This window comes from Dehalococcoidia bacterium, from assembly GCA_021295915.1.
Lineage (GTDB): Bacteria > Chloroflexota > Dehalococcoidia > Lucifugimonadales > UBA1123 > VXRN01.
Window position 1 is genome coordinate 1 of sequence record JAGWBK010000009.1, and the last position, 49,481, is coordinate 49,481.

Annotated in this window: 45 protein-coding genes and 1 tRNA gene; 20 read left to right on the plus strand and 26 right to left on the minus strand. The window is 58.1% G+C overall.

Annotated elements, in window-relative coordinates:
* Nucleotides 1-763: cell division protein FtsH (locus J4G14_04295; GenBank protein ID MCE2457014.1), on the plus strand; the 763-nt coding region annotated here is incomplete at its 5' end.
* Nucleotides 764-817: 54 nt separating this feature from the next.
* On the opposite strand, the gene J4G14_04300 is transcribed toward J4G14_04295, so the two are convergent.
* Entirely contained in the window at nucleotides 818-1,684 is an 867-nt protein-coding gene (locus J4G14_04300; protein MCE2457015.1) for an LLM class F420-dependent oxidoreductase, read from the minus strand.
* Nucleotides 1,685-1,782: 98 nt separating this feature from the next.
* Here J4G14_04300 and J4G14_04305 point away from each other — a divergent pair, with 98 nt between their 5' ends.
* Nucleotides 1,783-3,213, plus strand: a complete 1,431-nt coding sequence (locus J4G14_04305; protein MCE2457016.1) for an amidohydrolase family protein — start codon at nucleotides 1,783-1,785, stop codon at nucleotides 3,211-3,213.
* A gap of 25 nt (nucleotides 3,214-3,238) precedes the next feature.
* On the opposite strand, the gene J4G14_04310 is transcribed toward J4G14_04305, so the two are convergent.
* From J4G14_04310 to mftG, 5 genes are all read right to left on the minus strand, one after another.
* On the minus strand, nucleotides 3,239-3,421 hold the full coding sequence (locus J4G14_04310) for a methytransferase partner Trm112 (GenBank protein MCE2457017.1): 183 nt from the start codon (nucleotides 3,419-3,421) through the stop codon (nucleotides 3,239-3,241).
* A gap of 18 nt (nucleotides 3,422-3,439) precedes the next feature.
* Nucleotides 3,440-3,937 carry a DUF2269 family protein gene (locus tag J4G14_04315; GenBank protein ID MCE2457018.1) on the minus strand — a complete coding sequence of 166 codons (498 nt, stop codon included), beginning with the start codon at nucleotides 3,935-3,937 and terminating at the stop codon, nucleotides 3,440-3,442.
* 81 nt (nucleotides 3,938-4,018) lie between these two features.
* Nucleotides 4,019-4,579: a TlpA family protein disulfide reductase gene (locus tag J4G14_04320; protein ID MCE2457019.1), complete on the minus strand. Its 561-nt coding sequence runs from the start codon at nucleotides 4,577-4,579 to the stop codon at nucleotides 4,019-4,021.
* Nucleotides 4,580-4,705: 126 nt separating this feature from the next.
* A complete protein-coding gene (locus J4G14_04325) occupies nucleotides 4,706-5,953 on the minus strand; it encodes a glycine--tRNA ligase (GenBank protein ID MCE2457020.1) in 1,248 nt (415 codons plus the stop codon).
* A 163-nt stretch (nucleotides 5,954-6,116) separates the two neighbouring features.
* Complete coding sequence (gene mftG, locus J4G14_04330) at nucleotides 6,117-7,664, minus strand: mycofactocin system GMC family oxidoreductase MftG (GenBank protein ID MCE2457021.1); 1,548 nt, start codon at nucleotides 7,662-7,664, stop codon at nucleotides 6,117-6,119.
* A 147-nt stretch (nucleotides 7,665-7,811) separates the two neighbouring features.
* On the opposite strand from mftG, the gene J4G14_04335 reads away from it, so the two are divergent.
* Nucleotides 7,812-9,818, plus strand: a complete 2,007-nt coding sequence (locus J4G14_04335; GenBank protein ID MCE2457022.1) for an O-antigen ligase family protein — start codon at nucleotides 7,812-7,814, stop codon at nucleotides 9,816-9,818.
* Nucleotides 9,819-9,943: 125 nt separating this feature from the next.
* Here the strand turns inward: J4G14_04335 and J4G14_04340 are convergent, their stop codons facing one another.
* The 4 genes from J4G14_04340 to J4G14_04355 all read right to left on the minus strand — a co-directional run bounded on the left by J4G14_04340 (nucleotide 9,944) and on the right by J4G14_04355 (nucleotide 12,364).
* On the minus strand, nucleotides 9,944-10,627 hold the full coding sequence (locus tag J4G14_04340) for a sugar transferase (protein ID MCE2457023.1): 684 nt from the start codon (nucleotides 10,625-10,627) through the stop codon (nucleotides 9,944-9,946).
* Nucleotides 10,628-10,657: 30 nt separating this feature from the next.
* Nucleotides 10,658-10,732: transfer RNA gene (locus tag J4G14_04345), tRNA-Pro, on the minus strand.
* A gap of 20 nt (nucleotides 10,733-10,752) precedes the next feature.
* The gene (locus J4G14_04350; GenBank protein ID MCE2457024.1) at nucleotides 10,753-12,174 is read right to left on the minus strand and encodes an amidase; all 1,422 of its coding nucleotides are present in this window, start codon (nucleotides 12,172-12,174) and stop codon (nucleotides 10,753-10,755) included.
* A 4-nt stretch (nucleotides 12,175-12,178) separates the two neighbouring features.
* A complete protein-coding gene (locus J4G14_04355) occupies nucleotides 12,179-12,364 on the minus strand; it encodes a hypothetical protein (protein MCE2457025.1) in 186 nt (61 codons plus the stop codon).
* 135 nt (nucleotides 12,365-12,499) lie between these two features.
* Between J4G14_04355 and J4G14_04360 the strand changes: the two genes are divergently transcribed.
* Entirely contained in the window at nucleotides 12,500-13,306 is an 807-nt protein-coding gene (locus J4G14_04360; GenBank protein MCE2457026.1) for an SDR family oxidoreductase, read from the plus strand.
* 84 nt (nucleotides 13,307-13,390) lie between these two features.
* Here J4G14_04360 and J4G14_04365 read toward each other — a convergent pair whose 3' ends face one another.
* Nucleotides 13,391-14,116, minus strand: coding sequence for a ribonuclease activity regulator RraA (locus J4G14_04365; protein ID MCE2457027.1), 726 nt, complete (start codon nucleotides 14,114-14,116; stop codon nucleotides 13,391-13,393).
* 122 nt (nucleotides 14,117-14,238) lie between these two features.
* Here J4G14_04365 and J4G14_04370 point away from each other — a divergent pair, with 122 nt between their 5' ends.
* Nucleotides 14,239-15,426 (plus strand): FAD-binding oxidoreductase, encoded by a 1,188-nt coding sequence (locus J4G14_04370; GenBank protein MCE2457028.1) that lies wholly within the window; start codon nucleotides 14,239-14,241, stop codon nucleotides 15,424-15,426.
* Nucleotides 15,427-15,453: 27 nt separating this feature from the next.
* Nucleotides 15,454-16,692 carry an MFS transporter gene (locus J4G14_04375; protein MCE2457029.1) on the plus strand — a complete coding sequence of 413 codons (1,239 nt, stop codon included), beginning with the start codon at nucleotides 15,454-15,456 and terminating at the stop codon, nucleotides 16,690-16,692.
* Between the two features lie 2 nt (nucleotides 16,693-16,694).
* Here J4G14_04375 and J4G14_04380 read toward each other — a convergent pair whose 3' ends face one another.
* Entirely contained in the window at nucleotides 16,695-17,870 is a 1,176-nt protein-coding gene (locus tag J4G14_04380; protein MCE2457030.1) for an aminopeptidase P family protein, read from the minus strand.
* 172 nt (nucleotides 17,871-18,042) lie between these two features.
* On the opposite strand from J4G14_04380, the gene J4G14_04385 reads away from it, so the two are divergent.
* The 5 genes from J4G14_04385 (at nucleotide 18,043) to fabF (ending at nucleotide 24,114) form a co-directional block, all read left to right on the plus strand.
* The gene (locus J4G14_04385; GenBank protein ID MCE2457031.1) at nucleotides 18,043-18,606 is read left to right on the plus strand and encodes a GNAT family N-acetyltransferase; all 564 of its coding nucleotides are present in this window, start codon (nucleotides 18,043-18,045) and stop codon (nucleotides 18,604-18,606) included.
* 12 nt (nucleotides 18,607-18,618) lie between these two features.
* Nucleotides 18,619-19,947: a CapA family protein gene (locus J4G14_04390; protein ID MCE2457032.1), complete on the plus strand. Its 1,329-nt coding sequence runs from the start codon at nucleotides 18,619-18,621 to the stop codon at nucleotides 19,945-19,947.
* Nucleotides 19,925-21,313 (plus strand): phosphotransferase, encoded by a 1,389-nt coding sequence (locus J4G14_04395; GenBank protein MCE2457033.1) that lies wholly within the window; start codon nucleotides 19,925-19,927, stop codon nucleotides 21,311-21,313. The genes J4G14_04390 and J4G14_04395 overlap by 23 nt, the downstream gene beginning before the upstream one ends.
* A 111-nt stretch (nucleotides 21,314-21,424) precedes the next feature.
* Complete coding sequence (locus tag J4G14_04400; GenBank protein MCE2457034.1) at nucleotides 21,425-22,831, plus strand: bifunctional folylpolyglutamate synthase/dihydrofolate synthase; 1,407 nt, start codon at nucleotides 21,425-21,427, stop codon at nucleotides 22,829-22,831.
* Nucleotides 22,832-22,866: 35 nt separating this feature from the next.
* Nucleotides 22,867-24,114, plus strand: coding sequence for a beta-ketoacyl-ACP synthase II (fabF, locus tag J4G14_04405; GenBank protein ID MCE2457035.1), 1,248 nt, complete (start codon nucleotides 22,867-22,869; stop codon nucleotides 24,112-24,114).
* 134 nt (nucleotides 24,115-24,248) lie between these two features.
* Here the strand turns inward: fabF and J4G14_04410 are convergent, their stop codons facing one another.
* On the minus strand, nucleotides 24,249-24,494 hold the full coding sequence (locus J4G14_04410) for a hypothetical protein (GenBank protein MCE2457036.1): 246 nt from the start codon (nucleotides 24,492-24,494) through the stop codon (nucleotides 24,249-24,251).
* Nucleotides 24,495-24,756: 262 nt separating this feature from the next.
* Between J4G14_04410 and J4G14_04415 the strand changes: the two genes are divergently transcribed.
* The 3 genes from J4G14_04415 to J4G14_04425 all read left to right on the plus strand — a co-directional run bounded on the left by J4G14_04415 (nucleotide 24,757) and on the right by J4G14_04425 (nucleotide 27,910).
* Nucleotides 24,757-25,680, plus strand: coding sequence for a methionyl-tRNA formyltransferase (locus J4G14_04415; GenBank protein MCE2457037.1), 924 nt, complete (start codon nucleotides 24,757-24,759; stop codon nucleotides 25,678-25,680).
* 161 nt (nucleotides 25,681-25,841) lie between these two features.
* Nucleotides 25,842-27,371, plus strand: coding sequence for a GAF domain-containing protein (locus J4G14_04420; GenBank protein MCE2457038.1), 1,530 nt, complete (start codon nucleotides 25,842-25,844; stop codon nucleotides 27,369-27,371).
* Nucleotides 27,372-27,397: 26 nt separating this feature from the next.
* Entirely contained in the window at nucleotides 27,398-27,910 is a 513-nt protein-coding gene (locus J4G14_04425) for a response regulator (protein MCE2457039.1), read from the plus strand.
* A gap of 18 nt (nucleotides 27,911-27,928) precedes the next feature.
* On the opposite strand, the gene J4G14_04430 is transcribed toward J4G14_04425, so the two are convergent.
* Complete coding sequence (locus tag J4G14_04430) at nucleotides 27,929-29,950, minus strand: VWA domain-containing protein (GenBank protein MCE2457040.1); 2,022 nt, start codon at nucleotides 29,948-29,950, stop codon at nucleotides 27,929-27,931.
* Between the two features lie 216 nt (nucleotides 29,951-30,166).
* Between J4G14_04430 and J4G14_04435 the strand changes: the two genes are divergently transcribed.
* The gene (locus J4G14_04435; GenBank protein ID MCE2457041.1) at nucleotides 30,167-31,264 is read left to right on the plus strand and encodes a mandelate racemase/muconate lactonizing enzyme family protein; all 1,098 of its coding nucleotides are present in this window, start codon (nucleotides 30,167-30,169) and stop codon (nucleotides 31,262-31,264) included.
* Nucleotides 31,265-31,299: 35 nt separating this feature from the next.
* Here J4G14_04435 and J4G14_04440 read toward each other — a convergent pair whose 3' ends face one another.
* The 6 genes from J4G14_04440 to J4G14_04465 all read right to left on the minus strand — a co-directional run bounded on the left by J4G14_04440 (nucleotide 31,300) and on the right by J4G14_04465 (nucleotide 38,258).
* A complete protein-coding gene (locus J4G14_04440; protein MCE2457042.1) occupies nucleotides 31,300-31,956 on the minus strand; it encodes a 50S ribosomal protein L25 in 657 nt (218 codons plus the stop codon).
* Nucleotides 31,957-32,077: 121 nt separating this feature from the next.
* The gene (locus J4G14_04445) at nucleotides 32,078-33,271 is read right to left on the minus strand and encodes a GNAT family N-acetyltransferase (protein ID MCE2457043.1); all 1,194 of its coding nucleotides are present in this window, start codon (nucleotides 33,269-33,271) and stop codon (nucleotides 32,078-32,080) included.
* A gap of 1 nt (nucleotide 33,272) precedes the next feature.
* Nucleotides 33,273-34,412 (minus strand): galactonate dehydratase, encoded by a 1,140-nt coding sequence (dgoD, locus tag J4G14_04450; GenBank protein ID MCE2457044.1) that lies wholly within the window; start codon nucleotides 34,410-34,412, stop codon nucleotides 33,273-33,275.
* Nucleotides 34,413-34,449: 37 nt separating this feature from the next.
* Entirely contained in the window at nucleotides 34,450-35,193 is a 744-nt protein-coding gene (locus J4G14_04455; protein ID MCE2457045.1) for a sulfite exporter TauE/SafE family protein, read from the minus strand.
* A gap of 26 nt (nucleotides 35,194-35,219) precedes the next feature.
* Nucleotides 35,220-36,803 (minus strand): D-aminoacylase, encoded by a 1,584-nt coding sequence (locus J4G14_04460; protein ID MCE2457046.1) that lies wholly within the window; start codon nucleotides 36,801-36,803, stop codon nucleotides 35,220-35,222.
* Between the two features lie 144 nt (nucleotides 36,804-36,947).
* Entirely contained in the window at nucleotides 36,948-38,258 is a 1,311-nt protein-coding gene (locus J4G14_04465; GenBank protein MCE2457047.1) for a hypothetical protein, read from the minus strand.
* A 180-nt stretch (nucleotides 38,259-38,438) separates the two neighbouring features.
* Here J4G14_04465 and J4G14_04470 point away from each other — a divergent pair, with 180 nt between their 5' ends.
* A complete protein-coding gene (locus tag J4G14_04470) occupies nucleotides 38,439-39,614 on the plus strand; it encodes a mandelate racemase/muconate lactonizing enzyme family protein (GenBank protein ID MCE2457048.1) in 1,176 nt (391 codons plus the stop codon).
* A gap of 212 nt (nucleotides 39,615-39,826) precedes the next feature.
* Here the strand turns inward: J4G14_04470 and J4G14_04475 are convergent, their stop codons facing one another.
* The 3 genes from J4G14_04475 to J4G14_04485 form a co-directional block, all read right to left on the minus strand.
* Nucleotides 39,827-41,275, minus strand: a complete 1,449-nt coding sequence (locus tag J4G14_04475; GenBank protein MCE2457049.1) for a hypothetical protein — start codon at nucleotides 41,273-41,275, stop codon at nucleotides 39,827-39,829.
* A gap of 100 nt (nucleotides 41,276-41,375) precedes the next feature.
* Nucleotides 41,376-42,332 carry a D-2-hydroxyacid dehydrogenase family protein gene (locus J4G14_04480; GenBank protein MCE2457050.1) on the minus strand — a complete coding sequence of 319 codons (957 nt, stop codon included), beginning with the start codon at nucleotides 42,330-42,332 and terminating at the stop codon, nucleotides 41,376-41,378.
* A 48-nt stretch (nucleotides 42,333-42,380) separates the two neighbouring features.
* On the minus strand, nucleotides 42,381-42,983 hold the full coding sequence (locus J4G14_04485) for an N-acetyltransferase (protein ID MCE2457051.1): 603 nt from the start codon (nucleotides 42,981-42,983) through the stop codon (nucleotides 42,381-42,383).
* Between the two features lie 59 nt (nucleotides 42,984-43,042).
* Between J4G14_04485 and J4G14_04490 the strand changes: the two genes are divergently transcribed.
* On the plus strand, nucleotides 43,043-43,492 hold the full coding sequence (locus J4G14_04490) for a VOC family protein (GenBank protein ID MCE2457052.1): 450 nt from the start codon (nucleotides 43,043-43,045) through the stop codon (nucleotides 43,490-43,492).
* Here J4G14_04490 and J4G14_04495 read toward each other — a convergent pair.
* Entirely contained in the window at nucleotides 43,481-44,470 is a 990-nt protein-coding gene (locus J4G14_04495; protein MCE2457053.1) for a phosphotransacetylase family protein, read from the minus strand. The two genes, J4G14_04490 and J4G14_04495, sit on opposite strands and share 12 nt — an antisense overlap.
* Nucleotides 44,471-44,647: 177 nt before the next feature.
* Between J4G14_04495 and J4G14_04500 the strand changes: the two genes are divergently transcribed.
* Genes J4G14_04500 through J4G14_04510 form a run of 3 tightly spaced genes read left to right on the plus strand, consistent with a single transcriptional unit; the run spans nucleotide 44,648 to nucleotide 47,564 of the window.
* Nucleotides 44,648-45,208, plus strand: coding sequence for a cytochrome c-type biogenesis protein CcmH (locus J4G14_04500; protein MCE2457054.1), 561 nt, complete (start codon nucleotides 44,648-44,650; stop codon nucleotides 45,206-45,208).
* Nucleotides 45,205-47,193 (plus strand): heme lyase CcmF/NrfE family subunit, encoded by a 1,989-nt coding sequence (locus tag J4G14_04505; GenBank protein ID MCE2457055.1) that lies wholly within the window; start codon nucleotides 45,205-45,207, stop codon nucleotides 47,191-47,193. The genes J4G14_04500 and J4G14_04505 overlap by 4 nt, the downstream gene beginning before the upstream one ends.
* A gap of 5 nt (nucleotides 47,194-47,198) precedes the next feature.
* Nucleotides 47,199-47,564 carry a hypothetical protein gene (locus tag J4G14_04510; protein ID MCE2457056.1) on the plus strand — a complete coding sequence of 122 codons (366 nt, stop codon included), beginning with the start codon at nucleotides 47,199-47,201 and terminating at the stop codon, nucleotides 47,562-47,564.
* Between the two features lie 27 nt (nucleotides 47,565-47,591).
* Here the strand turns inward: J4G14_04510 and J4G14_04515 are convergent, their stop codons facing one another.
* On the minus strand, nucleotides 47,592-48,635 hold the full coding sequence (locus tag J4G14_04515; protein MCE2457057.1) for an LLM class flavin-dependent oxidoreductase: 1,044 nt from the start codon (nucleotides 48,633-48,635) through the stop codon (nucleotides 47,592-47,594).
* A complete protein-coding gene (locus J4G14_04520; protein ID MCE2457058.1) occupies nucleotides 48,632-49,171 on the minus strand; it encodes a DinB family protein in 540 nt (179 codons plus the stop codon). Before J4G14_04520 ends, J4G14_04515 begins: the two co-directional genes overlap by 4 nt.
* Nucleotides 49,172-49,481 lie beyond the last annotated feature (310 nt).

Genomic DNA, 49,481 nt, shown 5'->3' on the forward strand with positions numbered 1-49,481 from the left:
GGTGGCACGCCAGACAGTTGGATTCAGTGGCGCCGAACTTGCGAACCTTGTGAACGAGGCAGCCATTCTCGCTGCCCGACGCACAAAGAAGCTCATAGGTCCGGACGAGTTCTCAGAGAGTATCGACAGGGTGACAGCTGGACCCGAGCGACGGAGCCGCGTTATCAGTGAACACGAGAAGGAAGTCACCGCCTACCACGAGGCAGGTCATGCCCTGGTAGCCCACGTCCTGCCCGATGCTGATCCCGTCGCCAAGGTGACGATCATCGCACGCGGCCAGGCTGGCGGTTACACGAAGACCATGCCCGAAGAGGACAGAAACCTCGTCACGAGCGATCAGCTCGAAGCGCGACTTGCCATGGCGATGGGAGGGCGGGCAGCTGAAGAGCTCATCTTTGGAGAGGTCACCACGGGCGCGAGCAACGACCTGGAGCAGGCGACGAACATCGCCCGCACAATGGTCACTCGTTTTGGGATGAGCAAGAAGCTCGGGCCTCGCACATTCGGCAAGCGCGACGAACTCGTGTTCCTGGGACGTGAGATATCCGAGCAGAGGGACTACTCGGACAGCATCGCAGAGCAGATCGACGACGAGGTCCAGAGCCTGATCGGTGGCGCGTACGAAACGGCCATGCGTCTCCTCAAAGAGTACAAGCCCAACCTGGAAAGAATTTCCGAGTATCTTCTCGAAAACGAGACGATAGAGGGCGAGAACTTCGCGGACGTCTTCGATACTCCCGCAGCCCCTGCCCCGGCTGGCTGATTTCGGCCGGCTCGCGGCCACTCCAGATTCAATTAAGGCCCCGGAGTAAGCTTTCTATCCCTCAGCCATCTCCTTGAACCTGCGGATCGCTTCGATGTGCCCATCCACGGAGTCGATGCCGGCGTTCATCGTATTTACAGAGATGTGAGTGGCGTCGAGTTCATCCCACGTTTCGATCAACTGGCGCTGGTCGTCTTCTGAAGAGTTTCTTATGGACACCCAGCTCTCGATGCCGATGGAGGACGGATCGCGCCCAGCTTCTGAGGCCTGTTCCCTCATGCTTGCAATCAGCTCGCGGCCGTTGTCGTCAGGGCGGAAAAGTGGGAACCAGCCGTCGCCTATAGTGGCTACACGCCTGATGGTCTGAGGAGCGGCCCCACCGAACCAGACGGGGATCGGCTGCTGTACTGGCAGAGGATTGAGACCGGCGTCGGTGACCTTGTGCCATCTGCCTTCGTAAGAAATGAGGTCGTTCGTCCAGAGTTTGCGCATCAGGTCGATCTGCTCTTCGGAGCGCCGGCCTCGATCATGGAAGTTCTCGCCAAGAGCCTCGTACTCCACCGGGTTCCAGCCTACGCCAATGCCCAGTCTCAGTCGTCCCTCGCTTAAGACGTCTACAGCCGCAGCCTGCTTGGCGACGAGAGCGGTCTGGCGCTGCGGCAGGATGATGACCGCAGTTACGAGCTCAACGCTGCTTGTTACGGCGGCGAGGAAACCGTAGAGGACGAAGGGCTCGTGGAAGGCGTCGGTGTGCCGATAGGCCCCGCTCCATCCCGGCCTCGATTCGGCGTTCGCACCGAGCACGTGGTCGAACACGATAATGTGGTTGTAGCCCAACTCCTCGGCGGCCTCGGCGTACGCTCGCACTCCACCGGGGTCACTTCCAATCTCTGTTTGCGGGAATACCACTCCTAGCTTCATCAGTACACGACCTCTCTTTCGGCTTGGGATGGCGCATAGTGTACTATACGCGCTGACTCATCAACGTCCGAATTCGACTGCGCGCTTCTGGGAGACCCATGGCTCGATACGACCTGCTACTCAAGGGGGGAACAGTCCTCGATCCCAAGAACTCCTTGGAGGACGAGGTTGATCTTGCGGTGCGCCACGGTGTGGTCGAGCGAGTAGAGGCTGATTTAGATCCTGGGAATGCGGATGAAGTCGTGGACGTCTCAGGCCTCTGGGTCATGCCGGGGCAGATCGATACGCACGCCCATGTAGCCGGGCTGTCACGGAACTGGGACCCTGCATTGGGATATGGAATGCTGGCGCGTGCAGGTACCACGACGGTCCTGGACATGGGCGGAACCGGGCCGTCACTTATCGATGGGATCAAGAGGCGAGGAGCAGGCCTGAATGTCGCCGGCAACTTCGCGCTGATTCCTGGACTTACAATTCCGAGCGGTAGCCTCTCCGCCTCGGCGATGCGCGACATAGTAACGGGCGCGCTTCGGCAGGGCTGCTACGGTCTGAAGATTCTCGGTGGCTATCACCCGTTTTCGCCGGAACAGACGGCAACTGTAATAGCCGAGGCAAATGCACAGAGGGCCTACATCGCATTTCACCTGGGCACGACCGAGACAGGGAGTCAGCTCGAGGGTCTTCGCGAAGTCCCTGATCTCGTTGGCAAGGGCAGACTGCACGTCTGCCACGTTAATAGCTATTGCAGGGGAGTGATCGACGACGCAGCCGCTGAGTGCGTCGAGGCCCTTGAGATTCTCGAGGGCATGAGTGACCAGCTTGTATCAGAGGTGTATCACGCCGTCCAGAATGGCACTAGTGGGAGATGCGACGAGAAGGGATACGTTATTGCTGATGTCCCTCGCAACTGTCTGAGGCTTCGGGGCTATGAGACGACCCGAGAGGGTCTGCGGCAGGCAATCATGGACGGCTATGGCGCGGTGGTGGCGCAGTCGGAAGGCGACATCTACTATGCCAGACGACAGGAAGCGCTGAAGCTATTCGACGAATCAGACAGCAACGTGGGCATGAGCTTCCCGGTGAACGTCCCGTCTTCGGCATTCACACTCACTACCTCCAAGGGGGACGATGGCGAGTTCACTGTCGATGCTGTGAGTACCGACGGTGGGTCTCATCCGAGGAACGTTGCAATTCAGAGCACGATGGCGCTGGTTGAGTTCGGTGCAATGACCCCACTCGAGATGGCTGAGAAGCTGTCCTGGAAACCGTCGAGGATGATGGGACTGCTGAACAAGGGCCACTTTACACCCGGAGCCGACGCGGACATCACCGTTCTGGATCCAGACCGAAGTGCTCCAGCAATGAGCTTCGTGGCCGGGTCGATGATCATGTCCCACGGACGGTCGATCGCCGATGGTGGGACACTTCTGGTCACTTCCGAGGGGGAGAGTACCGTTTCCCAGTCGGGAGTGCCATACCAGGTCGTCGACCTCTCTGAGAGCAAGCTCTACGCGGGATTTCAGAACTGACGATAGTTAGCCGTTTGGGGGAAGGTCATCCGCGAAGCGATGGCGGTAGCATGTTAGGGATCGTATCTTCTATGGGATACTCTTCCTGACAATCCTTACAGCGTAGACTACCCGAAACGATCTCGTCTCCATCCTGCTTGGTGACCGTAAGATCCAGATCGCCCCGGCACATGGGACATACCAGGATTTCCATCAGTGTCATTCGCATATCTGTCGCTCCTTGAAGTCAGCGAAGGGCCATCTCATACATGACCTTCAGAAGGTCGGCGAGCAAGAAGACTGTCACACCGAGAATAATTATCGTGTTATATCCTGAAATCGCCCTCAGCCCCCGGTGAAGCAGGCTCTGCGGTCTCTCTTCAGGTTCGCGGTATGCTTCGGACAGCAATGTGCGTCGCCTTCGCCTGGACGCTAGAACGAACATCCAGATACTCAATACGACCTTTACCGCGAGTACGATCACATAGGACGTGCCCGTTACACCCTGGCTGAGGCGGTCGAACGTCAGGCTGATGCCTGTCACTACCAGGAGAAAGAAGCAGACATCGACCAGCACTTTGAACTCAGCAGCGGTGTATCGGTTCACTTCCCGGCCGGAGTCTGGCGAGCGTCGCAGGGCGGGTCTTAACACAAACAGGTAGAAGATGCTGCCTCCTACCCATGCCACAGACGCTGTCAGGTGTACCCATCTGACGACGAGCAGGAACGCTTCGTTATAGCTCAACTGTCCGCTCCGAGCTTCGTCGGATAATTGTAACACCGGGGCAGGAACGTGGAGCCGTCCCCCCAGGACCGGCGATGGGCTCTACATGATCTCGCGGATCAACTCCTGGAGCTTTTCGAGGTCCAGCGCTCCTGACCATCGCCTGTGGATGTTGCCGTCCCTATCGATGAGCACCGTTGTAGGAAATCCCGAGATCCTGTACTCCATGACGATATCACCAATCTTGTCGCCGATCTTGTCAGGGCCCAGACTGTAGTTGACGCCGATCTTGTCGACGAACTTCTGGCCATCGTCCACAGAGTCCAGGCCCACGAGCTGGACCCCGATGAATTCTACGCCGTCTTCCTTGAATTCCTGGTAGGCGGTCTCGAAGTCAGGCATTTCGGCGACACATGGTGGACACGACGGGAACCAGAAGTTGAGAACCACAGGGCCGCCGGCGTAGTCAGAGAGCTTAATTGTCTCTCCGGCTTCGTGGTCCTCGTTTCCGAACAGGACGAGCTCGAAGTCGGGGGCCTTGTCCAGGGTTTCACCGGAGTCGGATGCCTGCTCCGGTTCAGTAGGTGGTGATTCCTCAGAGGAGCACGAGAGCACGGAGAAAACCAGGAGCGCCATCGTTGAGATTAGTACGATACCCCTCATTGACAAGCTATCGTGCATCTTGATGCCGTGGAACATACCCTCACAGTTTGCGCCTTGCTCTACGAGTCGAGGTCTGTACATATGTACGCGCAATTGTCGCCCGCTGGTTTCTGGCAGGTTGACAGCCTAGAATTCGGCCAGGCTCCGTGAGAGTTCGTCCGGGAGTTTCTCGATCGGGACTCGTTCCTGGGTCATGTTATCCCTGTTGCGAATCGTGACTGCCCGGTCGTCGATAGTGTCGAAGTCAACGGTCACACACAGCGGAGTGCCTATCTCGTCCTGGCGGCGATACCGCCGCCCGATGCTCTGCGTGTCATCGTACTGAACGAAGCCAGCGATACGTCCCGAACGTTGTACGGTCTCAAACACCTCGCGAGCAGTGGGGGTGAGGCGTTCGTTTCTCGAAAGTGGGAGGATTGCGACCTTCACAGGTGCGATCTCTGGATGGAGCTTCAGTAGCGTGCGTGTCTCTAACTTGCCGGACGCAGATTCGACCTGCTCTTCGGTATAGGCGTCTACCAGGAATGTCATCACCGACCTGTCGACACCTGCGGCAGGTTCGATCACGTAGGGAACGATGTGCTGTCCACTCTCCTGGTCGAAGTACGTGAGGTTCTGGCCGCTGGCCGCAGTGTGGGCCTTGAGGTCATAGTCGGTGCGGTTGGCAATGCCCTGAATCTCGCCCCAGCCCCATGGATAGAGGTACTCGATGTCGTGGGTGGCCTTCGAGTAGTGAGAGAGTTCGTCGGCGTCATGCGCCCTCAGCCTGAGGCGTTCGGGATTGACGCCGAGGTCGGTGTACCAGCTGAGACAATCTTTAATCCACCTGTCGTGGTGCTCCGCGTCCTCCCCGGGCATTACAAAGTACTCGATCTCCATGGCTTCGAATTCGCGTGTTCGGAATATGAAGCCGCCGGTTGTGATCTCGTTCCTGAATGCCTTCCCGATCTGAGCGATACCGAATGGGAGGCGCTTTCGCGTTGCTGTGAGCACGTTGTCGAAGTTGACGAAGATTCCCTGGGCGGTCTCAGGACGGAGGTAGGCCTCTGACGCTTGGTCTTCGACAGGGCCAATAAAGGTCCTGAACATCAGGTTGAATTGACGCGGCTCTGTGAGTTCGCCGCCACAGTTGGGGCAATCAGGGCCGTCCAGGTGGTCCTCCCTAAACCTCTGATTACATGACTTGCACTCGACCAGAGGGTCGGAGAAGCTTCCGACGTGACCGCTTGCGCGCCAAACGTCCGGGTGCATGAGGATCGAGGCGTCCAGGCCGACGATGTCGTCACGGCTCCACACGAAGGTGCGCCACCAGGAGTCCTTGACGTTCTTCTTCAGCTCGACCCCCAGTGGACCGTAGTCCCAGGTGCTTGCCATGCCTCCGTAGATCTCGCTGCTCTGAAATATGAAGCCGCGCCGCTTACAGAGCGAGACGAGCTTGTCCAGATCAACTTGCGTTGGCGCTTCTACCACGATAGTCCCTCGTATTCTCAAGTATGCAAGTTGAGAATAGTGAATCGTGGTGCCTGAAACAAGTGCGCTAGCGCGAGCGTATCTGAGAGGCGATCTTCTCCGCGATCATGATGGTGGTCGCGTTGGTGTTGGCACGGATTACGTCCGGCATGATCGATGCGTCAACAACCATCAGACCATCGAGCCCGTGAACACGGCAGTTTGGATCAACAACTGCCATTGGATCACTCGCGGGTCCCATCTTGCAGGTCCCGGACGAGTGGTGCTGGGTGACGACGTTTTCCAGCAGCCATGCGTCAAGCGCATCGTCGCTTGCAAGGATGTCGTCGGTCGGGTTGAGCCGCGTCATGTTGGCAGGGGCGTACTCTGGCATGGCGGATATCTCGGCGCACAGTCTGACGGCGCTCCTCATTCGTTCCAGGTCAAATGGGTCGGTGAGGTAACGGTAGTCAAGGTTCGGCTGGTCGTTGGGGTTCGGACTGGTCAGGCGCAACTCGCCAACTGACAGGGCTTTTTGCATGGCGATGCTGAATCCCGTTGGGATGTGTCCGGGGCTGAGGTCGAAGTCCACAGGTATGTGCTCAGTTCGGATCTGGAGGGGGCGCATCTGCATGTCGTTTCGATATGGCGACCCTGAAGTGGTGTACCTCATCCCTATCTGAAGCCCCGGGCGACGGTCCGGTAGCTCGGTCAGGCTCACATAGGACATGAATATCGCTGGGTGGTCCCGGAGGTTCTGACCGACTCCGGGTAGCTCGTGAACTGGCTGGATTCCGGTCTCAGCCAGGTGGTCCGATGGGCCGACACCTGATAGTAAGAGGAGATGTGGCGAGTTAATGGCTCCGCCACTCAAGATCACGTTGTCGGCATGGACTCGAAAGATCTCTCCGCCTGACTCGGCTTCTACCCCAACGGCGCGGCCCCCGTCGAATAGTATCCGGTGGGCCAGCACATTGGGGCGGATGGTGAGGTTGAGCCGGCTGCGTGCCATGTCGAGGTACGTTAGTGCTGTACTCATTCGGACATCGTCAATTCGGTTGAACGCGAAGTAGCCCACACCGGTGGACTCTGGGTGGTTCACGTCGTGAGTTTGAGGGAATCCGGCTGCCACGCACGCTTCGAGAAACGCCCGTGGACTGGGGAGAAGGTCGTCCTCCTGGTAACGGCGCACTGGAATTGGACCGTCAGAACCATGGAAGTCGTCTCCGGGGAAGTCGAGGTCGGTCTCCGACTTTCGGAAGTAGGGCAGGACGTCCAGAAAGCTCCAGCCGTCGTTGCCTGCCGCAGCCCACTCTTCGAAGTCCTCAGGAATCCCCCTGAACCAGACCTGGCCGTTGATAGCGCTGGAGCCACCCATGACCTTGCCCCGAGGAAGCGTAAACGGCTCTCGTCCGGGAGTTGCACTGGCCTCGTAGCCCCAGGTATAGGCAAGAGGGTCATACGATTCGTACCACGGATGAATACCGTACTTGATGTGGTCCGGCAGGGTGTCAAAGTCTGGGTAGTCGGGACCTGCCTCGAGCAGCAGGACTGAACGGTCCCGGTCCTCGGTTAGCCGTGAAGCCAATACGCATCCTGCTGACCCGGCCCCCACGATGATGGTGTCGTAATTCATGTGTTGAACAGCCCCCAAAGCCAAGTCTGGAAGTATTCTGACCCTGTGACCGTGGAGTTGCAAGCGTTATGCAGTCTTGCTCGTTGACCTTAGATTCGAGGCGTCCATATAATCGCCGCAGCCTACCGCAGTCAGGTCTATTGCCAAATGACACAACAGCAGACCAGTACCATAAGCGCCTCCGACATTCAGAGACTGCTCCTATGGGCAGTGCGCCTTGGGCTGATGGCGGTACTCCTCGTGCCGCTGATAGTTACGACTTCGACATACTTTCCCTACGTGGTCGGGAAGGCGATTTACGCTCGAGTCATCATTGAGATTACATTTGCTCTCTGGCTGATACTCGTCCTCTATTTCTCGGACTACCGTCCATCTCGTTCGTGGATCCTGGTCGCATTCGGCGCGTGGCTGGTTGTCTCGCTGATTTCAGGACTTACAGGAGTCAGTTTCACCAGGAGCCTCTGGTCGACGTACGAGCGGATGCAGGGCATATATGATCTTGCCCACTGGTTCGTGTTCGTTATGATGGCCGGTTCGGTTTTCAGGTCAATCCGTGACTGGCAGGTGCTGTTCACGGTCAACCTGGCAATCGGTGCAGTCGTCTCCGGCCTGGGTCTGGCTCACCACTTCGACGTTTACAGCATGGACATCCTCGGGTCTTCACAGAGGATCGAGTCGACCCTGGGCAACGCGACGTACGTGGGCGCTTACACGATGGTGAACGCGATGATTGGCGTGGGACTGATTGTCCACTCGTTGGTCAGGCCTGAGATCGAACCGAGTGTCCAGGTGAGGAGGCGCGCAACCAGACGCCGGCAGCGCAGGGTGGAAGAGCAGGCAGGCTGGTCATTGGACCTGACGACCTGGCTTCGGCTGTTGTGGGTTGTTGCTGTCGTAATCAACCTGTGGGCGCTGTGGCTGACAGGGACGAGGGGGGCGATCGTCGGCATGGGTGCGGGAGCAGTCGTGTTTGGCGTTGTCTATCTGTTCTTGGGGAATATGAAGGTCATACGGTGGGCGGCGCTCGGCGTGATTGTCGCAGCGGTACTGGGTGTGGGACTGGTGCTGGTGATGAAGACCACGACCGTGCTCGATCCGCTCACGGATTCCAGCACTACACTCAGGAGGCTGGCGTCGATTGGCCTGGACGACAATAGCTCGCGTGGGCGACTGGTTGCAGTACAGGCGGGACTTGAAGCGTTCCAGGACCGGCCTGTGCTTGGATGGGGGCCTGAGAACTTCCTGATCGCGTGGGGACGGTACTTCGATGTCGACTCCGGCATTCACGAGCGCTTCGATCAGGCGCACAGCAAAGTGTTCGAGGAGCTTACGACAAAAGGAGTGCTGGGTCTCACAACGTACCTGCTGATATGGCTGGGGATGGTGGCTGTTCTGCTGGCTTCGTTCCGACGGAGAAGCGGATGGCAACAGGTCTTCATAGCTGTAGTTGGTGCAACGGTCGCAGCCTACTTCGTCCAGAACCTGTTCCTGTTCGACACGACAACTACGACACTGCTGTTTGCCCTGCTGGTCGCATTCCTGATCTCAGAGGAGCGGGAGCTCAGAGTTCAGGATTCGACTGGCGAGCCCCCCGAACCTGGGACGAGGTTGATCCCTGAAGGACTCGATCGGCGACTAGGACTGGCTGCTATCGCGAAAATCCACAGGAACTCGATCGGTGTTGCAGTTGTGGTACTGGTGGTGTCAGTCCTGGCTGGCCTGTTGCTGTTCTATACGTTCATGCCGTTTTCGTCAGCGATGAGTGTGGTCCAGGGCGCGGTTGGACAAGGTACCTGGGAGCAGAAGGAGGCAGTGCTTACGAGGTCTGTCTCCGAGTTTCCCGGACTGGGCAACTACCCGAGGATCATCCTGATTTCACAGGCAACTGAAGGCGCGCAGGAGATGTCTGACGAAGATTTCGCGTTGGCAGTTGAGTCTGTGGGAGTTGCGGCGGAAGAGGGATTAGACGACGAACCTCAGAACTGGAGGATCAGAGCACTGACCGCGCAGTTCTACCAGGTGGCCTCTACCAGAAATCCCGACTACCTTGCAGCTGCCCGCGAGCACATCGATGAGGCGGCGGAACTGGCTCCCAGAACGCGGGAGATTATTCGGATCTCCGAACAGCAGGAGGAGTTGGAGAGCAGGCAGTGACAGGGCTACGCGCAGCGGTCGCGCACCGATTCTGAAGACTGCCGACAAATAAGGGACCGACACTCCTGGATTCCTGCCTTCGCCGGAATGACGTTCAGGCTTACTGGCCTGGGCGAGGTGGCTCTCTAGCGCTGTTCGCTCTGCCAGCGGGCGCGAAGCGTGAGGAGGACTGACGACACCAGCATTCGAATGTCCAGCCAGGGGGACATTCTCCTGATGTAGAGCATGTCGTATCGCAGCTTGTTGCGCGGGTGTGTGGAGTAGCGTCCGTAGATCTGGGCGAGGCCGGTCATGCCGGGTCTCACCATGAGGCGCCTTGCGAAGCCGGGATAACTGGTCTCGAATTCCTGCGATAGTTCGGGCCGCTCGGCCCTGGGTCCCACCAGGCTGATGTCACCCTTCCACATGTTGATGACCTGCGGCAGTTCGTCGAGGGCTCGACTGCGTAGGAAGGCGCCAATCGGGGTGATCCTTGGGTCGTCTTCCTCGGCCCAAACCGCGCCAGTATGCCGTTCGGCATCTGGGATCATCGACCTGAACTTGTAAACCCTGAATATGCGGCCGTTCTTTCCCAGGCGTTCCTGTGTGTAGAACACTGGACCGCGGTCGTGAAGCCATATTGCGAGTGGTATCACTGTCCACAGAACGGCCCAAAGTGGGGCAAGTGTGACATGGACTGCGATCAGGACGAGAAGGTCGAATGGGCGCTTCCACCAGTCGTTGACCTTCAAAGTAGAGGACACATGGGAACGCTCCTCTCGAGTGTCAAATGAACTCGATGTGTCGAAAGAGTCAGTACGTTCCCGCATAGATGTGGCCGAGAAGGTTAGAGCGTTAAGTGGTCGGGGTGGGCGGGATCGAACCGCCGACCTCCTGTTCCCAAAACAGGCGCGCTACCGCTGCGCCACACCCCGTACTATTTACCGGGTAAAGTTTACTCGGGATCGGGTGCGCGACGTTCGCTCCAGCCAGCGGCCTGTTCGTACCTGTGGGCAACATTGAGTACGACGTCCTCGGCGAATGGGCGCCCGATTAGCTGGACGCCGACCGGGAGTCCGCTGTCCGAAAATCCGCAGGGCACGGAAATCGCCGGCAGGCCTGCGAGGGCTGCAGGGCTGGTGTACTGACGTCTGCCGAGATCGAGTCTACCCTGGTAGTAGCCGCCGGGCGACCCGGTGGACTGCGCGATGGGCGGAGCCAGTGTCGGGCTGGCGGGCAGCACTATGACGTCGTGGTCTTCGAGTGCGGACATCATTTCGTTCTTAATGAGTGTCCTCGCCCTCTGGGCCCTGAGGTAGGTTGTGGCCGGAGTCAGGACGGCAGATTCCAGGCGAGTCCGAGTGCTCCAGTCATACAGGTCACCGCGCGTCTTCAGCCAGTCCAGGTGGAAGGTTGCCGCGTCGACATCTGCGGTTGCGAGAAAGACAGCGCCACTCTGGGCCGAAACGGGCAGGCTGACCTCGTTAATGTCAGCACCCAGTTCAGCGAGACTGTCCACTGCTGACATAACACCTGACCGCACTTCAGCATCCAGTCCTTCGTATTCGAAGGCATCCGGCGGGATGGCGACCCTGACTATCCCGGTGCGGCCGGCCAGGGCGTCCACGTAGTCTGGTACCGGCTCGGAACTCGATGACGAATCGCGCTCATCCCGGCCCGCTATTGCCTGGAGCATGATGGCGCAGTCCTCGACCGTCCGGGTCATGGGTCCGACAGTGTCGAGGCTCCAGCTCATCGGCACAACACCATGACGAGTCACACGACCGTAGGTAGGACGAAGCCCCACGATTCCGCAGAACGCGCTCGGCCCCCTGATCGATCCGCCAGTGTCCGAGCCAAGGGCACCTGCACACAGCCCTCCCGCAACAGCCACTCCGGATCCACTGCTTGATCCGCCAGCCGAACGGTCCAGATTCCAGGGATTCCTTGGAGTCCCATACGGGTGGTCGATGGTTCCACCAACAGCGAACTCACTCAGGTTCAACTTGCCCAGAAGCACGGCTCCAGATGCACGCAGCCGTTCGACGATTGTAGAGTCGTAATCGGGGACGTGGTCGGCAAGGACTCTCGAGCCTGCGCTGGTAATGACTCCCTCTGTGTAGATGATGTCCTTGATTGCGACCGGGATTCCGTGCATTGGTCCCCGGTATGCGCCTCTGCTGATTTCTTCTTCCGCCGCTGCCGCCTCGGAATTGGCTGTCTCTGACATGACGGTAATGTACGCACCCAGTGTGGGATTCAGACGTTCGACACGCTCTAATAAGGAACGTGTCAACTCGACTGGGGAGAGCTGCCGGGACTGGATCAGCCGACCAAGTTCGGCGATGGTCATAAGGTGGAGGTCGTGATCTGCCATGACTCTACTCCCGACCAACTTCGAACCGGTGGGCCGGTTCGACAGAATCGAGTTGCTCGTCGGGAATTGCGTCCAGGACTTCCAATATGCCGGACAGTCGGGACGCAATTGTCCGAGCCCTGGACTCATCCAACTCCAGACCCATGGTCTCCGCCAGCTTGCGAACATCATCAATCGTTAGCTCTGACACGTCGACTTACCTCTTGTATGACTTGAGCGCGCATAGTCTAACACGGTCGACGTGCGAATCAGGGTGCGCGGCGGTGAATTCTCGATGCTACAATCGCCGCACGGAAGGTCAGAGTGACAATGCAAAGGGGGGAACATGGACCTCAATGACAAGGTGGCCATCGTTACGGGGTCAGCGCGCGGGATTGGACGCGCTATCGCGGACAAGATGGCGGCGTACGGTGCGACAGTAGTGATATGCGATCTGAACATCGACAACGTGCAGCGTACGGCATCTGAGCTTAGCGAAGCTCACCCGGATACAGAGTTCGGAGCATTCCAGGTCGATGTAACTCAACGCGAGTCGCTGGACCGGCTGGCGCGAGACGCATCAGACCTGTTTGACCAGATCGACATCCTGGTCAACAACGCAGGGATCATCGGTGCGTCCGGATGGGAGGACCGCGACAGTCCAATTGAAGAGGACTGGGACCAGATATACGCGGTCAACGTCAAGGGCGTTGCGAAGGCCTCAGACGCGATCTCCGAATACATGAAGCCGCGAAACTACGGAAAGATCGTCAACATCGCCTCGGTAGCCGGTCGGCAGGGAGGTCCCGGCAATCCTGCGTACAACGCTTCCAAGGCCAGCGTCATCAGCCTGACGCAAGCCTATGCGCTGGGGCTCGCGCCGTTCAACATAAATGTGAACGCAATATGTCCGGGTTCTCTGTGGACAAACATGTGGGAGCGGATTGCGGTGCGAAACATCAACCTGGATGAGAGTCAGTCGAGCCTGACTCCTAGGGAGCACTTTGACCGCTCTATCCAGGCCAGGATGCCGCTAGGCCGCGAGCAGACGCCAGAGGACATCGCTAACCTGGCGGTGTTTCTGGCTTCGGACCTGTCTCTGAACATCACCGGGCAGGCGATCAACGTAACCGGTGGGTCGCGAATGGACTAGGGCCGGGACAAACGTCAGGATTCCCGCTTTCGCGTGAATGACGGATTGGGCAATACGAACTGCCCCGCCCACTAACCGAAAGGACTACCCGGGGCGTTTCCGGCCGGTCTTTGCCTCGTAGAGCTTCCAGGTCTCGTCGTTGAACGGGTAGTACTTGCCGGGCGAGCATTTTTCGACTTCCAACTGGGCCTTTACGATCTCTTCGACCTCTTCGCGCTGGTGGGCGATCCGAATGACCTCGCCCACCTCGGACCTGGGCACGACGACAACTCCGTCGTCATCGCCCACGACTGCATCTCCTGGCCTGACGAGGACTCCACCGCACTGGATGGCGTCGTTGACCTGCCAAGGCCAGAACTCGGCCGGTCCCTGCTTGGCGGTGGTTGACGCGCTGAAGACTGGGAACCCGTACTCTCTGAGCGCGACGCTGTCCCGCACAGCCCCGTCCGTGACAAGCCCGCCAGCGCCAAGCTGCATCATCCTGAAGAACTTGATGTCGCCTCCTATGGAGCTGTACGTCCATCCCATTGCGTCCACTACGAGCACCTCTCCAGGACCGCACTGCTCGATTGCCACGTACTCGGCTGATTGGTCAGCCTTGGGCTTATCGGCGGCAAGGTCGGGCCGGTGTGGGACGAAGCGCAATGTGACCGCACGTCCTGCCATCTTCTGTCCGAGCTGCAGGGGGCGTGCGCCTTCGATGTAGCTCTGGGGCCAGTTCTTAACCCAGAGGGCGTCGATAAGGGTCTGGGTCGGGATACTCTTGAGAACTTCCAGGGTCTCGTCAGAGATGGGGTTTGAGGTTGTCATATGATGTTCTCCTGCGTGGGAAGTCGCCGCGTATTGTATGGACTGGCGCTTACCCGTACAATCCCATCTGGTGCCTCCCCATGGCACCCGGCAGCTGGAAACCACGGGGCAAGGATCTATCGATGACAAGTGCGACTGCGGACGTTGTTGTAATTGGTGGCGGAGTTAACGGGACGAGCATCGCTATGCACCTGGCTCGCATGGGCGCAGGCAAGGTTGTGCTTGTGGAGAAGGGTCATCTAGCCGGTGGTGCGACCGGCCGGTCCGGCGCGATGGTGCGTGAACACTACCTGCATCCAACACTGGTGAGGATGGCGACTGAATCGAGAGAGATCTTCCAGAACTTCGGAGATGCGGTTGGGGGCGACCCCCGGTTCATCCAGGGTGGCAGGATACTGATGTTCCCTGAGCGGGACGAGCCTGCCGTTCGCGCTAACGTCGAGATGAACCGCGACCTTGGTGTCAATATTGAGACAATGACACCAGTAGAGCTCGCCGGGATGGTTCCCCAAGCAAGCATGGAGGAGATCACAATCGGCACGTACGAGCCGGACGCGGGCCACGCTGACCCCGTCGCGACCACATACGCCTATGCCGAGCGGGCGAGGGACTACGGCGCCGAGATACACACGCAGACTCCCGTCCTGGGCCTTGTCACTTCCAGTGGGAAGATCATCGGAGTCGAGACAGTGTCTGGGACGATTGAGACTTCCACTGTGGTTGCCGCAGTAGGGCCCTGGTGCCATCAGCTTGGGGCTGCGGTAGGAGAGTCGCTGCCGGTTACTCCCATTCGCGTCCAGATGGTGCACATGAGAAGGCCCCCTCCACTAGAGAATCTCAACACAAACATAATCGACTACTCAACGGGAGCCTATTTCCGTACCTATTCAGACTACGACACGGTTATCGGCGGTGAGGCACTCGAAGACCTGATGGAAGTTGCCAACCCGGACGCGTTCGGTCTGAATGCGGACCACGACGTAATCACCCGATTCTGGGAACGTGCGAAGCTCAGATTCCCAGAATTCCAAGACGCAATCTGCCGTGGTGGATACGGATCACTCTACGACATGACGCCGGACGGCAATCCGATACTCGACCGCTCTCAAACTGTCGAAGGTCTCTACTGGGCCGTCGGATTCAGCGGACACGGATTTAAGCTGTCCCCAGTCGTGGGCCGTATGGTTGCTGAGCTGGTGCTCCGCGGGGAGTCAAGTGACCATCCAGTCGGCCAGTTCAGGTCGACCCGGTTCGCTGAAGGCGATCTCCTGGGCGCTGAGCACCCATATGAGGGCAGACGGCACCAGTAGCGTTCATTAAGGCGGTCTTCTAATACGATGGCTACAATTCAGGTTACCGAGGAAACAAAGAGGGGACGCAACCAGCTTGCGTTCACGGTTGTCCTTGGGCACACCGTGAAACACATCTATAACTCAGGGCTCCAGTCGGTCATCCTGGCGGTTATAAAGGACGACCTCGGACTCAGCGGCACTCAGTTTGGACTGCTTGCGACATCGCAGAGAGTCACGAGTGGCACGACGACGATGATCGCCGGCTATCTCGGAGACCGGTTCGCCAACAGGTCGGGCCTGATGCTCATGCTTTCACTGGGCATCATGGGTGTCTCCTACTACCTGATGGGTAGCGCGCCGAGCTACTGGTTCCTGTTTGCGGTGATGCTGCTAGTCGGAATAGGACCTTCGCTGTACCACCCACCGGCTATTGCGTCGCTCTCCAGGAAGTTCCCTGACAGACGCGGATTTGCCATCTCACTGCATGGCACCGGTGGAAGCGTTGGCGAAGTTGTAGGACCGGTGTTGACGGGCGGGCTGATCAGCGGGACGTACCTCGTTGCCTTCCACTGGCGTGACGTGCTCCACATGAGCGTGTTGCCAGCGCTGATCATTGCTGTCGCCGTCTACCTGATGATGAAGAGTATTCCTGCTGGAGCCGCAGACGCCGAGTCGCTGGGGCAATACCTCACTTCCCTTGCGACGCTGGTAAAGCGAAAGGCGATGGTGTCCCTCGTCTTCGTGACGGCCCTTCGAAGCTCCGGGCAGTCGGCGGTGATGGGATTCTTGCCTGTTTACTTGCTGGAAGACCTTGAATACGAAAAGGTCGTAATCGGTCTGTTCATGTCGGGAGCGCAGGTAACCGGAATCGTCGCGCAGCCCATCATGGGGTTCCTTTCCGATAAGTTCGGGCGCAAGGTCGTCCTTGTGCCATGCACGCTAGCGCTGGGTCTCCTGATAATATGCCTGAGGTTCGCGGAACCTGGGCCGCAGCTGGTGCTAGTAGTTCTGTTCATGGGCGCATTCCTGTACTCGCTCCACACCATCTACATCGCGGGTGCGATGGACGTCGCGCAGGGGCAGGCTCAATCGACAGTAGTTTCGCTGATATACGGTGCGAGCTTCATCGGCGCGTTCTCTCCGTGGGCAGCCGGATGGGTCGCAGACCAGTGGGGGAACTCGGCAACGTTCATCTTCGGAGGCGCGCTTGTAATACTCGGAGCGCTGATCCTATGGGCCACAAGACTTCCCAAGACTGCAAACCAGTTGGACGCAGGGAACTAGCCTTAGCTCTCGATGAGCACAACCTCGCGCTGCATCTCTGTCGTGACCTGCGGACCGTCTTCGGAGTAGAAGACGTTGATCTCTGACCTCACTCCGAATTCGGGGACGTAGATTCCGGGCTCGATGGTCACAGCAATACCTGGGATTAGCTGACGTGTGTCGTATGTTTCCCACGAGTCCAGGTTGACGGCATTGGAGTGGACCTCACGTCCAAGGCTATGGCCGAGTCTGTGATTGAAGTACTCGCCGTAGCCTGTCCGCTCGATGTAGTCCCGCGCCACTTTGTCCAGCTCCCAGCCCTGGAGGGTGCGGCCCTCTTCGAACGCTGTCACCATCTCTGCCAGTGCGGCGTCCCGGGCGCCAAGGACGTTGTCGAACACTTCCTGGTGTCTTGGCGGAACGTCGTCTCCCACATAGGCGGTCCACGTAATGTCACCGAACATATCGTCCTCGCCGGGAAGCCGGGTCCACAGGTCGATCAGAACCCAGTCGCCTCGCTTGATACTGACCGAGTTTTCTGGTGTGGGGTCGAAGTGGGGATCAGAGGCGTGTGCGTTGACTGCAACGGCCGGGCCATCTGTCACGACCAAGCCGCTTTCCAGGAACCGGTTGCGTATGAACTCGGCAGTATCGAACTCCGTTATGCCTTCGTCGAGAGTAAGCCCGATGTGCTCGAACGCCTCTCCTACTATCTGGGTCAGCATCTCTGCTGCAAAGATGTGAGAGGCAAGCTGCTCGTCGGTCCAGCGTTGAGTGGCATACTGGAGGAGGTCGGCAGAAGACACAACATCCACGCCCAGCCCTCGGACCATCTCGAGCGTTCCACCGTCCACCTTGGATACGCGGGGAAGGGCACCCTCAGGCGTGTACTCCATCGCAATGCAACTCGACGTACCGAGCCTGGTCTTCAACTTGTCGATCATGTCGTTGCGGTTGACGAAGAGGGTGCTATCGATTCCAAGGTGAGTGAACCGACTTTGGTCAACGAAGCTGACCAACATATGTGGATCGCCTTGTTGTGGTATCCAGAGCCACACCGGTCTGGTGACATGACCGACCCGGCCTACCGTGTCCGACAGTATTGGATTGAGGCCTCTGTAGTCGTACACGAGCCATCCGTCCACGTCCCGTGACGTCATGTACTCCTGCGCCTGTTGCACTACTGGCTGAATTGACATTGTGCGATTTCCTCCGGGATGGGCCAGAATGAATACTGGCAGATCGTGTTGCAAGCCATATGTGTGTCCGTCAATGTATAATACTGGCATGGAAGTCGTCACCAGTATTGGACGACATACCTACGATCTCATTTGACTATCTCTTCCTGGTTCTCAGGCTACGGAGACTCCTATGACCAGACAACGAACCGTTTCCCTAAGAGGGGTCACGCGAGAAGACGTGACCAGAATCAGGCAGTGGCTCGAGGACGAAGAGACCACAGACAGCTGGTTCGGACGATACGCTTATGGCGAACCTGCCCACCTCGGGTACCGGCCCGCCGAAATGGAGGACGCCACGGACGAGGAGTTCGCGCGTGCCCTGGAAGACCCATCGCATGTGACGATGTCCGTGTACACGGACGACGGTGAACACATTGGGGAGATCCACCTTGGTCTGGATGAGGCGCTTGGCGATGGTCAACTGTCGATTCTTATGGGACAACGCAGTCGATGGACTCGTGGATACGGACTCCCGGGCATTAGGGCCGCACTAGATCTCGCCTTCAACGAATATGGGCTCTACCGAGTATGGGTGGACATCCCTGAGTTCAACCTGTCGGCCCGTACGCTGTTCGAGCGGGTTGGGTTCGTTCACGAGGGCACGCTGCGTCAGAGCAGGCCACACGGTGAAGAGAGGGCCAACTCGGTTGTGATGGGAATGCTGGCGGCCGAGTACGACCCAGGAACAGACTGACTTGCTACAACTATGACTCTCTACGACGCAGAATCCGGGAACCTTACACTCGTCGCCAGCGGCGATACGATGATCACGCGACGCCTTTCGGTGTTCAAGGAACCAAAGTTCCTTTCACTTGTCGATCTGTTCAGGAACGCTGACGTCGGTTACACCAACCTTGAGATGCTCATGCACGACTTCGAGCACTCTCCTGGTATGGCCGGCGGCACTTTTACAGGCTCTGATCCAGCAAACCTGGAAGAGCTTCGCTGGGCGGGCATCAACCTCGTGTCAACCGCCAATAACCACAGCTACGACTATGGGGAAGGCGGTGTACTTACCAACATCGGCCACCTGAAGAGAATAGGAATGGCGTTCGCCGGTACAGGTCGCAACCAGAGCGAGGCTCGGGCTCCAGGGTATCTGGACACGAATGCCGGCAGGGTTGCGCTCATCTCCGCGTCGTCAACGTTCAGCGAGGCGGGCAGGGCTATGGACCAGCGTCCGGACCTGCACGGGAGGCCAGGACTCAACGCTCTTCGCCACTCAGTGACCTACACAGTGGACCGTCCCGCATTCGATTCGATGAAGCGCGTAAGTCGCAACTTGGGATTCGAGGCCGGTAATGCGGCCCAGAGACGGTTTAGACCCAAGGGCACCGTGATGGAGGACAACGACACCCAACTCGGGTTCCTGGGTAAGAAATTCGTACTCGGCGAGGAGTTCGGCAAGTCGACCCGGCCCAACCGGCGCGACATGGACGAAAACCTGAAGTGGATCAAGGACGCCTGCCGGATGGCTGACTGGGTGTTCGTCTCGTTCCACTGTCACGAGAGCGGCGACACCACGGACCAGCCGCCGGAGTTCCTGCAGGCCTTCGCGAGAGCGTGCATCGACGCCGGCGCAGATGCCTTCCTGGGTCACGGTCCACACGTTACGCGGGCAGTAGAGATCTACGAATGCAAGCCGATCTTTTACAGCCTCGGTAATTTCATCTTCCAGAACGACACGGTGCAATGGCAGCCTGCGTTCAACTTCGAGTCCGTAGGGTTGGGACCTGAAAGCACTCCGGCCGACTTTTACGATCGGCGAAGTGAGAACGACACCCGTGGATTCCCAGGGGACGCGATCTACTGGAACAGCGTGGTTGCGCGGTGCGAGTTCAGGACCGGTGAGCTACACCGGATTGAACTTCACCCGATCGATCTTGGGCACAGTAAGGCAAGGTCGCAGAGAGGCAGACCGGTTCTTGCGACCGGACGGTCCAGTCAGCACTCGTTGGAGAGAATGAAACGGCTCTCCGAACCGCTCGGTGCAAAGGTGAGAGTACAGGACGGTGTCGGGGTCATCGAACTCTGACCATCACGGGTCAGGCGAGGCGTATATCCCGGCACTCGCGGTAGTATTTTCCGAGAGCGGTACAGAGATTGCGGTAACGACCGGCGATCTTCCGACCCTTCCCGAAGTACGCGTGTTTGATCGCTTCTACCCCGAGATCGAAGAGTTTGTGAATGCAGCAGCACGCACCCTGGGGTTAGACGTACGCGTACTGAGGTGCCTCGATCGGGGCGGCAACAGCGAGGCAAGGCCTCGGATCTATTCCCTCGTAGCCTCAGATGATGGCGAACCACTGAGCGATGCATTTCGCTGGTTCGATGTGGTTGAGGTCGATCGTCTGGGCGGCCTTGACGACTCTCAGTTGGACTCAATTCGATTGGAATGCGAGCGGCTTAGGCGATCGCCTGAACGGCCCTTCGTGCCCTGGGAGTGGCCTGGAGAGTGGGAATACGAAGCGCGAGAGTGGGTCTACGGCCACGTTGAATCACGGTATGCTGCGGATCAGGTGACACTTACGCCGATTCGCTCATGGTCGATTTCCAACGTGGTGCGTGTAGATGTCGAGACAGGGTCCGGCTCGGAGCGACTTTACTTCAAGGCATCTCCGGCGTTCTTCTCGCGAGAGGCTGCGCTTACTGGTGTAGTAGCTGACCGATTCCCCGACGCCAGTCCGAAGTTGGTCGCGGTGGACCTGGATCGTGGTTGGATGCTGATGGAGGATCTGGGGGACCTTACCCTGGGAGCCGCCGACAGCGTCGAACTCTGGAGCGATGCGATGCGAGCATTAGCCAGGGTGCAGATCGGATTCGTGGCTGACACCAGTCAGCTGGATAGGCTTGGACTGGAACGGCGTTCCTCGTCGATGACATCCAGTATGCTCAGGGAGTGGTCGCGAAAACCACGCGCCCTGGCTCTCGGTTACGAAGCTGAACGAACTGAGAAGGCGTTGAAGCGTCTCTATCCCTTCTTGGAACTGGTGGATGAGCTCTGCCGCCTGGTTGACTCAGTCGGTCTTCCCCAGACCCTTAGCCACGGCGACCTCGATGCAGGCAACATGTTCGTTAGGAACGGTGTGCCGGTAATCATGGACTGGTCGGACTCTTCCATCTCCAACCCTCTCTTCGATCCTGCGCTCATTCCTCAGGTCTCCAGGAGTCCGACATTGGCTGACACCTATCTGAAAGAGTGGAAAGGGATTGTGCCAACCGATCGCTTGGAGCAGGCGTTCGAGGCTTCCAAACCTATTGCTGCCCTTGAGCGCGCCTTCCACTACCACAGGAACATCGTCCCAGACCTGGAATACCCCTCCGTGGACCTACGTGTGCTGGAGTCTTACATACCAGACCTGTTGAATCTTGCCGCTAAGTCTCTAGAGCTTCATGAGTAACTGCCTTCAGTTCCGGAAGACAGGCAAAAGTGGTGGAATACGGACTGTCAGTGCGCTACAGTATCCGTACTAAGCGGTGGTAGATCTCATCACGCAGTGAGCCGCGATTCCATGTCTGCAGCTACTCCAAAGACACTCGACTTCAATCAAGCTATCGATCTGGCGATGGGACTCGCCGACTTCGAACGCTCGACTCACTCTCCTGGACACTCAGGCTTTCACCTGGAGAGGGTCGGTCTACTCGCCGAACGCTTGGGAAATGTGCACCGCGCCGTACCTGCGATTCATGTCGCCGGTACCAAGGGTAAAGGCAGTACGTCAGCTCTCATAACGTCGATACTGTCAAGTGCCGGGTACACGGTCGGTCTGTTCACATCACCGCACCTGCATACCGTGTGTGAGAGAGTGCGAATCGGTCTCGATCCGATTTCCCGCGAAGAGTTTGCGGCGTTGGTCGCCCAGATCTGGCCCGCAGTCGAGGATGTCGGGTCAAACGGCCCCTACGGCGGCGTCACATTCTTTGAGATGATGACCGTACTGGCGATGGTCCACTTTCGCAACATCGGAGCCGACTTCCAGGTGCTTGAGGTTGGGCTGGGAGGTCGGCTTGATTCCACCAACATCGTTACTCCCGAGGTCTCAGCGATAACGTCGATCAGCATCGACCACGCGGCAACCCTCGGCGATACGATTGCAAAGATCGCAACCGAAAAGGCCGGGATAATAAAGCCGGGCACACCCTGCGTGATTGGTCCGCAGTGGTCACAAGACGCTATGCGGGTCTTTGATTGTGTAGCGGATGAACGCGGCTCTCCCATGGTGAACGTGTCTGAGCACTTTGAGATGCGGGGGACGTCGTCGGATCTCAATGGACAATCGATCGAGGTCACAGGAGAAGGGTGCGAGTACGATCTGTGGACGCCACTTCTCGGTGACCACCAGATTGAGAATGTGGCAACGGCAGTAGCAGCAATTGAAGTGCTTCAAGACCGGGGTCACGACATCTCGTACTACTCCATCGTCAAGGGGGTGCGGGACGTCTGTTGGCCCGCGAGGTTCCAGATATACGAACGAAATGGCAAGACGATAACTGTCGATGGCGCCCACAACCCGTATTCGGTAGGGAGGCTCCTTGAGACCATCAGACAGCTCATGGATTCCAGTCGTGTCTTGCTCGTGTTCGGGTCCCTGGGCGGCCATAGTGCCGAGGGAATGCTGGAAGTCTTCGCAGACATGAGCCCCGATGTAATCGCAGTGCAGTCAAGGCATCCACGCTCGGCACGAGCGAGCGTCACTGGTGAAAGGGTTCGCAGCATGGACTTGAACCTGATCGGCGAGTTCGTCACGGTTGCCGACGGACTGCGATATGCAATCGAGGCAGCCGAACCAGACGACCTGATTCTCTGTTCGGGTTCCATTGCCCTGGCCGCCGAGGCTATCGAGGAACTCGAGGGCATTGAACCCGAAATCTATGAGAACCTTAGAGGGCCGGTCCACCGGCCTCTAGTCGACAACTAGCAGAGCGCAGTCGAATAGTACAGGAGAGTAGCCTCATGAAGAACGCCACAACTCGAGTGGTGATTACAGGCATGGGAGCAATGACGCCTTTGGGCGAGTCTATCGACGATTACTGGGACAGCCTGGTAAACGGCAGATCTGGCATCGGGCCGATGACGCTCTGCGATTCCTCTGAGTTCCCTTCCCGGATTTCAGGCGAAGTTACAGGGTTTGACCCAGGCAACTACATTGATCGTCGTGAACATCGAAGGATGGCCCGTTTCTCGCAAATGGCGGTTGCTGCCGCTGGGGTTGCGATTGAGGATGCCGGGCTCAACCTGTCGAAGGAGAACGAGGACCGGATCGGAGTTGTCATGGGCAATGGCAACGGCGGGTTTCCGACGACCGAGGACAATGCCCGCATACTTGTTCGAAGGGGTGGAATGCGAATGTCACCATTCTTCATCCCGATGATTCTCCCCAACATGGCTGCGGCCAATGTGAGCCGTATCTATGGTCTCAAAGGCTATACATCAACTGTCATAACGGCTTGTGCGGCGGGCACACAGGCAATCGGGGAGGCCGCGGTCGCGCTCCAGCGTGGAGTCGCGGATGTGGTCCTTGGAGGCGGCTGCGAGGCAGGGATTAGCCAGCTTGGTCTTGGTGGGTTCAACGTCATCAAGGCGCTCAGTCGACAGAATGAAGTGCCTGAGAGAGCCAGCAGGCCATTCGACGCCAATAGAGACGGATTCGTTCCCTCTGAGGGCGCGGGAGTCCTGGTATTGGAGTCGTTGGAGCACGCCGAAAGCCGGGGTGCTGAAATCCTGGCAGAGGTTACAGGTTACGGAGTCTCTTCAGATGCCTTTCACGCAGTTCAACCTGACGAGGATGGAACTGGAGCCGCGAGGGCTATCCGATGGGCGATTGCGGACGCAGATCTTGCGCCCGGAGACATTAGCTACATAAATGCACATGGTACTTCCACACCGATCAATGACCTTGTGGAGACGATGGCTATAAAGCTCGCGTTCGGTGAAGAAGCCTACGACGTTCCCATTAGTTCGACAAAGTCGATGATTGGTCACGCCCTTGGAGGGGCAGGCGCCATAGAGGGCGTAGCTTGTTTAAAGTCGATTCAGCAGGGGATAATCCACCCGACGATCAACTACGAAAACCCGGACCCGGACTGCGACCTTGACTACGTTCCCAACGAGGCGAGGAAAGCTGATGTTGTCCATGTTCTATCGAACAGCTTTGGATTCGGTGGACAGAACGCCTGTGTGGTGTTCAGTCGCATGGCGTAACACTCCATGAATCAGCGGCTCCCACTTCGGTGAAGGTGCTAGCCGTGTCGGTAGCACGGGCGAGTCGGTAACGTAGACAAACGAAAAGGGCCACGCAAGTAAGCGTGGCCCTTTTCGTTGTCGTTGGAGTGTGATCAGGTCGCTGCGGGGACCTCGGTAATCATGTCTTCGAGCATCATCTGCATGGCCATGATGTGAGTGCAGGTTTCGCGACCGATATGGAAGTCGCAATCGCATCCCCAACTGCCAGTCTCATAAGTGATCGTGTGGTCGCTGTTCTCTCCCTGGAACCGGATTGTACAGCTCTGGAAATTGACTCGCTCTTTCTGGAGTGCGTAGTCCTTCGCTTTCTCAATCTTTCTTATGAAGCTTGAGTTCATATGACAGCGTCCCTCCTTCGCGAGACATGAAAATTGGAGTACGACTTGCGCCTTCATCAAAATTGTAGCGATGCCGCCGAACCTCAGTCAATCGACATTACCGACACGGACCGCGGTAACGGCGCAGAATACCATGGGCAGGTGTATTCTATGGCCAGATAAGGCGCGCAGGATTGCCGCCGACTCACTGATAGTGATAAATTCTGGAAAAGCATCGGGAGTAACCTGGAAAGGCTGGACGATTTCAAAAATGGCTGACGATATGCGAATCGCCGTGATAGGTCAGGCCGCATTTGGCAAAGACGTTCTAGCGGCTTTGGCTGAAAATGGCGAGAACATAGTCGGAGTGTTTTGCCCTCCCGACAGGGAGGGTCGCCCATTCGACCAAATCAAGCAGGAAGCTGTGGAGCGTGAAATACCGGTCTTTCAGTTTCGGAGGATGCGTCGGAAGGTAGCTATCGACGCGTTTCTTGAGTTGAATGCAGACCTGTGTGTGATGGCGTTCGTGACTGACATAGTTCCCGACGAGATTCTGGAAGCTCCGACGCACGGGACCATCCAGTACCATCCATCGCTTCTTCCCAAGCACCGTGGACCCAGCTCCATGAACTGGCCGATCATCGAAGGCGAGACAGTTACAGGTCTTTCGATCTTCTGGCCGGACAAGGGCCTGGACACTGGGCCCGTTCTTCTGCAGAAGGAAGTAGAGATTACACCCGACGACACACTTGGTTCACTCTACTTTGGCAAGCTGTACCAGATGGGCGTGGACGCCATGGTGGAGTCGGTCCAGATGGTCCGTGAAGGCAATGCCCCCCGGGTAGACCAGGACCATGACGCTGCCACCTATGAAGGGTGGTGCAGAGCCGAGGACGTCGTGATCGACTGGGAGAACCAGTCCGTTGACGAGGTGTACAACCTGGTCAGGGGAGGCGACCCAAGTCCAGGCGCTAATACGACTCTAGATGGAACGTCCGTAGGATTCTTCAGAGCCAGCAAGATATTGGGCGACACTGGCAGCCAGGCCGGTGAGGTTACAGAGGTCTCAGACGAGGGCTTCACTGTCGCCGCCAATGGAGGCGCAATCATAGTTGGCAGAGTCCAGCCGGAAGGAGGCCGAAAGGTCATGTCGCCGGAGTGGACTGAAGAGGTTGGCCTGAAACCGGGAGCGAAGTTTGGAACGTAGATGAAGTCGAGGCGTCGTCTGTCTGGTTGCGAGGGTCACACTCAGGAGCACGGATGAACAATCGAGAGAATCATCTGGCCGGTATCGTACGCCGTCTCGCGGGCGCGGGTCGGAGATCAGAGGAGCAAGTCAGGGCCTCCGCCGAATCATTGTCGGAGAGGATGTCTTCTTTCCCTCTTCACAATCCCAATCCGGTAGTTGAGACTGATCTTGACGGCAACGTCACCTACATGAACCCAGCAGCCGAAGAGCTTTTGGGTTCAGATGCCCCCAAGAGCACCCATCCTCTGGCCAGCCAGATGGGCCCGATACGGGCCCGCCTTCTGAATGAAGGTTCCGGTGTTCAGACCCGCGAATTAAACGTGCAGGGTTCGACGTTTGAGCAGAAGTTCCTGTACATACCCGAAGACCTCGTCATTCGAATCTACTCCACCGACGTTACGCGAATGAAGGCTGCGCACGCAGCCATGATCGCGGCAGGGGAGGAGGCGCGAAGACTGGCAACGGAGAACGAGATTCTGGGGGAAGTGGGTAGGATAATTAGCTCCAGCCTCGACATCAATGATGTCTACGCTGGCTTTGGGGAACAGCTCCGCACCCTCATCCCATTTGACAGGCTCTCAATTAGCCTGGTCAATCTGGATGACAATACCTTTACGAACGCGTACGTACTCGGTGATATGATTGCGGGACGAAACCCGGGTGAAGTTATATCGCTTGAGGGAACGGTTACGAACGAGGCTGTACGGTCGCGAAGCGCAATGGTAGTTCAAGGTGATCCGGCGGAGATGGAAAGGCGTTTCCCGAACCTGCTCAGGTATCCATCCGTGGTCCTTGCCCCGCTCATCTACAGGGGTGAGCTGTTTGGAATCTTGAACGCTCGCTCGCTATTGGACAACGCGTATTATGAGAAGGACGCGGAGATGCTTTCTCGAGTGGCGTCCCAGATCACTCCGGCTATTGCCAACTCTCTTCTCTACACGGACATTGTCAGAGCACAGGATGATCTCGCCAGATCTAACTCGGACCTCGAGCAGTTTGCCTATGCCGCGTCCCACGACCTTCAGGAGCCGCTGAGAACGATCACGGCGTATCTAGGGCTAGTGAAGGAGCGCTACGGGGAAAATCTCGACGATACAGCACACGAATTCATGGACTTCGCGATTGACGGCGCCGAAAGGATGCAGCGTTTGATCACCGATCTCCTGGAGTATTCTCGTGTCGGGACTCAGGGCCGTGAACTGGAACCAGTGAACTGCACGCGTATAATGGACTCGGTGCTGGGAGGCTTGAACGAAGCGATCAAGAGTCAGAAGGCCAAAGTTGAGTGCTCGCCGCTGCCAATCGTAAACGGTGACGAAGCGCAGCTCGCGAGGCTGTTCCAGAACCTGATTGGGAATGCTCTCAAATTCACTGGAGATGCGGCGCCCAAGATTCAGATATGGGCTGAGCTTCAGGGAAACGAATGGGTGTTTTCGGTCAAGGACAATGGTATTGGAATCGCGCCAGACTACCAGGAACGGATATTTGGTATGTTCGCGCGACTTCATTCCCGCACCGCATATACCGGTACTGGTATAGGTCTCGCACTGTGTAGTAAGATAGCCCAACGCCACGGGGGTAGGATCTGGGTTGAATCGGAGGTCGGTAGTGGCTCAACTTTCCGGTTCAACATTCCGGTAACGAATTAGGGCTCTGCGCCCAGGAGGTTGTGCCAATGGCTTCAGATATTGGTGATCGCCCCATCGAGATACTCCTGGTAGAGGATAACCCCGCTGACTTTAGGCTCGCTCAGGACACCATAGAGCGTTCAAACCAGCGGGCCAATATAACCCACGCTGAGGATGGCGAGATAGCTCTTTCCATTCTGAAGAAAGAGGGAGAGCACTCCAACGCGGCGAGGCCCGATCTCATCCTTCTAGACCTCAGGCTGCCCAAGAAGGACGGCACAGAGGTCCTGGCTGAGATAAACCAGGATGAGGATCTGGTCTCGATTCCCGTGATGCTGCTCACCGGCACAGAAGCCGAGTCCAGCCTTCTTGAGTCGTACTCGATTCCGCCCAGCAGGTATGCCAGAAAGCCCCTCCAGTTGGAGCAGTTCCACCGCGCGCTTGGGCAGATGGGCCTCTTCAGCAGGCAGCCGATCAGCATTCCCACGCAGCAACAGGTGCAGCAGGCCGCTAGCGAATCCAGCAGTGGCGGACGTAGATGGTGGTGGCCGTTCGGTTAGTTCCCTGGCAGGAACTGGTCAGGATATCCGGCGCTTCCTGGACCTCAGGTAGTCGACCATCACGTACTCGCCCAGTTGGTTTGGAGTGCTGTAGAACGCCCTGCCGTTGTTCACTTTCGTCAGTCGGTCGATGAAGTCCATCAGGTAGTAGTTGGCTTCCAGCATGAAGGTGTTGATCGTGATGCCGTCCTGCGTGCAGCGCTTTACTTCCTTCAGCGTCTCCTCCATTGTGCGATGGCTCGGGGGGTAGCTGAAGTAGGCGTGTCCCTCTTCCAGGTGCGTTGTTGGCTCGCCATCCGTCACCATGATGACATGCTTGTTGGCCACCTTTTGGCGCGACAGGAGCTTGCGTGCCAGCATTAGTCCATGCTGCATGTTCGTGCCCGAATTCCAGTAGTTCCAGGTGACCTCGGGCAGGTCTTCTTCCTTGAACTCCATGGCGTAGTCTGAGAACCCTACCAGGTAGAAGTAGTCCCTTGGGAACTGGGAGTGGATGAGCCAGTAGAGCGCCATCGCGACCTTCTTGGCAGAACCCCAATATCCAAACATGCCCATCGACTTGCTCTGGTCCAGCAGCAACACTGTGGCAGTCTGTGTCAGATGCTCGGTGTGGCGAAGCTCCATGTCATCTACGGAGACCTGTACGGGCACAGTTGGCCCGCCGCGAAGCACTGAATTGAACAGCGTCCTGTGCAGGTCGATGTCAAACGGGTCTCCAAACTGGTACTGGCGTGTTTCGCCAGTAAACTCGCCGCCGTCGCCCCTGGTGAATACCTCGTGCCGGCCCATCCTATCCTTGTTCATCTCCGAGAACACTTCTCTGAGGGCGTTCTGGGCCAATTTGCGCATACCGCGAGCGGTGATTTCAAGACGGTCACCGTCACGACGCAAATAACCCGCTTCTTCCAACTGCTTTACCAGCTGTTGAAGCTGCTCCATCTCCCTCCTGGCTTCTTCGCCCAGATGCTCCTCAACCTTTTCCAGATCGATGTCATCGACATCGCCCTGTCGGGTCATCGACTCGAACTGCTCGTCCAGTCTGTCCATATCCTGGAGCTGTTCCATCAGCCTCATGGCCTGGTCGAGCGTGACTGACTCGTCTCCCATGAACGGGTACTCGTTCGCCATGTCGTCGAATGGGAACATTTCGTACATGAGCGATGACAGTTCGGAGAGGTCTCCCATCATCGATGGGTCCATGGAGGTCTGGAGCATGTCCGTCAACTCGTCCCGCATCTGTTGGGGCATCGAGTCCATAAGCGACTGCATCGAGGCCATCTGCTGCTGTAAGCGTTCGATGAGTTCGTCGAGGCTTGCAGGCCTATCTGGATCGAAAAATTGACCGTATTGCTCCATAAAACCTTCGAAATCGGGATCTTCACCCACGGCCCTGTCGTTCAGCATCTGGTTCAGAGCCTGGATCATTTCTTGCATTCGCTGCATGTCTTCTGGCGACATGCCCTCGATAGCGTCCTTCATGCCCTGGAAGAAGTTCTGCATCATCTGTTGACGAAGCATGTCCATCAGCTCTTCAAACTTCTGCCGGGCCTCAGGGTCCATGAAGTCGTACTCGGAAAGCTCACGCATCTGGCCGGCTGGGCTGTCCGGCAGAAGGTCCAGCTTCTCCAGGTTCTGCTGGGCTCGTGACTCCAACAGGTCCATTGCGGGCTCGAGGGCGTCCCTGTTTTCGCCGGCGTTTTCGAGGTCCTCCCGAGCTTGTTCAAGCCTGCGATCAATGCCGCTCCGTTCAGTGTCGAGAACGTCTTGTAGCCGCTCCTTGACGTCGTCCATTGCGGACTCGAGGTTGTACTGTTGCAGCTTCTGCTGCTGCATCTGCCGTAGCCTCTCCCTCATTTCGCGCAGTCCTGTAATGCGCTGGCCCTGATCGCCTGACATGCCGCTACGCAGCAGGTTGCGCATCGCACGGTTGACGTCACCGTGGTTCATGATGTCTTCGGAGAGGGCTTCGAGGATGTCGTCTTCGTCGAAGTCAAAGGGATGCTGAGAACCGTCCCACCGGGAGTAGCGATAGCCGATCATAGGTCGACCCCCATGCAGCCGAACAGATGGCTCGGCAGAATGGCGCAATCATAGGTAGGCAGTTCGACCGTGTCAAACGTGTTTGGCGTGCATTGGGGTTCGGAGTCGCTATGCTATACTCCGCCCCGAACGCCCTGATCCAGGAAATCGGTAACTCCGCATGTGAACAGGGTGGAAGCAGGCCATGCACGAAGTGAAACTGGAGCAGGACTCACAATGAAGATCACGGCCCTCAACATGGAAACCTATCGTTGGAAGCGCGCAACGCCGATCCGGAACGGGATGTATGTTTATCCGACGGCTGGACTTAACGTTGTGAAGGTCGAGACGGACGAGGGCGTGACCGGGGTCGGTCTGGCCGGCGGAGTCCAGGGTGCCGAGGAGATCGGAAAGGCGATTCTCGACCACTTTGCCCAGGTAGTGGTGGGACAGGACCCATTCGACACGGAAAAAATTTGGGATGACCTCTGGCAGCCTAAGCTCGTCGGGAGGCGAGGTATCACAACCAGGGTTATCAGTGGTATCGATATCGCCCTGTGGGACCTGAAGGGCAAAGCCACCGGACTGCCGGTATACAAGCTGCTTGGCGGCTACACAAACAAGGTGCCCGTGTACATCGCCGGAGGCTATTACGAGGAAGGAAAGGGCCTTGGAGAGTTAGCCGAGGAGATGGCGATAGCAATTGAGATGGGCGCCAGGGCCGTGAAGATGAAGATAGGTGGTGCCCCGATCAACGAAGACGTTGAGCGCGTCAGAGTCGTGCGCGAGGCGGTCGGGCCGGACGTCAGGGTGATGGTCGACGCCAACTGCGCCTACAGGCACTATCAGGCCCAGGAGATCGCTCGTAAGATGGAGCCGTATGACGTGTTCTGGTTCGAGGAGCCCGTCAACCCGGACGACTACGAAGGCCACCGGCTCGTTAGCCAGTCAACGACGATTCCAGTTGCCACTGGCGAGAACGAGTACACTCGCTACGGTTTCAGGGAACTCATCGAGGGGCGCTGCTGCGACATTCTCCAACCTGATGGCCTGATCATGGGCGGAGTTACGGAGTTCATGAAGGTAGCCGCACTCGCGCAGGCGCACGACTTGCACATCGCGCCGCATGGAAACCAGGACGTTCACGTCCACCTGGTTTCTGCCATTCCTAACGGGTTGACTGTCGAGTACTACAGCAACTCGACTGACCCGATGTGGGGGCAGATGTTCGAAGAGACTCTCGAAGTTGAAGACGGGTATGTCAGCCCGCCGGATCGCCCTGGCTTCGGCATCAACCTGAATGAAGAGGCGTTGGCTCCCTACAGAGTCGGCTAGTCAGCGCTGGTAAGGTGGGTGCGGGAAGGGCAGGCTTAGCTCTCGTCTTCCGAGGCGTCCTCGTCTGCTCCCTCAGCGCCCTCTTCGCCCTCGCCCTCTTCAAGCTCCTCGTCATCGAAGGTCTCGACCTCGAGTCTCGGCGGGGCAACACGTACGAGCGTGTCTTCCGGATCGTTTAGAACTGTGACGTTTCCTGGCACTTCGATGTCACCCACCAGGAGTGTCGTATCGAAGTCGACGAGCACAGAGATGTCGACAGGAATCTCTGCCGGCATGTTCATTGGCAGCGCTTCGATGGAAAGCGTCTGTATGTTCTGCAGCAGGGTTCCAGCCATCTGTGACACTGCAGGAGATATCCCAGAGAGCGTGAGCGGTACTTCGGCGCTGACAGTCCTCGTAACGTCGACACGAAGGAAGTCAACGTGTAGCACTTCTTCGGTAACCGGATGGCGCTGCACCTCGCGGACGAAGCAGATGTTTTCCATCTTCTGGTCTTCTACCTCGACCGAGATGGGGATGTTGGTACCGACCTGCGGCAGGAGCCTGTTGAGCGCGCGGCCTTCGATCTGAAGGTTCGACGGTTCAATGTCCGCTCCATACAGATGTACTGGGATAACTCCCTGTCGCCTGAGCTGACGCACCTTCTTGCCGGTGACGGTCCTGGGGTCGAGCTTGACGGTTGCTACATCCATTTGGGAGCTCCTGCTGGTAGAGTCGGTTTTGGGCGGTCCCACTCAACCACGAGGGGATTGTTTAGAAATGGGAACCGCGACGGACAATTCTAGCACAGCGATTCTTGGGGCTGGTAGGCAATCAAAGCTCTACGAACCACGGGGCGCGATCGGTGCGGAACATGCGGTCGGCCAATTTAAGAGCGTCTCTGCTCGACGACCGAACGCGACCTGCCGCTGCAAGGGATGAAAAGGAAGTCCCACCCAGGTAGACAGCCGCGAGGTCCGCAACTGAGAGGTGCAGGTCAGGAATCCTGTCCGAGGAGGTGCAAACCGCGCCACCTCGACCTGCTTCCAGAGTGTACACTCCGTCGTTCCAAGGACAGATGTCGTCGCAAACCCGAAGGGTAAGCACCCCTGCGCAGTCGTACTGTCGCGCTGTCAGGGCGGCCTTGACGTCTATCAGCCTCAGCCACAGGTGGTCGGTTGTTGTGCGGCTTAGCCTGCGTGCGTCATTCAGGCGCCACGGGAGTGCGTCGTCAACGGGTCGGTTGAAACCGTGAATCTCGCTCATCAGGTCGATGCCGCAGCAGTACTGCCACAGTTCTGCCTCCACCTCAGGGTCTTCACCGAGTATGAAGACAACCAGCACCTGGCTGTCCCTGATGCGGTAGGAGCAGAGGCCGGACACTCCACCATCCCGGAGATATGCGACGTGAAAGAATTTGCTTGCTCCTCGTCGTTGGCCTTCTGAGTCGAACAGCGCGGCCCCCCAGTAGGCGTCGCTATACCTGACCATGCCAAGCCTGTCTGGCCTGATCCGCTGGTGAAGCCGAGGCCATTCGGAGCGAGCGAATTCAGGGTCGATGAAAGCAGTCCTGCCTCCGGCACATGGGGGCGACTGCATGGCAGTATGGCGTCGATCTATGTTCCACTGTTCGGTCCATGTCGCGACTCCAAAACCGAAACGACCGTAGATGAGGCTCTCAGAGGCCGTTAGTGCAGAGAAAGGCTCTCCTCTCTCGTGCATCTGGTCCAGTTGGGCCCGCATCATCTGTGTGAGGATTCCACGGCGCCGGTGAGTGGGGAAGACCGAGACATCGTCAACATATCCCAGCGGCACGGTCCCACCCGGAACGGTTAGCTCCGAAGTGCGAGTGGTGGTCGTTCCGACAATCTCTGAGCCGTCGAACGCGCCGAAAGTACGATCCAGTTCCGCAAACGTCCGGGCGACGTCTACGTACTTGTCGCTAGCGTGGGTGCTGAACCCGCGGGCTTCGGCTCGAGACCACTCGTCGAACTCGTCGTCTGTGATCGTTCTGACTTGGATTTCCATGCTATTGGTCGATCACCGAGCCGTCTTCGTGGAGACGCGTGGAGACGACGCGTGGAGTGAACGGGTGCTTTTCGGCGGCGTCCTCGGCTAGTTCGATGCCTATTCCAGGAGCGTCTGGGATGATCAGGTAGCCGTTCTCCTGAGTGACCGCGGACTTCACGATCTCGGACTTGGGAGGCTCATGCTCACCGGTCGGGTACTCTTGTAAGGCGAAGTTGGGAATGCAAGCTGCGATCTGAAGGCACACTGCGGTGCTGACCGGGCTAAGCGGATTGTGGGGTACCACACCGACGTAGTGGGCCTCGGCCAGGGCCGCGATCTTCTTCGCATGCGTTATGCCGCCGACCATACAGACGTCGGGACGGACGTACTGTACCGCGCCGCGCTTGAGCAGCATCTCGAACTCGTGGATCGTGTGGAGACGCTCCCCTGTGGCGATGGGGATGTTGATGTGCTGTGCGACCAACTCCATGGCATCGAAGTTGTCGGGCAGGATCGGGTCCTCATAGAAGAAGGGATAGAACTGCTCGATGCCCCTTGCCAGTGCGATCGCCTCGGCGGGACTGAGACGCCTGTGGATCTCGATGCAGAGGTCGACATCGTCACCGACGGCGTCCCTGTACATGCCGACGGCGTTAATTGCCTCCTTGATCTTGTTGGCGTGGGTCTTGAAGTAGGGTACTTCGCGATCTTCATCGAGGAACGGAGTCAGGTGTCCAACCGCCGTGAATCCCATCTCCTTGGCGTCTTTGACCCCCTTTACGAGCGTCTCTCTAGTGTCGCCGAATACGTGGTAGTACACGCGGGCCTTGTCGCGGACCTTGCCGCCGAGAAGCTGGTAGGTGGGAACGCCGAAGTGCTTGCCAGCGATGTCCCACATGGCGATGTCGAGGGCACTAATGGCGCCCATGATAGCGGCACCGCGAAAATGAGAGAAGCGGTACATGTACTGCCAGTGGTGCTCGATTCTCAGTGGGTCCTTACCGACGAGGTACCTGCCTAACAGATCAATTGCCGCCTTGGACGCCTCCAGGTAGCCCCATGCGCCGGACTCGCCGAGCCCGGTGATGCCTTCGTCGGTGTGGATTCTGGCGTACAGGTACCTGCTGACGCCAATTGATTCCACTTTAGTTATTTTCATCTGTTCTTCTCCGTAGTGTGAGTGCGACCTGTCCATCCTATACCAGCGAGATGACTTCTCGCGCCAGGGTCATTCCGCACATGATGACAATCGCCGCCACAGTTGCCCGGCGAAAGACCGTTTCGTTCATCCGCCTGACAAGGTGGGTTGCCAGGTAGAAGCCAATACCTACCGGAATGATAACGATGAGTATCAGCGAGATGCGCTCGGTCGTCATAAGTCCGGCAACGCTGTAACCGATCACACCTGCTGTCTCCACGAACAGGAAATACAGGGACAGCGCCCCACGGACGGCGTTCCTGCTCCAGTTCTGCGCGAAAATGTACAGTGCCATCACCGGCCCGCCTATCCCCAGTGCGTTCAGCGTGGCCGAGACAAGGAAGGCAACGATAAGGCCTGCGAACAGCCCTCGTGGTATCGGAGCCTGCGTCCGCGATGCGACCATGACCGTGAGCAAGATCGTGACTGCGGAGATCGCAATCTTGAGGGCGTGAGAGTCAGTCTCTTTCAGTACAAAAACACCCACCGGTACCGCAGCCAGGCCCGCGAGCGCCATCGGCAAGACGCGCCTGAAGTGAAGCTCAGTCCGGTTCTGGATGACAATGAGGACAAAGAGAATCAGCGAGACAGTGTTGACCACCACGACGACCGTCTGGGGGTCGAACACGAAGAGCAGGACAGGGATGGTCGTCATCCCGATTCCGAACCCGACAGTAGACAGCACGGTCGAGCCCATGAACATGACGACGGCCGCGATTGCAGCCTCGATGACATCCGGCATGTAAGAGCAGCAGTCCCCGGGTAACCCTACGGGACTGCTCTACCTGCTAGCACTCCGGTGCATCGTTCGCTGTCGACAGCTACCTGGCCGTTGACCAGCACGAACGGAATACCTGTGGGGAACTGGACTGGATCGTCGTAGGTGGCGTTGTCGATCACGTGCTCGGCGTCGAATACCACGATGTCGGCATACCTGCCACGCTCTATGCGCCCACGGTCAGTCAGGCCGAACCGCTGTGCGGCGTTGTCAGTCATCCGCTGGACGGTCTGTTCCAGGCTTATGACCGGGTGCTTCTTGCGAAGCCTTCCCAGGAATCTCGGGAAGCAGCCGTAGGCACGGGGATGTGGCATCGACCCGATGGGAATTGCGTCGCTGCCGACCATGTAGTCAGGCCGCGAAAGGAACTCCATCGCGTCCCTGCTGATCTGGTCCCATACGCGGACGCTGTCCGGCGGCGCTCCACGGTAGCAGATCTGGCCATCTTCTTCTTCAAGCAGGTCGATCAGGGTGTCGCCAAGGCTGTCGTTGCCACGAAGCGCTGCAACGTCCGGGAGGCTCATGCCTTCGAGGTCCTTGTTCACCTTCATGTATGTGAATACCGCGTCCTCGAGTGTCCTGCGGGGATTGTCTTCGAGTTCCCTTACGAGTCGACTTCTGCGACGGCCGTCTCGCAGGCGGGCCATGATGGCGTCCGGTCCTCCCTCATGGACGTCGGTTGGAAGGAAGCTCAGTGGGAACGAGCTTCCAGTGGGGTAGGGGTACAGTTCGAGAGTGCAGTCGATGCCCTCGGCCTTAGCCTTATCGATCAGCTCCATCTGCTCAGCGACCTGACCAGCGTTGGAAGCTTGTGTCCTGTAGTGTGAGAAGTGGACTTTCACTCCCGACCTGCGTCCTATCTCCAGGGCCTCAGGCACGCCACCGCCGCCGTAGCCGCGGTCGGTATTCACGTCTCGCAAGTGTGTGGTGTAAACACCGCCATACTCGGCGACCACTTCACAGATGGCGACAAGTTCGTCCGTGTCGCTCCATGCATTGGGGTGGTAGGACATTCCTGTTGCGAAGCCGACAGCCCCTTCTTCCATTCCCTGTCGAACGAGATCGAGCGCCATGGCAAGCGCCTCTCCTCTGAGAGGGACGTCCTCGAACCCGACAGCTTCCAAGCGAATCGCTCCGTGTGCGATGTTGTAGGCAGTGTTGATCGAGACCTTTTCATCGTAGTGTGATCGGAACGCAGCCACGCTCGACATGTCCAGGTCTTCGGGCGGCTCACCCAGGATGCCGGACAGGTATCGCCGGTACGTGCGGTAGTTGTCGGCGGACATCGGGGCGTAGCTCAGGCCGTCCTGGCCGAGGATCTCTGTGGTGATACCCTGGCGCAGCCCATTTGCGTGCTGAGGATCTATTAGCAGCACGCCGTCTGAGTGGGCATGCGTATCAATGAATCCAGGTGCTACCGTGAGGCCGGTTGCGTTGACGACGCGCCGGGCTTTTGATGCTGCCAGATCGCCAACGGCGGTAATCCTGTCGCCCCCGATTCCAACGTCGGCTCTGAAGCTTCGTCTGCCGCTTCCATCTACTACGTTCCCACCTGAGATGATTACGTCATACATAGTTGACCTCGAAGGACAATCGCTCCGTCCGAATTCAATCTGCTTTAGAGAAAAGACTCAGGGCATTCCGGCACGTTCGGATCGTACTGACCCTACCTGCCAAAATGCCCTGATGCCGATTACTAGATGGACGTGATCTTGAAACTAAATTCCGCGGTCCATGCCCATGTCAGCGGCTTCTCGCCTGGTCTCAATCGTCTCTTCCAGGTGGTTCCGGAAGTCGTCCCACATCTCGTCGTCTTCAGTGTGACCGTTGCCATTTCCGTTGCCGCCACCGTGGATGTCCATGAGCTTGTTGCGGAACTCGACGAATACCCAGTCTTCTGCGCGCCCCTGAGGCATGTCGAAGAAGTCCCTCTTGAAGCTTGGCAGCTGACCGGGACCGAAGTAGCCCTTGTCAGACAGCTCGTAGCCCTCGAGGTTCTCGGTCCGCTTGCCGAGTATCTCGCCGTCGGTGGCGAGATAGTGCTCCATCACAGGCTTCATGCCGTACTTCTGGATCGGGCAGACCTTCATGCAGATGCCGCAACCCTCGTACCTGGCCATAACTGGCCTGCATCGCTTGAAGACGAGCTTGTTCTTCTCTACGCCCCGGTACCAGACCTTGTCGGGCATCAGCGCGCGGCCTGGGCAGCGGTCCACACAGACCTTGCACTCCTGGCAGAACTGGTGGATTCCGTAGTCTACGGGCTGGTCATGGGTAACATTCGCGTCGGTGTAGATGATCTGCAGTCGGGCCCTGGAGCCGAAGTGCGGCGACAGGAGCTGGCCGTTTGCGCCAAGCTGGCCAAGGCCAGCAGCCACGAACATCGGGATCATTGGGCCGTAGTGCCACGTCGGTCCTGACACCTGGATGTTGTAACCGAGCGACCTGATGTACGCGGTCAACTCCATGGTTAGGGGGCCCTGGTTGAAATAGGTGCCGAAGTGAGTATCCTCGGCCTCCATGCTCGGTATGGTCTGGGTCTTGCGGTAGTCCTGCTCAAGTGCGAGGCAGATCGCATTGGGCAGATCGCGCCTCAGCTGAGGCTTTCGGCTGGCGTAGACGTAGTGACCGTCGTTCTTGGTGAACCCCACCTCGCCGTAGCCTAGCTCGTAGGCCTTCTGGCGAATGAGCTGTGTGACGTCCTCGCCGGTTGGCGTCGCGGTTGGTTCCAGCTCGCCGCTGGTCCTGACCCATTCGACAATCGGGTCCATTTCCTTCTGGTGCTCTTCGAAGAACTCTACAGACTCAGGCGTGTACTCTTCGCGCTGCACCCTGGCCCAGTCGACGGATGCGCTCTCTTCGATGGCCATGTTCTCCAGGGGGTACTCTCTGCTAAAGAAAGTTACGTCCTTGTCCCTGGTAGGAATCCCCGGCGTAGTCACCAAGTCTTCCGGTACGGGGATGGTGTATGTAGCGTGCCCCACTTTTCTGCCTGGACGCTCTACGATATGACTTACTGCTTTAGCCACAACAATCCCCTCCTTACAGAGACGTCTCGCGCATGTTGCGCACACTATGAGCCATGTTTGCTGGCCTGCCGCGTAATCTATCAGAAAGTTTCCGTATACGCAAAGGTAATTCAGAACTTCGGTTTCATCATTAATCCGGTACAATTCAACCCCAAAATACGACACTTGGAGATACGTCATATGAAGATAACAAAAGTGACCCCCTGGATCGTCAGCTTCCCCTGGGAGATGCGGATCGGAGTCGAGCAGGAGAAGGTCGTCAACGACCGGAATCTGGTGCTCGTGCAGGTCGATACGGACGAGGGAATCACGGGATGGGGAGAGATCACCACGTATCCTGGACCGGTAGCAAACCGGGCCGTGGCCGCGATGGTGGGGCAGGTTAGCGAGTTCCTCGAAGGTGAGAGCACCAACCACTTCGAGCGTCTGTGGTCGAAGATCTTTCATTCCTTCACTTATGTCGGTTCAAGGGGTGCTACGACCGCACTCATCAGCGGAATCGACATTGCGCTATGGGACATCCGGGGCAAAGAGCTGGGCCTTCCCATCTACGAATTGCTCGGAGGACCAGTACGGGACAGGATTGCCCTCTACACGCACCCACCTGAGCCTCGAAACGCACCTGATGCCATCGCAGACGCACAGCAGATAATCGACGCTGGTTACGAGGCTTTCAAGTTCGACCCTATGATGAGATTCATTCCTGGCGGCAACGACGGCTTTCTCGACGGGCAGCTCAGCCGGGAGGGCATCGCAACAGCGGATGAGATCGTCGGCGCCGTGCGTGAGGCGATCGGGCCCGACATAGAGATCCTGATCGACGCTCATGGGATGTACAACGTGCCCACGGCTATCGAGCTGGCAAACCGGCTAGGCAAGCACGACATCCACTGGTTCGAAGAGCCCGTACGGGTTGAGAGTTGGCGAGCACTTGAGCAGGTCAGGCGGGAGACTTCGGTGAAGATCTCAGTTGGCGAGCGGCTGCACACACGATGGGAGTTCGTCCCGATCTTTGAGAACAGCCTCGCAGACTTCGTCATGCCTGACGTAACCTGGACCGGCGGTATCACTGAGCTAAAGAAGATCTCGACTATGGCGGAAGCGTACTACGTGCCGGTGTCGCCACACGACGCGAGCGGCCCCATCAACGTCCTGGCCGGCGCCCATGTGATGATGACCACGCCCAACTTTTACAAGCTCGAGACGATGAGGTACGACCTTGGCGCATACGGTGCGTTCATCGAGCCCGGTCTGGACATTCGCAACGGAGACCTGTACGTGCCTGACACCCCTGGCCTTGGCATCGAGATGGACATGGACTATCTGAGGTCACACGTGACCTTCGGAGGGCAGTAGGTTCGAAGAGGGCAAGCGAGGTGACTCGGCTCCAGCAGAAGGCCATCTTCATTCTGTGGTCGGTCTTGCTGCTAGTGCCGCGACTCGTCCATCATCTCGAAGTAAAGGCGGCTGCCGAAGTCCAGATGCGCCCTGTCGTCATCGTGATCATTTACACGCTCGAAACCAGTGAACATCCATCGGAGCCAGAGAGTACACTCGCAGTCCCAGGCCTAATGGTATGTCCATCCTGCTTCGGACTCGACACGTACCTGGGTTGCGGTCAGATAGCCGCCAAAGGAGAGATGGACCGCGTCCCAGTCTTCTGCGACCTTTGACCAGTCCGGCTCGAGTTGTTTAGGGTCTCCTGAGAAGTCCGGAACTTGGCCGGGGCGCCGTTCGTCGTGCTGCGCTGGATACTCAACACAGAGACTGTGCCAGTCATGGGCACTGTAAATCTCAAGGATGCGAGCGGCATCGTCGATGAGCATTCTCCAGACAGCATATGGAGGGCGGCCAAAGGCCGGTCGAAAATCGCCGACCCCGTCACATATTGCCGCCGACATTGGGGATGTGTTACCGACCAGAGTCGATGTGTACAGTCCTCCCTTGGTCTTTTGAGCGTAACGTTCCCATCCGTCGGAGGGCTCTGAGGGCACGACCAGAGTCTTCTCGTCAGGTGGACTGCCATCATGTGATATCCAGATCTGGCTTTCCCTCTTTATAGGCTCGAACCACCAGGACGCACCGTCCTCTCTCATGACTCTGCGCAAGAGCTCGAAGTGGTTGGGCGATTCTCTTTCCAAGTAGGAGAGTCTGTCATTCCTATCAGAATGCCACACATCTACTTCGTCGGAAGCGGCCGAGCAGAGCCAGACCGTCGTTTGCGGTAAGGCCAAGCTCTCCGGACTCATCTCCGACTTTGCCCCGACAGTTGCGAACGCCTTTCCGACTGGTGACAGCATGATTGCTTCGAGTCTCTCGCTGTTCCTGGAGAGGTCGGATCCTTGTCGCCACGCAATTGGTCCCCCATCGCCCATAGCAGGCTTCTTGGTCCCGGACTCTGTCCGCTGAAGGTCCCGGGTCTTTATTCGCTCCTGTCGAGTATTACCTTGAGGGTCTCCGGCGACCCTGAAGAGCCACGACGCGCTCTGGGACGATGCGTCGAGGCTTGCAACGGGGGACCACGCCGCCTGAAGCACTAAGTAGGATGCCTCCTGTGTTGGAACCACAGGGACATCCAGCCTCCACAGGCGTGTATCTGCTGATTCCTCAGATACGACATCGATGCCCTCCGGCTCACTTCTCCCCAGGGCCAACCATTCCAGGATAGGGTCATAATCGGACGGGTTCTCTGTCTCCAGGTCGAACACGCGCATTATGGTGATGGATGTGGGAACCGGCACGCTATGAATCTCGAAAGTGACCAAATCCACACCCTGAATGACGGGCGAGTCATGTGCAGAGGCATCGAATGGTTTTTCTGGGCTTAGGGACTCACGGCGACCCTCGACGATCCAGTCGTAAGCAATCAGAGTTCCGGGCCAGCGTCGGACCGGTTGAGGGACGTTTTCCTGTGCAGTCGTGCGCGAAATGGATACAAACACGTCCGGCGGCCTTATTGAGGGTGTACCCCACTTGAGATCGCCAGGTTCAATCTGCCTAAGAGTGTCGCGGTGCATCTAGTCTGACCTGCTGGCGTGTTACCGGAGTTTGTGGTTCTGTAGCCTAAAGTGTGAATCTCTAGATCTGCACCCAATGGAGTGGGCCTAGTGCGCGATCTCAGATTGGGGATATCACCCGCATCGGGTTTCCGCTGAGGAAAGCCTTGATGTTCTCGACAGCGTCTCCGTAGAAGACGCAGTAAGTCTGGTCGGTTACGTAGCCCATGTGTGGCGTGAGGACGGTGTTTGGAATGGACCGGAGCGGATGGTCTAAGGGCAGCGGCTCGATGTCGAACACGTCGAGCCCTGCTCCTGCAATTGTTCCACTTTGCAGGGCGTCGATAAGGGCTGACTCGTCTACTATTGGACCTCGCGACGTGTTGACCAGGTATGCTGAAGACTTCATCGCTGTGAGCTCTTCTGCCCCAAGCAGGCCACGGGTGCGTCCACTCAGTACTACGTGAATGGTCACGATGTCTGATGACTCCAGCAGCTCCTGCTTCGTCACAAGGGCTGCGCCGAATTCCTCTGTCCGTTCAGCCGTCAGGTTCTGACTCCATGCGATGACGTTCATTCCGAACGCCACTCCGACTGAGGCGACCTGCGAGCCCAGCCTGCCGAGTCCGATTACGCCAAGCGTCTTGCCATGCAGGCCTTCGCCTACGGTCACCTGCCATCGGCCCTCTCGGGTCGCCTTGTCTTCGGTGGGAATCTTTCGCACCAACGCCAGGATCAGGGCCCATGTCAACTCTGCAGTTGGGTAGGGCACTCCATCGGTTCCGCAGACGGTGATGCCGTTGTCCGCAGCCGCTGCGATGTCGATGGATGCGTTTCGCATGCCTGTAGTCACCAATAGCCGCAGGTTAGGAAGACGCTCCAGTAGTGACCTCTGAAACGGCGTACGCTCGCGCATGGCGACCACGACTTCGTACGGAGCTAGACGAGCCACGAGATCGCCCTCTTCCGTCAGATGGTCCTGGAACACATCGACCGAGACGTCGTTTGGGAGAGAGTCCCAGTCGGCCATCTGAAGTGCGACGCTTTGGTAGTCATCCAGAACTGCGACTTTAGTCATTTCTTTGCTCCGTGTCCTGAGAGTCAGGCATTGAGAAACTCGTTGGAGTCACAGCCTGAGACTCGCTAAGCCTGTCGAGATTCTCTCCTGGAATTCGTCAGTATCCCGCATGTTTGGCAATAACACTGGGGTAACTGGCTCTTGCGGGAGCAGTCCCAGTTCCGACTGCCACCATCCAACGTCATGCCAGGTCCCGAACTTGTAGCCGACATTGTAGTAGGTGCCAATCCGGAAGAATCCCATTCCTTCATGCAGACCGACGCTGCCCGCGTTAGGTAGCGTGATGGCTGCGTATGCGTTCCAATAGCCTTGGAAGCGCAGGCAGTTGAAGAGCGACGTGTAGACCGCCGAGCCCACACCGAGTCGCCTGTAATTGGCGTTCACGTACACGGTCACTTCGACCGACCACTGGTATGCTGCCCTTGTCCTGAGGGATCCGGCGTACGCGTAGCCCGCCACTTCGCCGTCGATCTCGCAGACAAGCCATGGCGTCCGTGTCAGTGTGGACCTGATTCGAGACTGGAACTCATCCACTGAAGGGGGATCCAGCTCGAATGAGATGGCCGTTTCCAGCACGATTGATGTATATATCGCCAGCATACCTTCGGCGTCTGCCTCAGTTGCCAGCCTGATTTTGTAGTTTCCATTCATATGTCCGACCCTATGTTACACTCGTATCCAGGTACAAAGTCGATTCGGAGGTGGTTCAGATGGTAACTCCAAAGCAGCTCGGTCATCTCGTCATTAAAGTTAGGGATCTGGAGAAGTCGGAAGAGTTCTACACCAACGTGCTCGGTCTGACGGTCATGAACAAGCGTCCTGGCGTCATGACGTTCATGAGCGCAGACGAGGGCATGTCACATGAGTTGGCACTGGTGCCCGTCGGAGAGGATGCCCCGGGACCGGAGTCGACGAGGGTTGGTCTCTACCACATGGCATGGGAGATGGGCTCGTTCGAGGATCTTAAGCAGCTCTACACCGTCATCAAGGAGAACAACGTCGAGGTGCTGAACGTCGGCGACCACGGTATTTCTTTAGGCGTCTACTTCTGCGACCCGGACGGCAATGAGATCGAGGCCTACTACGAGATGCCCAAGGACGAGTGGCCGGCCGAGGGCGACCTGTTCGAGGGAGCGTTCCCGGGACAACTAGAGGGCTGACCAGACTCGCTGGAGGTCTGCGTGGGCTTCGAGCAGTTCAGCAAACTTCGAAACCTTGGCGGCCGTGTCCATTCTCGCAGACGTAACTACGTCGTTGAGCAGGGACATGGTCGTCAGTGTGTCAGACTCGACAACTACTACCGGTGTCTCCTCTTCCCGAGCCTCGTAGCTGATGTACTCGATCGGGTCGATGCCCCTGGTGAGCAGAAGGCATGCGACAGAGGCGTTCAGGGCAGACATCTGTATGTCAGGGCGGTCGCCACGTACGACAACGGCGTTGTTGGCGTAGAGCCCAAATCTGAGTTCTCCAGAATCGAGGCTCATGCAGCCAACCTGGAAGTGTTCGACCGGGCGGTTCACGTCCCCTTCTTCGACGACGTAGCGGCCATCCAGGCCCGACCTTATCTGCTCCACTGTGATCGATAGCAGGGCGCGGTCTTCGGGAAGCATCCCGACTAGGTCTATCTCAGCCTCATCGAATGACGGCGCGATGCTCCCGGTACTCTCAGTACTCATGTAGCGGGTGACACCGTTTACGAGCACACCTGCCAAACGGTCACCGGAGGCGTCCTTCCAATCTGTAAGATCAGAGGCGTTCAACCCTCGTCGACCCTGAGTGACAAGTAGGATTTGGGCATCCAGCGCTTCCGCGACTGAGGCCACGTCTGCTGCACCGAACTCGGTTGGCAGTTCCACTATGTTCAGCGACGCCCCATTGTCTCCACTCGACATGTCTGTTGCGAGCGCAGAGAGGTCGCCGGTTGATGGGCCGTCGCTCCCGCTTGATCTAGGCCAACCTTCAAGTTCTGGGTTCGAAAGTTGGGCGATCACCTCAGAATCAGGGTCACCTTCCGCGACTGAGAAGGGCTTGTACACGTTTGCCGTACGTCCAGAACGCCTCGCGAGCGTCGCAAGCGCCAGAGATACAGATGTCTTCCCGGCGCCAGCACTATCAGACGCTACGAGTAGGACAGCCATTCTTAACTCCTGATATGAACGTTATGGCGAATTTTCCGTTGGATGCGGAACTGTGCTAGAGACCTGCCCGATTATACTTGCGGCTCGCGGTCAGTGGCTAGTGGCACCGAACTTGGTGAGGTCGTACGCCGCTGGTGCAGCTCTACGTTCTCTTCTTGAGGGGCCGGTCAGCTATAATTGGGTACTGTGAAAAACGTTCTCAACATTGGACTACTGACTGTCCTAACACTTGCTGCCGCACTCTCTACTGCGTGTTTGACTGTCAGCGAGGCAGGAGTCCCTGACATCGAACAGCGGGCCACCGCGTTGAACAAGAGCATCATGTGTCCAGTCTGTCCCGGCGAGTCGATAGACCAGAGCCAGAATTCGCTGTCCATCCAGATGCGCTCGATCGTCCGGGACAAGCTTGGTGAGGGTTGGACGGACAGGCAGATCAAGGACTTCCTGGTGGAGAGATACGGTCCGAGTGTCCTGATGGAACCTCCGACCTCCGGGTTCAATCTTGCGGCCTGGGTAGTCCCTCCGGTTGCATTTGCGCTCGCAATCGCCGCACTGCTGCTGACACTGAAGTGGATGAGAATGAGCGCCGAGGCTGAACGCCAAGCGGAAGAGGACAACGCCAGGGACCGAGGAGACTACGTCTCCAGGATTGAAGACGCTCTGAATTCAGGGGACTCAAGCGAGGCGACATCTGAACGCCGTGCCGATGGTCTACCAGGAAGGAATTCACAACAGTGATCGTAGAAGCCGGCCAGATCGCCCTCGTTCTCGCGTTAATGGCGTCGGTGTACGCCGCAGCGGCATCGATCATCGGCGTATCGAGGCGCTCTTCCGAGCTGCTCGTCAGCGGGAGGTACGCGCTGTACAGTGTGTTGCCTCTGCTTCTCGTGGCCACGGCGGCGCTCGTTTACGCCTTTGTGACCAACGACTTCTCGGTAAAGTACGTTGCTGAAAACAGCAACCTGGCGATGCCGCAGGCGTACACATGGGTCGCGTTCTACGCTGGGAACTCCGGGTCGATGCTGTACATCGCGGTCGTGTTCTCGCTCATGGCGGTCATTGCCGTTGCAGGCATTCGCAAGGCGCTGCCATACACGTCCCCATATGCCACTGGCATCATGTCGCTGGTGCTCGCGTTCCTGCTTGGGGTCATGGTGTTCCTGGCCAACCCCCTTGCGAGACTGGCAATCGTTCCCCTCGATGGTCAGGGGATCAACCCGCTGCTCGTCCACTTTGGGATGTTCATACACCCTCCGTTGCAGATGGCTGGCCTTGTATCGGTAGCGATTCCGTTTTCGATTGCTATTGGGGCGCTATTAGCAAACAGGGGAGGAAACGACGAGTGGGTGGACCAGGGGCGACTGTGGGGTATGGTCTCCTGGGTGATACTAACGGTCGGGCTCATGCTGGGCTCGTGGTGGGCATACACGATCCTCGGCTGGGGAGGGTACTGGGCATGGGACCCGGTCGAAAACTCCGCGCTGATGCCGTGGCTTGCCATGACAGCGTTCGTTCACTCCATCATGGTGCAGAAGCGCAGGGGCATGTTCCGAATGTGGAACATGATAATCATCATTGTAGGCTTCACGATGGCGCAGATGGGAATGTTCATCAACCGCGGGGGTCCCGTGCCGTCAGTGCATTCGTTCGCGCAGTCGACGATGGGCTGGGTGTTCCTGGCGTTCATGATCGTCACCCTGGTCGGCGCGGTGGCGGTGTTCATCTGGAAGTCAGATACGCTACGCAGCCGTGGCCAACTTGAGTCGGCGCTGTCCCGCGAGAGCGTTTTCCTGGCGCAAAACGTGCTCTTCCTGACTGTGGCGTTCGTCACTCTTTGGGGAACGATCTTTCCGATTTTCTCTGAAGCGGCTAACGACACCGTTGTCACGGTGGGCCAGCCATTCTTCAACCGGGTGAATGGGCCGGTGCTTTTGCTCATCGTGCTCATGATGGGTCTGGGGCCGCTCCTTCCATGGCGGAGAGCGACAGTCTCTCACGCGCTGAGACTTGTGCGAGTCCCACTTGCCGGAGGGCTGATCACCGGGGCCGTTCTTCTGGCTATCGGCATAACCCGGCCGGTGGCGCTGGTTGCCTTCATGACGTGTGGGCTCGTGGTGACGGGCATTCTCTACGAGTGGCTGCGGGGCACCCTTGCACGCCACAGAGGGGGCGAAGAATACCCGGTCGCATTTGTGCGGTTGCTGTCCGCCAACAGGCCGAGGTACGGCGGGTACATCGTGCACCTCGCGATCATCATGCTGGCTGCGGGGGCGATAGCTTCGTCGTTCTACAGCGTCCAGCGGGACTTCGCGATGACGACTGGCGACTCTGCTACAGTGGGGGACTATAGCTTCACATTCATCGGCACGAGGCACGCGACATTCGCCGACCGCCAGGAGGACTACGCACGATTCGAGGTGTTCAAGGGAGACAGCTATCTTGGAATCATGGAGGCGCTGCGGGCTGAGTACCCGGCCTTCAGGATCGCATCGACGCAGGGCGCGATCCACAGCACGCCGATCGAGGACTTTTACATCGTGCCGTCGGAGTTCGACCGTGAAGGCCCTGCGATCTTTCGAGTACTGATCAATCCGATGGTGTGGTGGATGTGGGCGTCCGGGCCCATCCTGGTGCTGGGGACGCTGTTCGCGCTGTCACCCAGACGTCGGCTGACTCCGGCTGTCGCACCGTCCAGGACCGGCGCTGGCACTGTGAGGGCCTGAGTCGCGTGCTCGTACTGATCGGTCTCCTGCTGGCTATCGTTCCGGCGCTCTTCATCCTCTGGCCCTTCGTGGTTGGTCTTCGTAGGGACGAATTCGACTACGACGAGGGCGCTCCCCAGGCTGACCTCATGAGGCGCTGGGATGCAGCCGTATCAGGCCTTGCGAGCGCAGAACTTGACCACGGTCTTGGCAACATGACGGACAGCGACTACTCGACGGTGAGAGGACGGATGATGTCCGAGGCCGCTTCCGTCATGCGAGACATGGAACTCACTGCGGACGAAGAAGACCTCATGCTCTCGGCGCTGAGGGAAGAGGTCAGAAGTGTCCGGGCGAGGGTCCAGCCACAGCAGGAAGAGCCTGCACTCTGAAACCTGTTTGGGTCTACCCAGAAACTCTCAGTCGGAACTTTCCATCCCTCTGACCAGGTCCATGGTCAGCCCCAGGGTGTCCAGCTTTTCCTCAGCGTTCGCTCCAGCGAGGCCCAGGCGCAACGTAGTGATACCGGCGTCGTGATAGACTCTCAGGCGTTCCGCAACCATCTCCGGTGTGCCGATCATGTTGGCCTTCATTGCGAGTTCGACGGGGACCCGCTCGCGGGCAGCGTCACGCTCGCGTGCCATCCAGAGCCTCTGGACCTCGTTGACGTCCTCTTCGAATCCCTGTCGCGCAAAGGCGTTCTTGTAGAAATTGTTCCTGAGGGACCCCATCGCGCCGAACGTAAAGCCGTAGCCGCGGGCGTGCCTCTTGCCGGCCTCTTCGACATCGTCAGTGAACTCGACCGACACTGGGATCTGGAGATCGAGGTCAGCCAGACTCCTGCCGGACCGCTCAACGCCGGTCCTGATGTGTTTCAGGAAGACCTCAGCAGTCTCCGGGATGAATGAGCCGCCGACCCAGCCGTCTGCAAGCTCGCCGGTCATTTCCAGGTTGCGAGGCCCAAGAGCCGCGACGTAGATAGGCACATGCACGGGTTCGGAGCTGGACCGGATGGACCGGCCCTCGCCGTCCGGCAGGGGCAGTTGGTACACCTCGCCGTCGTAGGCGACCCTCTCTCCTGAGGTCGCCATTCTCACGATCTCGATGATCTCCCGCGTGCGCTGGACAGGACGTGAGAAGGAGATGCCGTGCCAGCCCTCAATAACCTGCGGGCCACTGGTTCCTAGTCCCAACAAAAACCTGCCGTTAGACAGAGACTGCATCGACATGGCCGTCATGGCAAGGTTCGCTGGAGAGCGGCTGCCGAGTTGGACTATCCCAGTTCCCAATCCAATTTGCGTCGTGCTCGACGACAGGAAGGCCAGGGGAGTGATTGCATCAAATCCCCAGGACTCTCCGGACCAGATCGACACGGCACCGAGTCGTTCGGCCTCGAGAGCGAATGAGACAGCGCTCTCCCAGTCGCCTGGAGCGTCGGTCGTGACGTTGACTGCAATCTTCATGACTGGTTCTCGCTGCTGGGATAGTCCTCGGCCTGCTTGTTCTTCTCTATCTGTCCGGCGTGATCGAGGTCGTGAACCCTCTGGAACAGGTACCAAGCACGGGCGTGCAGTTCGCCGAACATCGGATGGGGGGCAGTTGGCTCGGTTGGCGGCGAAGCAGGGAGCCGTTGAGTCAGCGCCGTCCATGCAATCGAGTCCTCGCGCAGCCGCCTCGTGAGTTCATCGATCGTCTCCGACGTCTCCTCCCGTGGCGGGTCGATTCGCCCTGGGTTGATGGACTCGCCGCGCGATAGAGCTTCGATGGTCTCGGCAACCCTCCCAGAGCTCGTCAGCACGTGGTGAAGCACCTCTGAGATGCTCCACTCATCAGGGTCGAATCTGAATTCCGCCTGCTCCTGGGTAACGCCTTCGACTGCGTCCATTACCGTGATCCGTGCCCGAATGAGTCGCGACCAAAGTTCGGAAAACGTGTATCGCTCGCCCTGCGTTTGGAGATACGAGTGGACTCGCCTGAACTCTTCGGCCTGGGTTGTCATCGCATGTCCCTCCCTGTTTCTGCAACGGTTCGAGGAATGTAACGGAGTGGTGAAAGCAGCGTCAAACCGGCCGGCATGTCGTTGTCCAACCTAGCCACCGGTCGTACTGCGTTGTTATCCTCTGCCCCAGACTTTAGCTGACGGTGGGAATTCATGACCAGTCAACAGGCGCTGGACGGCGTCAACGTCCTGGATCTGAGCGACTCAATTGGCGGCGCGTACTGCACAAAGTTATACCGTTTCAGTCTGAGTATGCCGCATGACGGGAAGGTAGACCCTGGACCGCTTCCTCTATCCAGTCCCATCCGGC

Bases quoted from the DNA above. Each gene is read 5' to 3' on its own strand.
- J4G14_04300 (MCE2457015.1), bottom strand. From the start codon at position 1,684: ATGAAGCTAGGAGTGGTATTCCCGCAAACAGAGATTGGAAGTGACCCC.
- J4G14_04305 (MCE2457016.1), top strand. From the start codon at position 1,783: ATGGCTCGATACGACCTGCTACTCAAGGGGGGAACAGTCCTCGATCCC.
- J4G14_04310 (MCE2457017.1), bottom strand. From the start codon at position 3,421: ATGCGAATGACACTGATGGAAATCCTGGTATGTCCCATGTGCCGGGGC.
- J4G14_04320 (MCE2457019.1), bottom strand. From the start codon at position 4,579: ATGAGGGGTATCGTACTAATCTCAACGATGGCGCTCCTGGTTTTCTCC.
- J4G14_04325 (MCE2457020.1), bottom strand. From the start codon at position 5,953: ATGGCAAGCACCTGGGACTACGGTCCACTGGGGGTCGAGCTGAAGAAG.
- mftG (MCE2457021.1), bottom strand. From the start codon at position 7,664: ATGAATTACGACACCATCATCGTGGGGGCCGGGTCAGCAGGATGCGTA.
- J4G14_04335 (MCE2457022.1), top strand. From the start codon at position 7,812: ATGACACAACAGCAGACCAGTACCATAAGCGCCTCCGACATTCAGAGA.
- J4G14_04340 (MCE2457023.1), bottom strand. From the start codon at position 10,627: ATGCGGGAACGTACTGACTCTTTCGACACATCGAGTTCATTTGACACT.
- J4G14_04350 (MCE2457024.1), bottom strand. From the start codon at position 12,174: ATGGCAGATCACGACCTCCACCTTATGACCATCGCCGAACTTGGTCGG.
- J4G14_04360 (MCE2457026.1), top strand. From the start codon at position 12,500: ATGGACCTCAATGACAAGGTGGCCATCGTTACGGGGTCAGCGCGCGGG.
- J4G14_04365 (MCE2457027.1), bottom strand. From the start codon at position 14,116: ATGACAACCTCAAACCCCATCTCTGACGAGACCCTGGAAGTTCTCAAG.
- J4G14_04370 (MCE2457028.1), top strand. From the start codon at position 14,239: ATGACAAGTGCGACTGCGGACGTTGTTGTAATTGGTGGCGGAGTTAAC.
- J4G14_04375 (MCE2457029.1), top strand. From the start codon at position 15,454: ATGGCTACAATTCAGGTTACCGAGGAAACAAAGAGGGGACGCAACCAG.
- J4G14_04380 (MCE2457030.1), bottom strand. From the start codon at position 17,870: ATGTCAATTCAGCCAGTAGTGCAACAGGCGCAGGAGTACATGACGTCA.
- J4G14_04385 (MCE2457031.1), top strand. From the start codon at position 18,043: ATGACCAGACAACGAACCGTTTCCCTAAGAGGGGTCACGCGAGAAGAC.
- J4G14_04390 (MCE2457032.1), top strand. From the start codon at position 18,619: ATGACTCTCTACGACGCAGAATCCGGGAACCTTACACTCGTCGCCAGC.
- J4G14_04400 (MCE2457034.1), top strand. From the start codon at position 21,425: ATGTCTGCAGCTACTCCAAAGACACTCGACTTCAATCAAGCTATCGAT.
- fabF (MCE2457035.1), top strand. From the start codon at position 22,867: ATGAAGAACGCCACAACTCGAGTGGTGATTACAGGCATGGGAGCAATG.
- J4G14_04410 (MCE2457036.1), bottom strand. From the start codon at position 24,494: ATGAACTCAAGCTTCATAAGAAAGATTGAGAAAGCGAAGGACTACGCA.
- J4G14_04415 (MCE2457037.1), top strand. From the start codon at position 24,757: ATGCGAATCGCCGTGATAGGTCAGGCCGCATTTGGCAAAGACGTTCTA.
- J4G14_04420 (MCE2457038.1), top strand. From the start codon at position 25,842: ATGTCTTCTTTCCCTCTTCACAATCCCAATCCGGTAGTTGAGACTGAT.
- J4G14_04425 (MCE2457039.1), top strand. From the start codon at position 27,398: ATGGCTTCAGATATTGGTGATCGCCCCATCGAGATACTCCTGGTAGAG.
- J4G14_04430 (MCE2457040.1), bottom strand. From the start codon at position 29,950: ATGATCGGCTATCGCTACTCCCGGTGGGACGGTTCTCAGCATCCCTTT.
- J4G14_04435 (MCE2457041.1), top strand. From the start codon at position 30,167: ATGAAGATCACGGCCCTCAACATGGAAACCTATCGTTGGAAGCGCGCA.
- J4G14_04440 (MCE2457042.1), bottom strand. From the start codon at position 31,956: ATGGATGTAGCAACCGTCAAGCTCGACCCCAGGACCGTCACCGGCAAG.
- J4G14_04445 (MCE2457043.1), bottom strand. From the start codon at position 33,271: ATGGAAATCCAAGTCAGAACGATCACAGACGACGAGTTCGACGAGTGG.
- dgoD (MCE2457044.1), bottom strand. From the start codon at position 34,412: ATGAAAATAACTAAAGTGGAATCAATTGGCGTCAGCAGGTACCTGTAC.
- J4G14_04455 (MCE2457045.1), bottom strand. From the start codon at position 35,193: ATGCCGGATGTCATCGAGGCTGCAATCGCGGCCGTCGTCATGTTCATG.
- J4G14_04460 (MCE2457046.1), bottom strand. From the start codon at position 36,803: ATGTATGACGTAATCATCTCAGGTGGGAACGTAGTAGATGGAAGCGGC.
- J4G14_04470 (MCE2457048.1), top strand. From the start codon at position 38,439: ATGAAGATAACAAAAGTGACCCCCTGGATCGTCAGCTTCCCCTGGGAG.
- J4G14_04475 (MCE2457049.1), bottom strand. From the start codon at position 41,275: ATGCACCGCGACACTCTTAGGCAGATTGAACCTGGCGATCTCAAGTGG.
- J4G14_04480 (MCE2457050.1), bottom strand. From the start codon at position 42,332: ATGACTAAAGTCGCAGTTCTGGATGACTACCAAAGCGTCGCACTTCAG.
- J4G14_04485 (MCE2457051.1), bottom strand. From the start codon at position 42,983: ATGAATGGAAACTACAAAATCAGGCTGGCAACTGAGGCAGACGCCGAA.
- J4G14_04490 (MCE2457052.1), top strand. From the start codon at position 43,043: ATGGTAACTCCAAAGCAGCTCGGTCATCTCGTCATTAAAGTTAGGGAT.
- J4G14_04495 (MCE2457053.1), bottom strand. From the start codon at position 44,470: ATGGCTGTCCTACTCGTAGCGTCTGATAGTGCTGGCGCCGGGAAGACA.
- J4G14_04515 (MCE2457057.1), bottom strand. From the start codon at position 48,635: ATGAAGATTGCAGTCAACGTCACGACCGACGCTCCAGGCGACTGGGAG.
- J4G14_04520 (MCE2457058.1), bottom strand. From the start codon at position 49,171: ATGACAACCCAGGCCGAAGAGTTCAGGCGAGTCCACTCGTATCTCCAA.